Origin of the sequence: Enterovibrio norvegicus (genome assembly GCF_002876705.1) — a bacterium.
Lineage (GTDB): Bacteria > Pseudomonadota > Gammaproteobacteria > Enterobacterales > Vibrionaceae > Enterovibrio > Enterovibrio norvegicus_B.
In genome coordinates this window covers 407,766-465,436 of sequence record NZ_MDAG01000057.1, presented here as the reverse complement: position 1 = coordinate 465,436, position 57,671 = coordinate 407,766, and the positions used below count along the sequence as shown (strand labels likewise).

The 57,671-nt window shown below is 47.9% G+C and carries 49 protein-coding genes and 1 riboswitch; of the genes, 30 read left to right on the top strand and 19 right to left on the bottom strand.

Annotation, left to right across the window (positions count from 1 at the left end):
* Positions 1 to 109: 109 nt before the first annotated feature.
* Positions 110 to 712 (bottom strand): PGAP1-like alpha/beta domain-containing protein, encoded by a 603-nt coding sequence (locus BCT27_RS21460; RefSeq protein ID WP_102316413.1) that lies wholly within the window; start codon positions 710 to 712, stop codon positions 110 to 112.
* A gap of 353 nt (positions 713 to 1,065) precedes the next feature.
* Here BCT27_RS21460 and BCT27_RS21455 point away from each other — a divergent pair, with 353 nt between their 5' ends.
* A complete protein-coding gene (locus BCT27_RS21455) occupies positions 1,066 to 1,383 on the top strand; it encodes a hypothetical protein (protein ID WP_102396715.1) in 318 nt (105 codons plus the stop codon).
* 98 nt (positions 1,384 to 1,481) lie between these two features.
* Here BCT27_RS21455 and BCT27_RS21450 read toward each other — a convergent pair whose 3' ends face one another.
* Both BCT27_RS21450 and BCT27_RS21445 read right to left on the bottom strand, forming a co-directional pair.
* Positions 1,482 to 2,852, bottom strand: coding sequence for a YjiH family protein (locus BCT27_RS21450; RefSeq protein WP_017013735.1), 1,371 nt, complete (start codon positions 2,850 to 2,852; stop codon positions 1,482 to 1,484).
* A gap of 281 nt (positions 2,853 to 3,133) precedes the next feature.
* Positions 3,134 to 3,922 (bottom strand): hypothetical protein, encoded by a 789-nt coding sequence (locus tag BCT27_RS21445; RefSeq protein WP_102316411.1) that lies wholly within the window; start codon positions 3,920 to 3,922, stop codon positions 3,134 to 3,136.
* A gap of 232 nt (positions 3,923 to 4,154) precedes the next feature.
* Here BCT27_RS21445 and BCT27_RS21440 point away from each other — a divergent pair, with 232 nt between their 5' ends.
* Complete coding sequence (locus BCT27_RS21440) at positions 4,155 to 4,475, top strand: HI1450 family dsDNA-mimic protein (RefSeq protein WP_102260375.1); 321 nt, start codon at positions 4,155 to 4,157, stop codon at positions 4,473 to 4,475.
* A 138-nt stretch (positions 4,476 to 4,613) separates the two neighbouring features.
* Here BCT27_RS21440 and napC read toward each other — a convergent pair whose 3' ends face one another.
* From napC to napF, 5 genes are all read right to left on the bottom strand, one after another.
* Complete coding sequence (gene napC / locus BCT27_RS21435; protein WP_017008518.1) at positions 4,614 to 5,213, bottom strand: cytochrome c-type protein NapC; 600 nt, start codon at positions 5,211 to 5,213, stop codon at positions 4,614 to 4,616.
* A 9-nt stretch (positions 5,214 to 5,222) separates the two neighbouring features.
* Positions 5,223 to 5,657 (bottom strand): nitrate reductase cytochrome c-type subunit, encoded by a 435-nt coding sequence (locus tag BCT27_RS21430; protein WP_017013739.1) that lies wholly within the window; start codon positions 5,655 to 5,657, stop codon positions 5,223 to 5,225.
* Positions 5,658 to 5,735: 78 nt separating this feature from the next.
* Positions 5,736 to 8,222: a nitrate reductase catalytic subunit NapA gene (gene napA / locus BCT27_RS21425; RefSeq protein WP_102396714.1), complete on the bottom strand. Its 2,487-nt coding sequence runs from the start codon at positions 8,220 to 8,222 to the stop codon at positions 5,736 to 5,738.
* Positions 8,219 to 8,503: a chaperone NapD gene (locus BCT27_RS21420; protein ID WP_017008521.1), complete on the bottom strand. Its 285-nt coding sequence runs from the start codon at positions 8,501 to 8,503 to the stop codon at positions 8,219 to 8,221. The genes napA and BCT27_RS21420 overlap by 4 nt, the downstream gene beginning before the upstream one ends.
* Entirely contained in the window at positions 8,500 to 9,015 is a 516-nt protein-coding gene (napF, locus tag BCT27_RS21415) for a ferredoxin-type protein NapF (protein ID WP_102396713.1), read from the bottom strand. Before napF ends, BCT27_RS21420 begins: the two co-directional genes overlap by 4 nt.
* Before the next feature lie 288 nt (positions 9,016 to 9,303).
* On the opposite strand from napF, the gene narQ reads away from it, so the two are divergent.
* Positions 9,304 to 11,016 carry a nitrate/nitrite two-component system sensor histidine kinase NarQ gene (narQ, locus tag BCT27_RS21410; RefSeq protein WP_102396712.1) on the top strand — a complete coding sequence of 571 codons (1,713 nt, stop codon included), beginning with the start codon at positions 9,304 to 9,306 and terminating at the stop codon, positions 11,014 to 11,016.
* A gap of 18 nt (positions 11,017 to 11,034) precedes the next feature.
* Positions 11,035 to 11,667 carry a response regulator gene (locus tag BCT27_RS21405; RefSeq protein ID WP_102316405.1) on the top strand — a complete coding sequence of 211 codons (633 nt, stop codon included), beginning with the start codon at positions 11,035 to 11,037 and terminating at the stop codon, positions 11,665 to 11,667.
* A 129-nt stretch (positions 11,668 to 11,796) separates the two neighbouring features.
* Here BCT27_RS21405 and BCT27_RS21400 read toward each other — a convergent pair whose 3' ends face one another.
* From BCT27_RS21400 to BCT27_RS21370, 7 genes are all read right to left on the bottom strand, one after another.
* Positions 11,797 to 14,487 carry a calcium-binding protein gene (locus tag BCT27_RS21400; protein ID WP_102396711.1) on the bottom strand — a complete coding sequence of 897 codons (2,691 nt, stop codon included), beginning with the start codon at positions 14,485 to 14,487 and terminating at the stop codon, positions 11,797 to 11,799.
* A 30-nt stretch (positions 14,488 to 14,517) separates the two neighbouring features.
* A riboswitch (cyclic di-GMP riboswitch) is annotated at positions 14,518 to 14,624 on the bottom strand.
* 356 nt (positions 14,625 to 14,980) lie between these two features.
* Positions 14,981 to 16,378, bottom strand: a complete 1,398-nt coding sequence (locus tag BCT27_RS21395) for a peptide MFS transporter (protein ID WP_102396710.1) — start codon at positions 16,376 to 16,378, stop codon at positions 14,981 to 14,983.
* A 302-nt stretch (positions 16,379 to 16,680) separates the two neighbouring features.
* A complete protein-coding gene (emrD, locus tag BCT27_RS21390; RefSeq protein WP_102392281.1) occupies positions 16,681 to 17,883 on the bottom strand; it encodes a multidrug efflux MFS transporter EmrD in 1,203 nt (400 codons plus the stop codon).
* Positions 17,884 to 18,237: 354 nt separating this feature from the next.
* Positions 18,238 to 18,840 carry a GTP cyclohydrolase II gene (locus tag BCT27_RS21385; protein WP_102316401.1) on the bottom strand — a complete coding sequence of 201 codons (603 nt, stop codon included), beginning with the start codon at positions 18,838 to 18,840 and terminating at the stop codon, positions 18,238 to 18,240.
* Between the two features lie 238 nt (positions 18,841 to 19,078).
* The gene (locus BCT27_RS21380) at positions 19,079 to 19,636 is read right to left on the bottom strand and encodes a maltose acetyltransferase domain-containing protein (protein WP_102316400.1); all 558 of its coding nucleotides are present in this window, start codon (positions 19,634 to 19,636) and stop codon (positions 19,079 to 19,081) included.
* A gap of 125 nt (positions 19,637 to 19,761) precedes the next feature.
* The gene (locus tag BCT27_RS21375; RefSeq protein WP_102396709.1) at positions 19,762 to 20,976 is read right to left on the bottom strand and encodes a patatin-like phospholipase family protein; all 1,215 of its coding nucleotides are present in this window, start codon (positions 20,974 to 20,976) and stop codon (positions 19,762 to 19,764) included.
* A gap of 130 nt (positions 20,977 to 21,106) precedes the next feature.
* Positions 21,107 to 21,199: a hypothetical protein gene (locus tag BCT27_RS21370; RefSeq protein ID WP_017009434.1), complete on the bottom strand. Its 93-nt coding sequence runs from the start codon at positions 21,197 to 21,199 to the stop codon at positions 21,107 to 21,109.
* A gap of 890 nt (positions 21,200 to 22,089) precedes the next feature.
* On the opposite strand from BCT27_RS21370, the gene BCT27_RS21365 reads away from it, so the two are divergent.
* The 11 genes from BCT27_RS21365 to panP all read left to right on the top strand — a co-directional run bounded on the left by BCT27_RS21365 (position 22,090) and on the right by panP (position 34,534).
* Positions 22,090 to 23,589, top strand: a complete 1,500-nt coding sequence (locus BCT27_RS21365) for a sodium-dependent transporter (RefSeq protein WP_102396708.1) — start codon at positions 22,090 to 22,092, stop codon at positions 23,587 to 23,589.
* Entirely contained in the window at positions 23,586 to 23,684 is a 99-nt protein-coding gene (locus BCT27_RS21360) for a MetS family NSS transporter small subunit (protein WP_102316397.1), read from the top strand. The genes BCT27_RS21365 and BCT27_RS21360 overlap by 4 nt, the downstream gene beginning before the upstream one ends.
* Before the next feature lie 186 nt (positions 23,685 to 23,870).
* The gene (locus BCT27_RS21355; RefSeq protein WP_102316396.1) at positions 23,871 to 24,593 is read left to right on the top strand and encodes a response regulator; all 723 of its coding nucleotides are present in this window, start codon (positions 23,871 to 23,873) and stop codon (positions 24,591 to 24,593) included.
* Positions 24,583 to 26,025 (top strand): ATP-binding protein, encoded by a 1,443-nt coding sequence (locus tag BCT27_RS21350; protein WP_102316395.1) that lies wholly within the window; start codon positions 24,583 to 24,585, stop codon positions 26,023 to 26,025. The genes BCT27_RS21355 and BCT27_RS21350 overlap by 11 nt, the downstream gene beginning before the upstream one ends.
* A 14-nt stretch (positions 26,026 to 26,039) precedes the next feature.
* Positions 26,040 to 27,281 carry an ABC transporter substrate-binding protein gene (locus BCT27_RS21345; RefSeq protein ID WP_102392282.1) on the top strand — a complete coding sequence of 414 codons (1,242 nt, stop codon included), beginning with the start codon at positions 26,040 to 26,042 and terminating at the stop codon, positions 27,279 to 27,281.
* A 315-nt stretch (positions 27,282 to 27,596) separates the two neighbouring features.
* On the top strand, positions 27,597 to 28,901 hold the full coding sequence (gene ugpB, locus BCT27_RS21340; protein ID WP_102316393.1) for a sn-glycerol-3-phosphate ABC transporter substrate-binding protein UgpB: 1,305 nt from the start codon (positions 27,597 to 27,599) through the stop codon (positions 28,899 to 28,901).
* Positions 28,902 to 29,017: 116 nt separating this feature from the next.
* Complete coding sequence (gene ugpA / locus BCT27_RS21335) at positions 29,018 to 29,899, top strand: sn-glycerol-3-phosphate ABC transporter permease UgpA (protein ID WP_017009427.1); 882 nt, start codon at positions 29,018 to 29,020, stop codon at positions 29,897 to 29,899.
* Positions 29,899 to 30,747, top strand: coding sequence for a sn-glycerol-3-phosphate ABC transporter permease UgpE (gene ugpE, locus BCT27_RS21330; RefSeq protein ID WP_017009426.1), 849 nt, complete (start codon positions 29,899 to 29,901; stop codon positions 30,745 to 30,747). Before ugpA ends, ugpE begins: the two co-directional genes overlap by 1 nt.
* Positions 30,748 to 30,795: 48 nt before the next feature.
* Positions 30,796 to 31,866, top strand: coding sequence for a sn-glycerol-3-phosphate ABC transporter ATP-binding protein UgpC (gene ugpC / locus BCT27_RS21325; RefSeq protein WP_017009425.1), 1,071 nt, complete (start codon positions 30,796 to 30,798; stop codon positions 31,864 to 31,866).
* Positions 31,867 to 32,178: 312 nt separating this feature from the next.
* Positions 32,179 to 32,712 carry a hypothetical protein gene (locus BCT27_RS21320; protein WP_102316392.1) on the top strand — a complete coding sequence of 178 codons (534 nt, stop codon included), beginning with the start codon at positions 32,179 to 32,181 and terminating at the stop codon, positions 32,710 to 32,712.
* A 181-nt stretch (positions 32,713 to 32,893) separates the two neighbouring features.
* Positions 32,894 to 34,534 carry a pyridoxal-dependent aspartate 1-decarboxylase PanP gene (gene panP, locus BCT27_RS21315; protein WP_102396707.1) on the top strand — a complete coding sequence of 547 codons (1,641 nt, stop codon included), beginning with the start codon at positions 32,894 to 32,896 and terminating at the stop codon, positions 34,532 to 34,534.
* A gap of 78 nt (positions 34,535 to 34,612) precedes the next feature.
* On the opposite strand, the gene BCT27_RS21310 is transcribed toward panP, so the two are convergent.
* The 3 genes from BCT27_RS21310 to BCT27_RS21300 all read right to left on the bottom strand — a co-directional run bounded on the left by BCT27_RS21310 (position 34,613) and on the right by BCT27_RS21300 (position 38,422).
* Positions 34,613 to 35,416, bottom strand: coding sequence for an IclR family transcriptional regulator (locus BCT27_RS21310; protein ID WP_017009422.1), 804 nt, complete (start codon positions 35,414 to 35,416; stop codon positions 34,613 to 34,615).
* 256 nt (positions 35,417 to 35,672) lie between these two features.
* Positions 35,673 to 37,412 carry a cobaltochelatase CobT-related protein gene (locus BCT27_RS21305; RefSeq protein WP_102396706.1) on the bottom strand — a complete coding sequence of 580 codons (1,740 nt, stop codon included), beginning with the start codon at positions 37,410 to 37,412 and terminating at the stop codon, positions 35,673 to 35,675.
* 2 nt (positions 37,413 to 37,414) lie between these two features.
* Entirely contained in the window at positions 37,415 to 38,422 is a 1,008-nt protein-coding gene (locus BCT27_RS21300; RefSeq protein WP_102396705.1) for an AAA family ATPase, read from the bottom strand.
* A 266-nt stretch (positions 38,423 to 38,688) separates the two neighbouring features.
* Between BCT27_RS21300 and xsc the strand changes: the two genes are divergently transcribed.
* From xsc to BCT27_RS21230, 14 genes are all read left to right on the top strand, one after another.
* Positions 38,689 to 40,500: a sulfoacetaldehyde acetyltransferase gene (gene xsc, locus BCT27_RS21295; RefSeq protein ID WP_017009419.1), complete on the top strand. Its 1,812-nt coding sequence runs from the start codon at positions 38,689 to 38,691 to the stop codon at positions 40,498 to 40,500.
* A gap of 113 nt (positions 40,501 to 40,613) precedes the next feature.
* Positions 40,614 to 41,021 carry a nuclear transport factor 2 family protein gene (locus tag BCT27_RS21290; protein WP_102396704.1) on the top strand — a complete coding sequence of 136 codons (408 nt, stop codon included), beginning with the start codon at positions 40,614 to 40,616 and terminating at the stop codon, positions 41,019 to 41,021.
* A 166-nt stretch (positions 41,022 to 41,187) separates the two neighbouring features.
* A complete protein-coding gene (locus BCT27_RS21285; protein ID WP_102392290.1) occupies positions 41,188 to 42,639 on the top strand; it encodes an NAD(P)/FAD-dependent oxidoreductase in 1,452 nt (483 codons plus the stop codon).
* 248 nt (positions 42,640 to 42,887) lie between these two features.
* Entirely contained in the window at positions 42,888 to 43,886 is a 999-nt protein-coding gene (locus BCT27_RS21280; RefSeq protein WP_102396703.1) for a TRAP transporter substrate-binding protein, read from the top strand.
* Positions 43,887 to 44,033: 147 nt separating this feature from the next.
* Positions 44,034 to 44,600: a TRAP transporter small permease gene (locus BCT27_RS21275; RefSeq protein ID WP_102396702.1), complete on the top strand. Its 567-nt coding sequence runs from the start codon at positions 44,034 to 44,036 to the stop codon at positions 44,598 to 44,600.
* A 24-nt stretch (positions 44,601 to 44,624) separates the two neighbouring features.
* Positions 44,625 to 45,965 carry a TRAP transporter large permease gene (locus tag BCT27_RS21270; RefSeq protein WP_102316384.1) on the top strand — a complete coding sequence of 447 codons (1,341 nt, stop codon included), beginning with the start codon at positions 44,625 to 44,627 and terminating at the stop codon, positions 45,963 to 45,965.
* A 231-nt stretch (positions 45,966 to 46,196) separates the two neighbouring features.
* Entirely contained in the window at positions 46,197 to 47,174 is a 978-nt protein-coding gene (locus BCT27_RS21265) for a LysR family transcriptional regulator (RefSeq protein ID WP_102316383.1), read from the top strand.
* A 287-nt stretch (positions 47,175 to 47,461) separates the two neighbouring features.
* Positions 47,462 to 48,832, top strand: a complete 1,371-nt coding sequence (locus BCT27_RS21260) for a glutamine synthetase family protein (RefSeq protein WP_102316382.1) — start codon at positions 47,462 to 47,464, stop codon at positions 48,830 to 48,832.
* Between the two features lie 73 nt (positions 48,833 to 48,905).
* Complete coding sequence (locus BCT27_RS21255) at positions 48,906 to 50,288, top strand: aldehyde dehydrogenase family protein (protein WP_102396701.1); 1,383 nt, start codon at positions 48,906 to 48,908, stop codon at positions 50,286 to 50,288.
* A gap of 11 nt (positions 50,289 to 50,299) precedes the next feature.
* Positions 50,300 to 51,469: an iron-containing alcohol dehydrogenase gene (locus tag BCT27_RS21250; protein WP_102396700.1), complete on the top strand. Its 1,170-nt coding sequence runs from the start codon at positions 50,300 to 50,302 to the stop codon at positions 51,467 to 51,469.
* 70 nt (positions 51,470 to 51,539) lie between these two features.
* Positions 51,540 to 52,271, top strand: coding sequence for a glutamine amidotransferase-related protein (locus BCT27_RS21245; RefSeq protein ID WP_102396699.1), 732 nt, complete (start codon positions 51,540 to 51,542; stop codon positions 52,269 to 52,271).
* Between the two features lie 41 nt (positions 52,272 to 52,312).
* A complete protein-coding gene (locus BCT27_RS21240) occupies positions 52,313 to 52,912 on the top strand; it encodes a TRAP transporter small permease subunit (RefSeq protein ID WP_102396698.1) in 600 nt (199 codons plus the stop codon).
* Positions 52,909 to 54,231: a TRAP transporter large permease gene (locus BCT27_RS21235; RefSeq protein WP_017009995.1), complete on the top strand. Its 1,323-nt coding sequence runs from the start codon at positions 52,909 to 52,911 to the stop codon at positions 54,229 to 54,231. Before BCT27_RS21240 ends, BCT27_RS21235 begins: the two co-directional genes overlap by 4 nt.
* A 111-nt stretch (positions 54,232 to 54,342) precedes the next feature.
* Entirely contained in the window at positions 54,343 to 55,395 is a 1,053-nt protein-coding gene (locus BCT27_RS21230; RefSeq protein ID WP_017009996.1) for a TRAP transporter substrate-binding protein, read from the top strand.
* Positions 55,396 to 55,746: 351 nt separating this feature from the next.
* On the opposite strand, the gene BCT27_RS21225 is transcribed toward BCT27_RS21230, so the two are convergent.
* Positions 55,747 to 56,148 (bottom strand): hypothetical protein, encoded by a 402-nt coding sequence (locus tag BCT27_RS21225; RefSeq protein ID WP_102396697.1) that lies wholly within the window; start codon positions 56,146 to 56,148, stop codon positions 55,747 to 55,749.
* Between the two features lie 302 nt (positions 56,149 to 56,450).
* Between BCT27_RS21225 and BCT27_RS21220 the strand changes: the two genes are divergently transcribed.
* Positions 56,451 to 57,440, top strand: coding sequence for a 2-hydroxyacid dehydrogenase (locus tag BCT27_RS21220; RefSeq protein ID WP_102316374.1), 990 nt, complete (start codon positions 56,451 to 56,453; stop codon positions 57,438 to 57,440).
* Positions 57,441 to 57,671 lie beyond the last annotated feature (231 nt).

Genomic DNA, 57,671 nt, shown 5'->3' with positions numbered 1-57,671 from the left:
ATCAGTAAACAAAAAACGAAAGGGCGATGAATTCTCATTCATCGCCCTTTTCTTGTAGCACAATGGCATCGCCAGTGGCCGCAACACGAAGCCGGTATCAGGGGGCGTATTACGCCAAGATATCGAGTATCCGATTGCTCACGCGCTTGGCATAAATCAGCGCTGTGTGCGTCAGAGGAAAAGTTTCATGGCTTGTCATGCCCTTAATCTCTGTTTCCTTCAGTAATACGGTTCCATCAGAAGCCTCACCCTGCTTTGCGTCGAGCAAGACTCTTGCTGGGCCAATGGGCATGTCACCCGCAATGCTGTATAACGCAGCACCTTTAGGCCACGAAGGTGTATCTTTTGGCATGAGGTATTCACTCGCGGACTGGAACATCCAATCTCCGATGCCAATCTCTTTAAAGTATTCCGCAATTTTAGAGCCCTGGTGTGGCGTACCCAGCGTAATCACTGTTTTAACACAGTGGCTCATGTCACTGTCTGCCTCCATGTAGGCGCGGGTTATTACGCCGCCCATAGAATGCGCAACAATGGCAGCTTCATCGCCATCAATAAAGTCGTCCATTTCGCCAAACAACGATGGGGTATCAGGCGAAATTGTGTTGTAAGACAAGTTGAGCACTTCGTGCCCCGCCTCTTTTAAGCGATTGCACAGTGGGATCATGGCAATGCCATGCATGTATAAGCCGTGAAGCAGGATAATTTTCATCGGTTAGTCCTTTTATTTTTCTTTAGACAAACAGAAACAATACTGTTGTCACTCTCCTTCACCCTTCAACGACAAAAACACCTGATAGTGAATAACGTATTGTCGCAGCAAATAAAATATTTGTAGCTAGGCTGCCGTCACAGTTACTCATACGCATCAAAAAGAACGCCCTGCCGTTTATGCCTATTTATTCAAACTAAATGTATTGCAATTAATACACCAACACACGTGACCCGATGAGTATCTTTATCGTGATGCTTAATCGTCACGCGGACGAACCCAAACCACCTGAATCAGCTTTCTGAATCCCGCATATTCAGGTGTTTGGGGATATTTAACTAAGGAGCTAATCCATGACAATTCGCAATCTCGCTATTCTTGCTACTGTGTTTTCAATATTGCCTTTTTCTACTCTCGCAGATGACGCAGCAAACGTAGCCGAATTGACCGCCCAAGAACGCGTTGAAGAAATCAAAGCAGTCGTGAATGACGTGGATACAGATGTAGACATGATGGCGAAAGAAGCCGAAGTGCAAACCGAGCAAGCAATGAAAGAGGCCAAAGATGACGCGGATTCTGCAGTGGGTGATACCAAAGCAGAAACAAGCGAAATGAAGCACGCGGCAGAAGCGAAAGTGGATGACGTGGTAGATAGTACCAACAGCCAATAAACGCCTTTCATCGCGTTACACCTTGAAACGCTGAACGTAAAACGTAAAAAAGCGGCCTATGGCCGCTTTCTTCTTCTGCTCAGGGGTTCACGCTGTGATTAGAAAATCAGGTGAGCCACGCCTGCAATAACGGGTAATGTTACCAAAGTACGCAGGATGAAGATCATCACCAATTCCCAGGCTTTCACAGGGATTTTGCTGCCCAGCAGTAATGCGCCCACTTCTGACATGTAAATCAACTGTGTGACCGACAAGGTCGCTACCACAAAACGGGTCATTTCATTGTCGATGTTTGCAGCCAGTACCGCAGGGATAAACATGTCTGCGATACCCACTAGCATGGTCTCAGACGCTGCAACCGCTTCAGGTATCTGCAGTAACTCAAGCAATGGTACGAATGGCATACCCAGAATCGTAAAGATTGGTGTGTATTCAGCAATGATCAGCGCCGACGTACCGATAGCCATAACAACAGGTAATACACCGAATACCATGTCAGCTGCGTTTTCTAGGCCTTCTTTCAACACATCGCTTAAAGAACGGATTTTTGATGCACGCGTAATCGCGGTTTTCACACCATGGCTGAACAGGGTCTCGCCTTCTGGTAATGCTTCATGCTCTAAGCATTTCTCTTCGCCATTAACCAGTGTGTTTTTCTTCCAGCAAAGTGGCGGCAAACGTGGAACAACGATAGCAGCAACAAAGCCTGCTAAGCACACCGTCAGGTAAAACGGAACGAACATGTGCTCCAAACCAACTTGTGCAATGACCACCAAGCTAAAGCTGATTGAAACCACAGAGAAGGTTGTGCCAACAACAGCTGCTTCACGCTCTGTGTAGTAACCTTGCTCGTATTGCTTGCTCGACATCAGAATCGCCACGCTGCCATCACCTAACCATGAACTCGCACAGTCAACAGCCGAACGCCCTGGCAATCCAAACAAAGGACGCATGATGCGCGTCATGAAGGTACCAATCAGTTCAAGCAAACCAAAGTTGGTCAACAGTGGCAGGAACAAACCCGCGAACACAAATACAGACAGCAAGGTGGGTAACAAATCGCCCAGTACAAAACCGCCGGTTGCTCCGCCAATCACATGCTCTGGCCCAAAGCCGAAAAACGCCATTAACACAAAGGCAGCCCCCAACATGCGCACTGTCAGCCAAACTGGCGTGGCTAAAAGAAGACCTGACAGGAACGTTGAGTTCATAATGAAGCGCGGTTTGAATGCCAATGCGAACACAGAACCAATGGCGCTAACCAAAATGATGGTTGTGACAACAACAGGTGCCGAATTGCCCAACACCGCTAGCAAAGATTTTGCGAGAACGGCAATAGGAATAGTAAACCCGCCATTGATCATGACTGGCGTCATGAACAGCAAAATGCCGAGGAGGGACGGAATAAGGAACATCAACACATTCCGTGTCGATGATGATGCTTTTGCTATCTTCTGAGTGTTTTGCATGGCGTGACTTCCTGAGCAATGCGCTGCTAAATATATATTCACTAAATGTGACTAACTGAGCGAAGATTAATTTAACTCTTTTCTCTTGTAAATAATAAATAGTCACTTATTTTGAATAAATTAGCGAAAGCGATGTTATTGACCACTCAGGAAGCAAATACTGTTTATTTTTCACGCATTAATTGTTAATTAGTTGTTATATCAACTCTCACAACGAGAGGGATAATGTCCCCCAAAATCCAAGGTTTCACCCTGAAACCCGTTTTTCTTGTATTGCATAACTACCCAATTTTACGATCGATTTTTTCGTACTCATCGACCACCCACTTCCAATGCGCATCAAGCAAGGCAACCACGGCGCGTTTTTTCACGGGTTTCCGCTGGATTAGATAGAAAAGGCGTTCCATTTCCAAGGTTTTATCAGGGTAAAACTCAAGAAAAACGCGCGAACACGCTTCTAACTCTTCTTCCCAGCGATTGGCTTTGTAAGCCACCAAGCCAAAACTGGCTTTGATCAGCCGCGAAGCAGCTTCCTCTGCGGCATCAAGCTGTGTCCCCCATTTTGTGGCAATGGCGACTTTATTTCGAAGTTCACGTAAACGCGCTGACAAGTCATCATTCATCGCTTTGCACACTTCCCAGCTCACTTCAAAGTGACCAAAGCTTTGTGCGAGGTTATCGCCTTGAATACACTGGGTGCAGTGCTTTAAGAAAAAGCCCCATTTAAAGATATTCCCGAGATCCCTCACATCGTTGATTGGCACTACATCAATCGCAACACGACTAATCGCTTCACTGCCCTGCTCTATACGAAAACGTACCGTATTCAACATGGAATATTCATTCACGTTTAAACTGCGTTGTGTCACGAGCGTTACGTTCATCGTCGCTTTGTCTGGCGCGGTTCTATGTGCAATGTCGCCTGACAGGTAAGCACTATGCAATGTGTCCCCTAGCGTGCCTTTAAGTTGACGCACGGCGGTTGCGACAGGCTCAACAAACTGCGTTTGCAATGGGCGTTCGCTATCGAGTTCAGGCAGTAACCCTTGGCGTGGGCTGGCTTTGTACAAACTTCGCTCCTTTCTGGCGACGGGACTCAATGTCTTCTGGATCACACTGGACGCAGAACGTTTGGATACATCACCCTATTTTAGAAGTAGAAACCCTATTCAGACCAGCAATACTGTGTGCTCTTCCCGTCTGTTTGCACACTCTCTGCGCGACGAGAGGCAAGAACGCACTTTGGGAAACCTTCTTGAACATGCTTTAATAGACCTGTTAGAAATCTAAGAGTGAATGATTATGGAAACCCAGCTACTTTCAATTGATGACACCCTTGATACGGCGTTTGATATCTTCTATGAAATGGCAGAAGACAACCTCGATTACGATGACCTTCTTGCGTTTCAAGCCCGTTTTGATGAGGAAGGTGCTGGCATCGCGGTTGATGCCGAAAGTGATTGGGAAGAGCACGTAGGTTTTGACGTTAACCGCGAGACGTTTGTTGAAGTGCGTATTGGCCTAACCTCTGAAGACACCTTGAACGATGTGCTCGTGCGCATGCTTGTCAGTCGCGACCCTGAGCAGAAATTCTGCCACTTGTTGTGGAAACGCGCCGAGTAACCTCCACCCTTCAACATGACATTTTTGCGCTCGCGCAGCGCACATAAAAAAGGCCAGCTTAATCGCTGGCCTTTTTTGTTTACCTTCGCAAATCACTCTCTAAATGAAAAACGTCACGTTTTTACATTGATGAACACATCAGTCGAATTTGAATTCTTTTGATGCATCATGATTGCGTGGCAATTTATGCGCGATACCTTTGTGGCAATCAATACAGGTCTGCCCTGCTTCTTCTGCACGATCATGAACACTTGCCGCCACATTTTTCTGCGCGCTGAAGTCCATGTATTCAAAGTTATGGCAGTTTCGACACTCTTGTGAATTGTTCGCTTTCATACGACTCCATTCACGTGTTGCCATTTCCAAGCGGTGATCTTCGAACTTCTGCGGCGTTGCAACAATGCCAAACGCTTTCGCATACAGTTCTTTACTCGCTTGGATTTTACGGATCATCTTAGGACCCCATTCTTTCGGCACGTGACAATCAGGACACGTTGCGCGAACACCACTTCGGTTGCTGTAGTGAATGGTGCCAACATACTCTTGGTACACATTGTCTTGCATTTCATGACAACCGATACAGAACTCTTCTCGGTTCGTCATTTCCATTCCTGTGTTAAATCCACCCCAGAAAATAATACCTGCAGCAAAACCAATAATGAGTACGGTACCAATCGCTAGGTGGCTAGGTTTACGAAACCATGCCCACCCTTTCTTGATAAATCCTGGTATTTTCATCGTTACTCCTTACTGACCAAACTTACCCGCAGGAACAAAATCGTTCTCTACGATAGGCTCACCTTGGATCTGAGGAACATGGCATTGCAGACAGAAATAACGACGTGGTGCGACGTCTGTCAGCACTTTGTTATCGCGGTCTAGGTAGTGCGTAGGGCTCACGCGTGGTGCACCAGTTTTACGGTAAACATCCACGTCATGGCATTGCAAACACGCATTGTTTGATTGATTAACCTGATAGCCATCAACGGCATGCGGCACCATTGGCGGCTGATTAACATAGTTCAACGACATGCGTTCTTGGTTTTTCGGTACGGCTTTGATTTTCGGCACGTCGTTGTTTTCACCAATCTCTTGGTCACCACGTAGCGACGTCACTTGCGCCATTGCCACTGAGCTAATTAATGCCACCAGCAATAGAGAAACCGTGTATTTCATTTTCATTCTCGGCTCCTTTCGGAATCTTTAGTCATCATTATCGGTTTGGGCGGCGACAAGCGTTCACCCAAACCGTCTTCATGCTTAGGCTTTCACAACTTTAACGGCACATTTCTTGTAATCCGTCTCTTTTGAAAGCGGGTCGGTAGCATCAAGCGTGAGCTTGTTAACCAGTTGTCCTGCATCAAAGAACGGCATAAAGATTAGCCCTTGTGGTACGCGATTACGTCCACGGGTTTCAACGTGTGACGTCACTTCGCCTCGACGAGAAATGAGCTTAATCGCATCACCACGGCGTAAACCACGCTTCTTCGCATCCAGCGGGTGCATGTACACCACCGCATCTGGGAAGGCTTTATAAAGCTCAGGAACACGTCGCGTCATGGTGCCTGTGTGCCAGTGCTCAAGCACGCGGCCTGTTGAAAGCCACAAATCGTATTCTTCGTCAGGGGCTTCTGCTGCTGGCTCGTAAGGCAATGCAAAAATGACGGCTTTTTTGTCCGGCTTACCGTAGAACGCAAACTCTTCACCGGCTTTCACATACGGGTCATGCCCTTCTGCGTAACGCCATAGGGTTTCTTTACCGTCAACCACGGGCCAACGCAAACCTCGGGCTTGGTGGTACGCTTCAAACGGTGCAAGGTCGTGCGCTTTGCCGCGACCAAACGCTGCATACTCTTCGAACAAACCTTTTTGAATGTAAAAACCTGCTGCGCGTGCATCGTCGTTCAAGCGATCGTCAGGCACTTCATCGAGACCGTATTGGTCAACTTGTCCGTTGGCATACAAGATGTCGAACAAGGTCTTATCCGCATACTCAGGTTTCTTCGCAACCAAGTCTGCAGGCCAAACGTCTTTCACTTTGATGCGTCTAGACAGCTCAACGATTTGCCATAGATCTGATTTCGCCTCACCTGGCGCTTTCACTTGTTGATACCAGAACTGTGTACGACGTTCAGCGTTTCCGTAAGCGCCTTCTTTTTCTACCCACATCGCAGTAGGAAGAATCAGATCCGACGCCATCGCTGTAATGGTTGGGTATGGGTCAGACGTAATGATGAAGTTACGTGGGTCGCGATAACCCGGTAAACGCTCTTCATTGATGTTAGGGCCGGCTTGCATATTGTTGTTACACATCACCCAATACACATTCAGCTTACCGTCTTTCAACATGCGATCTTGCAATACTGCGTGGTAACCCGGTTTCGGCGGAATGGTGCCTTCTGGCAGTTTCCATTTTGCTTCTGCAAATGCGCGGTGTTTTGGATTATTCACCACCATGTCTGCAGGCAGACGGTGTGCAAATGTGCCTACCTCACGCGCGGTACCACACGCTGAAGGTTGACCTGTTAACGAGAACGGGCCACAACCTGGCTTCGAGATTTTGCCCGTTAGCAGGTGAATGTTGTAACAAAGGTTGTTTGCCCACACACCGCGAGTGTGTTGGTTAAAACCCATTGTCCAGTAAGAGACTACGTTCACTTTCGGGTCAGCATATAGCTCCGCCAACGCAACGAGTTGATCTTCTGGTACACCCGACAGTTTTGACACAGATTCAACGTCGTAATCGGCGACAAACTTCGCAAACGCATCGAAATCGATAGGATCTGATGCGCCACTGCCTGCATTTTTTGCATTCTGCTCAAGTGGGTTTGTAGGGCGCAAACCATAACCGATGTCGGTTGCACCTTTACGGAAGTTAACGTGTTTCGCGATAAAGTCTTTATCGACTTTGTCGTTTTGAATAATGTAATTGGCGATGTAGTTCAGGATCGCAAGGTCAGTTTGCGGCGTGAAGATCATGCCGTTATCTGCCAACTCGAAACTACGGTGCTCGTACGTAGACAATACCGCCACTTTTACGTGATCTGCAGACAGACGACGATCGGCCAAACGCGACCACAAAATGGGGTGCATCTCTGCCATGTTAGATCCCCAAAGCACGAACGCATCCGCTTGCTCAAGGTCGTCATAGCAACCCATGGGTTCATCCATACCAAAGGTACGCATAAAGCCCACTACCGCCGACGCCATACAATGACGTGCGTTCGGGTCGATATTGTTGGTTAGAAAACCTGCTTTCATTAATTTAGACGCAGCGTAGCCTTCCCAAACGGTCCATTGGCCAGAGCCAAACATACCGACCGTGGTTGGGCCGTTTTCTTTAATGGCTTTGGTGAACTTCTCAGCCATCAAATCCAACGCTTCGTCCCAACTGATTGCTTCGAATTCGCCTTCTTTGTCGTAAACACCGTTTTTCTTACGAAGCATTGGCTGCGTAAGGCGGTCTTTTCCGTACATGATTTTCGGTAGGAAATAGCCTTTAACACAGTTCAGACCGCGGTTTACAGGTGCTTCTGGGTCGCCTTGTGTTGCCACAACACGCCCATTTTGTGTCCCTACAAGAACGCCACAGCCAGTACCACAAAAGCGGCACGGTGCTTTATCCCATTTTACTTCTCCGTCGGTTCCCGCTGCCTGCGCAACAGACACGGGAAGTGTAATACCCGCAGCACCCGCTGCCGCTGCGGCCGCATTTGCTTTGAGAAACTTTCTACGTGTCAGGGTCATAGCCTCACTCCTTCCAGATTGCTTTCAGGTTCTATGTTTTCGTTTTCGACCTGATGAAACACAAGCGTCGCCGCCAGTACACCCGGCAACGCTTTAATTTGTTCAAAGATATCGAGCAACTCGCCGCGACTGTCGCCTTCCACCACCACGACCAACTTACCGGTTTGATTGGTTGCCGGTACTTCCGTGCCTGGCAGTGCTTCTATACGTTCTTTCACCTGTTCCGTTTGATCGGCGGCGGCGTGAACGACAAGGCTGCTGACGTGATATTCCTCACTCATAGCTGTTGCTCCGTTATTGTTTTTGTATTGGTTTGCATCGTAATGGCATCGACAGGGCAAGGCGAAAGACATGCGCCACATCCCGTACAATCATCACGGTTAAATTGAGGTTGAGCGACTGAGCCTACAGACAAGCGAAATCGAATCGCCTGTGTTTCACAGGCATCGGCACAACTGCGGCATTCAACGGATTTCTTGGCCAGACAAGCATCGTCAATAGAGATGATTTGTTGCCAAGGCTGGGCGTGTTCTTCGAGAAAGAGAGGCTCTGGGCAAGCGTCTGCACAGGCGTAACAGAAGGTGCATTCGCCCGAATTGAAATCCACGGAAGGGAAACCGCCATCGCCTTGCTTAATGATGCTTGTTTCGCAGGCTTTGATACATTCACCGCAGCGCGTGCAGTTATCAGTAAACGTCGACACATCCTTCAACCAAGGCAGTGGCTGAATGCTTACCTTTGCGGTGCTTTTAAAAGGTGTTCGCATGAAAGCGCGGCGTCGATTGTCTACCATGTTTCCCTTCAGACCTCTGGCAAACTATGAACCTAGTAGATAAACACTTAGATTGATAGCCATTGCAAAGAAGATGTTTAAATGTTGAGAAAACAGTAGAGGGATTGCGGAAGTAGTTATATAACCCTTAAGGGGTATATAGGGGGTAGTATTGCGCCAGATCAATTAATGAGGTTGAAATCGCTCACATTATGGAAGCCGCATTTTCAATTTAGAAGAATTTAACCTCTTCGATGCGCATGATAGTTATTGTAATCAACCCATTAAAGAGCCAGTGAACAAATCAACATGATGGACCCAAATCTAAAAATTTCAGTGAAACGGTCTGTAACCACCACGGTTGCACGCTCTCTGATTGCCATACTTTTGTTGGCCGTCATCATAACGGGGTTTTCGATTATCACCTTGGCATCAAGTTTGAATGATGCCGCAGCAATCAATACGTCCGGTTCTTTGCGCATGCAAAGCTATCGCATCGCTTATGATATTTCGATCGACTCCCCTCGCCTTCGTTCTCACATTGGCTCATTTCAAAACGCCTTGCTGTCTCAAGAACTTCAACTTCTCAACAACGTCGCTGTACCGGAAGAAATTCGTCAACGCTACGATGCCTTGATCATTAATTGGACACGTTTGCGACCTGAGCTTGAAGGGCCCGACCGAGAATTTTATCTCGAGCAAGTTGGCCGCTTTGTGAATGATATCGACCAGTTCGTGTTTGCACTTCAGCGCCACTCTGAGAACAAGTTGCAAGTCCTTGCCCTAATAGGCAGTTTAGGTTTGGGACTTATCCTCGCATTTGTGCTGTTCTTGATTCACTACACACAAAAACGCATTGTTAACCCGCTCAACATGCTGGTTTCTGCCAGTCAAAATATTCAGAACAAAGTGTTTGATGTTGACCTCCCGCCATTCCGAAACAATGAACTGGGTGTGCTTTCCAATAACTTCTCTGTGATGGCAAAAGAGCTTAAAGAGCTGTACTACAACCTAGAGTCAAAAATCGAATCAAAAACCCTGAAACTCACCAAAGCCAACCGCTCACTGAACGTCTTGTATGAATGCTCTACTCAACTCTCGTCAAGTTTCCTGACGCGAGACACATTTGAAAACATCCTGTCAGTCACATTAAATGCTGATGGTGTTAACGCACTACGTTTGAATGTGCAGCATTCGAGCCAGTCAGAGTGGCAGCTCGATGCAAGTGCCGCGGACATTGATCCAAATGCGACATGGTACTCTCTGCCATTAAGTGTGGATGGCGATGCACTCGGCACGTTGGAATGGCAAGGCAACAAGCACATCGTAGATGAGATGCTGCTCTCGAACCTCGCGTTTATTCTCTCTCGCGGTATTTACTACAGCCATGCGCAGAAACAAGCCATGCACCTTGCTGTAATGGAAGAACGTGCAACCTTGGCGCGTGAGCTTCATGACTCCATTGCACAGTCGCTGTCTTATTTGAAAATCCAAACCACTCTGCTCAAGCGCCACCTCAAGACCATCGACTCTGACGATTGCACTGCAATTGCTGACGAAATTAGCGAACAGTTAAAAACCGCTTACGACCAGTTGCGAGAACTGCTCAATGCGTTCCGTTTATCTCTAACCAATAGCGATTTTGGCCTGGCATTAGAAGAGATGATCGAAGCCCTTCAAGGGCAAACACCAACGAACATTATTGTGGATTCAACGTTAGATACTCTGTCCATTGATGCGCAGCGCCAAATGCACATCCTCCAAATCATTCGCGAGGCGTGCAGCAACGCGATTAAACATGCTGATGCAAACTCACTGCGTATCCAATGTGGGCAAAATGATGATAAAGGCTATGTTGAGGTTGTTGATGACGGCAAAGGCTTCTCGCTTGACCAAGATAAGCCCGATCATTATGGATTGAACATTATGAATGAACGCGCGTTGATGCTTGGCGGACATGTTGATATTGTCTCCGCCCCATCCGAAGGCTGTCGTGTATCCCTCACCTTTCCACTCAAATAATTCAATCAGGAGAAAATGATGGATCAATGGAATGTACTCCTTGTTGATGATCATCCGTTAATGCGAAAAGGGTTGTCCCAATTGCTGCGTTTTGAACCTGAGTTTGAAACCGTGAATGAAGCCAGTAACGGCACAGATGCAATCGCTGCAGTGGCAAGACAAGAGCCGGATTTGATCGTGCTCGATCTCAACATGAAAGGCATGTCAGGATTGGATACCTTGCGGGCACTTCGCAACGACGGATGCACGTCGACGATCGTTATTCTCACTGTCTCTGACAGCCCAAGTGACATCAGTGCGATTGTGCGGTCAGGTGCAGATGGCTATCTGCTTAAAGACAGCGAACCAGAAGAATTAATTGAAAAGCTAAAAGCCGCCATGACCGGTGAAAAGGCTTATAGTGATGAAGTGAAGGAATACATTAACCAAGGCGCGAACCAGACTTCGCCGTTGAGTGTATTGACGGAGCGGGAGATGCAAATTTTACAACAAGTTGCCAAGGGGTTTCGTAACAAGCAGATTGCGGAAAACCTCTATATTTCAGAAGCGACAGTGAAAGTGCATTTAAAAAACCTGCTGAAGAAACTTGGTGTTGATTCAAGGGTGGCCGCCACCGTGCTGTATTTAGAGAACGAGCCAACATCTCTTTAAATCACGGTACAAAATCACATAAAACCAGAATAGAAAAAGGAGGCGTAAACGCCTCCTTTTTCTATCTTGCTTACCGCGGTTTATTCAATGCTTTCGCAAAGGACAATCTTACGCGTGTAGGCAACTGGCTTAGATCAGGCTGTCGTCGTTCAACGTTACCGTCTCTGCGTCTGTCCATACCGTGATGGTGCGATCTTGGGTATCGTGCGTAAACACGTACGCATTCAACTCGCCCACTTGTGTATTGTTCAGACCCATAATGCTGATCATTTCAGCAGACAATGGTGCATTTACCGCGCCGTCTGCGTCGAAGCTCCAAGGTGTACCAGACAAATCAAGGCTGTCGTCGCCTTCGCCAAGGTACGCCACGAAACCATCCCAATCCTCTGCCCCACCGAAACCTTCACCACCAGGCGCATCAGACTGAGACCAAATCTCATTCGGGTTAATTGTCACTTCTTGGTCACCTTCGTCACCAATCACAGCTTCAATTTGCGCCATCACGTTACCCGTGATGCTTGGGTCAGATTGGTAGCTTTCACCGGTAAAATCGACAATCGCATCGCCTTCAACCAACATCTTGTCAAAGCCGTTGTCAGCGTTGTACATAGATTTGTTGATCACGCGACCCGCTTGGTTAGTGACCGTTGTACCAACGAAATCATCTTGGCCGAAGATAAACACATCGTTACCCGCACTGCCGCGGTATTCATCAACACCTGTGCCGCCGTCGATTTCAACGTCGCTACCTGGGCCGCCATTTAGGAAATCATCGCCAGCGCCGCCAAGAAGCACATCTTGACCCGTACCGCCGTAGATTTCATCGTTACCTTCACCACCTTCGATGACATCGTCACCTTCTTGGCCATAAATAACGTCGTCGCCTACGCCACCCATGATGTGGTCAGCATCGTCACCACCATAGATAGTATCGTTGCCTTCTTCACCGTAAATGGTGTCTGCATCTGTCGTGCGGGTTGATTGACTCGCTTCAACGTTAAATACAACGTCGTTGAAATCTTTGTCGCCTAGGCACCATAGATCTTCCCAGCAAGAATCGTCGCCAGAGTTGATTTCATGGTCACGGTTGTCGCCGTTTTTACCCGCTTCAGACACGTACACCATTGACGATGCAGAGCCTTGTGTAATAGTTGGGCTAGAGCCGCTAAAGCTCAGTGTTGCTTCGCCCGCATCGAAGTTCTTGCGGTCGCCATCTGGAATGATGAACAAGCTCAGCGTCACAGCACCTTCAACATCAATGTTGGCAGTAATGTCAGCCGCACCTTTTACGTTATCTTCCAAGATGTACGCTTTCAGTACGTTCCCATCTTCATCGAGTGCATACCAACCCACGCTGTTGTTGTAAGACGCGCTTGAAGAGAAGTTAGACAGATCAAGTGTCACTTCGCCACCGCCGCTGATGTCCCACGTGCCATCTGAGTTTCGAACGAGTTCAGTCGTCTGAGTGCCGTATTGGCCGCCGTAGATAAGGTCATCACCTTCACCACCACGAATTTCATCATCGCCCCACTGACCATAAATGGTGTCGTTACCTTTACCGCCGTCGATGTAATCTTCGTCGTTTGCGATTTCAGTGATATCGCCGTTGTTGGTTTGCAACGCATCATAGTCCAGCGAAGAGACATTGGTGTACGAATTAGGCACTAGGCTCAAATCGGTATCGGCTGTGATTTCAGGGCCATCGATTTGAATCAGGATTTTGCCGTTTTCGCCTACATTGTTGTAGTGGTGGCCGTTACTGTCTGCATCAATGTCAACGACCGCGAAGGTATAAATGTTGCCATCAGAGTCACAGTAAGACAGTTTGTAGTCGACATTGGCATCGTACGTTTGACCGTCAAGATTTACTGACTGTGTTTTATCGTCAGAGTACTCGTTGCACTGGTCGTCGCCATTCAACTTGTCATCATCATCGTTAAACGTGATTTCTTCGTGCGTACCGTTGAAGTTCAACTTCGGCGGGAAGCATGTGGTGTGAAATTCACCACCGTTGGTGATAGAAAAGCTCTCGTTCAATACAAATGCTTTAATAGATGAGTCATTGCCAAAATTAGCGCTTTCAGTGTTACCGTAAATTACGTCATCACCGTCACCACCATAGAGCTCATCTTGGCCGTTGTTACCTTCGATGTAGTCGTCGCCGCCTTGGCCGTATACAACATCATCACCATTGCCGGCAGAAATCACATCATCATCACCAACTCCATGATCAATCTCTGGTGACGTTGGTGTCACGATGTCATCGTAATCAAGGCTACTTACGTTCTGGTAAGAGTTTGGAACAAGGCTAAGATCCGTATCCGACGTAATTTCTGGGCCGTCAGTTTGAACAAGGATTTTGCCGTTTTCGCCAAGGTTGTTGTAGTGATGGCCATTCCCATCAGCATCAACATCTAAGATAACAAAGGTATAAACGTTACCCGCAGAGTCACAGTATTTAAGTTGGTAATCGACGTTTACATCGCACTCTTGGCCGTTAAGCGTTACTGATTGGCTCTTATCGTCAGAATATTCATTGCAACGATCATCGCCATTCAGTTTGTCATCGTCATCATTGAAACTAACGTTGGTCGTGGAACCAGAGAAGTTCAGTGTTGGTGGGAAGCTAAAGGTGTGAAAATTACCGCTGCTTGCAGAGAAGTCTGCTCCCATAACAAAGACTGCAGCCGTTTTATTGCCAGACGAAGAACCTGACGTATCACCGTAAATGACATCATTGCCATCAAAACCGTTGATCGTGTCTTTTCCCGTCGTACCATTCAACGTATCCGCAGAATTGGTTCCATTGATATCCGCCATTTCATTTCCCTCTTTTATGCTAACAAAGCAAGAGGCAGCTCGGCCATCTCTCGAAAATGCCACGTCTAAACACGAAGCAATCAAAGAGACCCGACACTTTCCGTCCCCAACTCGCGATGGGTTTGGCTTTTGCTCCTAGATATTGTCCTATTGGTGAGTGTTGCTTTTGGACACATTGGAACGCTATACAACCCAGAAAAACGTTTTGCGCCGCTGTTTCATACGACACACAGGTTCGTAGATTGAGTGACTCCCAGCAAGCATATCTGGGGCTTTTAATGTGAATTTAAGGACAAGTGAGGGTAAGTTTTTAGTCAGGAATGATGAAAGAATTAATGGTCAATAGGTTGCGATTATACGGGATGCAGTACTGTTGAATGGAATAAGTATGAAAGACTAGAAAGTTCGTGACTAGAAAAACATCCTTCTTTTTAAAACAACAAAAGCCATCTATATGATGGCTTTTGTTAATATTTATATGAGCTTAGTCGAGCTAGACCGCTGGGGCGGTGCTTTCTTCACCCACTTTGCGTACGCTCACTGGATTGCCTTCGGCACCATGCATCCATTCAACCAATTTTGACGAACAAAGCACAAGCAATACGCCCGCAACCGCCGCTGTAACAGCGATTCCACCGAAGATAGCCAACGGACCTGCATCACCGACATGGCTACCAATGAAACCGGCAACGTAGTTAGCAACAGCATTCGCACAAAACCATGTCCCCATCATGACAGACATCAGACGTAACGGCGCAAGTTTCGTGATAAGCGACAAACCAATTGGAGAGAGGCATAGCTCGCCCAATGTATGGAAGAAATACGCGCCAACAAGCCACCACATGGAAGCTTTGACGGACATATCACCGCCCTGTTGCATCGCGGCACCCACCATACAGACGAAACCGAGTGCAAGAAAGCCCATTGCCATCGCAAATTTAATCGGCGAACTCGGTTCATTGTCATCAAGGCGACGCCATACTACAGCAAGTAAAGGTGCCATGATAATGATGAACATCGGATTGAGAGATTGGAACCACGCCGCAGGCACTTCAAACGCGCCGATCATACGATCTGTATATTGCTGCGAGTAAATGTTCATCAATCCGCCTGCTTGCTCAAAGCCCGCCCAGAAGATGATGACAAACAAGCTCATGACCACAATCACTTTCAGACGATCACGCTCAATCGCTGTTAGAGGTTGTTTTTCATTGCTGCCTGATTCACGAAGTTGCTTCTTCGCCGCAGGTTCAATACCGATAGAGCCCAGAAAACGCTGCGCAAGAACAAGCTGGATAACCAAAGAGATCAGCATACCGATGCCAGCGCAGAGGAAACCCGCTTTCCAGCCGTAATGAATGGACGCTGTGCCCGCAATCAAACCCGCTAACAGTGAACCAAGGTTAATGCCCATATAGAAGATAGTGAATGCACCATCGCGGCGGTTATCGCCTTCGCCATAGAGCTGGCCAACCATGGTTGAAATGTTTGGCTTAAAGAGACCATTACCAACAATAAGGAAACCAAGACCAACATAGAACGCGTGCAGTTCATACGGGTCAATAAAGCTGTTGGGTAATGCCAATGTGAATTGACCAATCGCCATCAATGCACCACCAATGATGATGGAACGGCGTTGACCGAGGAAATTATCTGCTAACCAGCCGCCAAAGACGGGGGTAAGGTAAACCAAACCGGTGTAAATACCATAAAGGTTCAAAGCGTCTTGTGTCGTCCAACCCAAGCCACCGTTAATGGTTTTATCTGTGAGATAGAGCACCAAAATGGCGCGCATTGCGTAGAAGGAGAAGCGTTCCCATAGTTCGGTACCGCACAGTAGGAACAAACCGCGAGGATGACCAAGCCAGCTTGACTGAGTGTTTGCGTTCATTGTCGTGATTACCGCCTTTCTGATTATCTCGGCGGGAGCGTTTTTGAGGGCCTCCATGTCCTGTTTGTCTCCGCCACAGGCCGTACAGACTGCACCATATTGATGAATGTCGCAAATACTTAGTGAAAGAAAATTACATTTATACAGTTACATTGATCTAAATCAGACAGAACAAATGTTAGACGTGGCAGGAAAACACACCTGTTTTCCCGCCTTTACGTGAAGGTAATAACGACGGAATTTACTGGCTATATTGAATTTAGTAGCGAGAAAATGACTTACCTACTCTCTATTTCCCTCGTTTATGCTGCCATTGGCAATTCAGGCACTTCTGTTTGATTCTTACAGAGCAACAAGCCCACGCTAGAAATCAACGCCATGATCAGCAGAATCAAACCAAGCGCGAATTGGTCGGTCATGCTCATTTTAGCGGCAACCAATGTAAATCCACCCGCTGCTATATTTTGCACGCCACCCAAAACCGCGCCCGCTGTACCTGCATGACGAGGAAATGGCGTAAGTGCGCCTGTTGTTGCAGCTGGAAACAACACACCTGCACCCAAGAAATAGATAAACGCACCGCCAATTAATGATTCAATTGTCACCATACCCTGCATGCCAGGGACAAAAATGGTTAATGCACCCAGAACCAGAGAAACAGATCCAACAACAACAGTTGTTGCATTGGTATAACGAGACTCAATCACGCTCGATAACCATGACCCCAGCATGAATCCCGGTAACGGCAAAACAAACAACCAGCTCACCGTCGTCGCTTCTAGCCCCAAAGTACTACCAAGCAATACACCAGCCGCTGCTTCAAAAACCGAAATGCCAGAGAAAATGGCGATCAGACAAAGCAGGTAGCCTTGAAACTGTCGGTTACTCAATACGTATTGATAACTTGTAATAACGCGATCATTGCGGCGAGATTCCTTCGGCAAGGTTTCGCGAAACCCAACGGACATAATCAGAAACACCACGCCCGCCAAAACCAATAGGAAAAGGTAACTCGCCTGCCACTGAAATAGCGTACTCAAGTAGCCACCCAAAACGGGGGCAATCAAAGGTGAAAAGATAAGCCCCATGCTCACAAGGCTGTTCGCTTTATGCAGACGGCTTCCTTCGAAACAATCACGGGTTAACGTACGCGCCATTGCACCACCACAGCCAATACCTGCGCCTTGGATAACGCTGCCAACGAGGAAGCCATCAAAGGTCGTCGCAAACAGTGCCACAATGGTACCCACAACATATATTGCCAAACCCACCAAAATGATGGGCTTACGGCCAAATCGATCAGAGAGCGGCCCGTATATGAATTGGGATAGCCCATAGGGGATCAAATAACACGCCATGACCGCTTGAAGAAGCGAAGGCGTGACTTGAAAATCCGCGGCCATCAGTGCCATCGAAGGCACGTACATGGTTTGCGTCATTTGACCAACAGCAGCCAAAATAATGATCATCAGAAGAATGTTAGACAAAGGCTTCGCCGACGGCATCACCATATTCCTTATACAACAGCAAATAATGCGTAAGTTTCTTTTATGAATGCAGGCGAGATGAAGAAGTGAAAAACGAAGAAAAGTCGTTCGAAACGGGTCACCAGCCAATTTTTTGCAGATATTAGTGATAGCTTAGGCGGGAAACAAGAGTGAGAACGTGTTTTACACACGATAAGAAATCATAGTTCAGATTAGATATTTTAATGCGATAGCATTTATGGACAAAAAATCATCACTCATTTGTCAGGCACAAAAAAAGCAGCGCTTTTAACGCTGCTTTTTCGTTCAACACGCCCCTCGTCAGGTGTACAACACTTTGGTGCGTGTGACTCTGGGGGGTTAATGCGATAGCTACTCAATCGTGAGTTTATGATGACCGTGAGAAACTTTTGCTTTCAAGTAATTCTCGTTGCCATCTTTAATGTGTGCCTTCGTCCCCACCACTTCTTCTAATGTGATGCCGAGTTCCTGAATCTCTCGGATCTTTTTAGGGTTGTTGGTGACTAAGCGGATGCTATGCACATCAAGCGCCTTTAACATTTCAGCGGCGTCTTCAAAGGTACGAAGATCATCAGGAAACCCAAGATGATTGTTCGCTTGATAGGTATCCATCCCTTCACTTTGAAGTTCATACGCATCGAGTTTGTTATACAGGCCAATTCCTCGACCTTCTTGGCGTAAATACAGAATGATGCCGCCTTCGGTACCCATTTTCTGTATGGTTTCTTCTAACTGCTCACCACAGTCACAACGTGACGAGTGAAAAACGTCTCCCGTTAAACATTCTGAATGCATACGAACAAGCGGTGTATTGCCACTTTGTTGATCAACATTTTTGAAGATGATCGCGACGTGCTCTTTGTCCGAGTTCAAACCTTCAAATGACAGGATTTCTGCAGAAATCTTGCTGCCAACTCCCACTTTCAAAGGAACTCTTGCTCTTACTTTTGCCATCGTCTCTTTCTCTTTTTATCACCTAGCTTGCGCCAAAGTGAACTGCCCTACACAACTGAAAAACCGTACAAAAAATGCTATTTATATAGTTTTTTGGTCATCTTTCGGTCAAGCCTAGCAGAACTATAACCTTACCGCCAACCAATCAAATAAACAGTGATATACAGCGATATGCAACTTACAGACAATGTACCAAATCTTAGGGAATTTAGCGCGACTAGTTACATATTAAATATGGTTATCTTAGCCGCCTGACCACTACCGCAGGATTTCCAGCAACTACTGCAAATGGTTCCACATCATCTTCAACGACCGCGCCAATATCAACGACTGCACCTTCACCAATGCAGACCCCGGCTTTAATGGCACTACTCCCCCCAATGACAACGTTATTGCCAATGATAATGGGCAGAGAGATCTCTTGTTCACCATGCAGAATATCAAGGGGAAGTAAGCACTGAGAGTTGGCATAAATGCCCACACTGGGGCCAATGTGTACATTATTGCCAATTTCAACGTGACCACTGTCGATAATGGTGCAATTTGGCCCAATAGCGACATTCGAACCGAGGTGAATATTCATGCCATACGAACACGTGAATGGCGCTTCAATTGCCACCTCTTTGCCACGACGCGCGAACAATTTCGTCACCACCATGCCCTGCTGTTCTGTTGCGGCAGGGTCGAGAGCATTAAAGGTTTGGCATAGTCTGCGTGAAGCAAATCGAAATTGGGTTAATTCAGCATCAGCGGGGCTATACGGATTCCCCTGCTGCATTTTTTCAAATTCTGTCACAGCTCTTCCTTGATATATACCCAAACAACCTGAAGATGCAGGATTCAGAGAGGTTTACTGACGTTATGATCTAGGCGTCAGGTTGATTGGGTATAAAGCGTTTAATCCCAATCAGTTACAATAAGTCACTCTGTAATCGTAGACGCATTTTTTAGCATGTCTGAATACTTCCACAAAAACTGCCGACCTGCTCTCACCCCATTCTGATAGTCATGTTCAAGTTGATGAGGTTTACTCAGCAACGCGCTGCTAATCAAGGGGGTTTCTGGCGCAATCTGAAGTAGTTCAGTGCGCATCGGCGGGTTCGCCAGGAAGTCGATGGAATCTTGGTAGGTATGGTAATGTTTTGTCAGCATTTCAAGCATGTCTGCATTGATTTTATGACCTGACAATTCATGCAAGCGATAGATGACATCTCCGCCGAACAACCACCTTTCGCCGTTTCGCTGCATGCGTTCAGGCACAATATCTTTTAGTTTCAACCACAGGTTTTCGTGGTTTTTCTCTGCGTAGCGAAACTTCAATTCATTGAGTCTTGTCGACACTTGATGATGGAGATCCGAGAGCTTTTCAAGTCGATGCTCGATATTCAATCGTGCCGCGTACTCTGGCAATCTCGCTTCTACTTTGTTGCGAAAATTCTCTATCAACGGCGAGGTCGTATGAGGTTCTTCATGCGTAACAGGCTCAGTTCGAATAACCACAATAATATCTGCGCCGCGGTTAAACGCTTCGCGCGCAGGAATTGCACCACTCACTCCACCATCCACATAATGCTGACCATTGAGGGCTACTGTCGATTCATAGAGCAATGGGATCGCACAGGTCGCCTTTAACACAGAACGCCAATTGTCTTGGAACATGTGGAAATATTCAGGCTCAAGCGTGTGTGAGTTTGTCGCACACGCATAGGCAGAGCGATGTTTTAGCGTCTGTTTCGCTGCTTCAAAACACAAGCCATTCGGATGCGTAGGTTCAGCAAGCGTCAGCGCCCAGTCCAAGTCCATGAATTGCTGACGGCGAACATATTTCATGAGATTGAAAAATCGGTCGTCCGTCGTGAACTCGGTAATGAATTGATGGCCGAACCCTTTTTGACGGCAAATAAACGCAGACAGGTTGAGTGCCCCCGCAGACGTGCCGATAAAGATTTCAAAGGGGTCAAACCCAGCATCAAGGAAGCTATCAAGTACACCAGATGTGAAAATTCCACGCTGACCACCCCCTTGTGCGACCAAGGCAATGCGTTTTCTGCGGGTTGGATGTGGTGTTAAGAAATGACTCTGTTCTGCGTCGGACGATAAACTGTCCAAAGAGAAACCGTCTTTATGGCTCTGCACGCTAACCTCAAAAGATGTGGGTTATCAATTACCGCATTCTACCTGTTGCAAAGGCAGCAGAGCCATTAAATTCGAGATGGATAAGTAGGGATAAAACGAAGGTACTTCAAAATCAATCCGCTTTATTTGATTAAGAGAAAACAATCGCGACAGTCGCGTAGGTAAAGATCATCGTTAATGCGAAGCCAACAGTAACTAGTGCAATGCGTAAATTCGTGTCCATCTTTATTTTCCTTCTACAAACAATCTGACTAACAAGCCCGTTACATACAAATAATGCAGTGAAAGGCGTGGTGCAAGCTAGATTATTCACTTTCGAATCATAGATCGTCTATCTAACGATGCGAGTGTTTCAAAATGTGACACACTGCAACCACCTAGAGCTACAGGCTTCTCCGGAATATTTCGCTGTTTCACGGCACATTAAAATGTAGAAAATAAGCCATACTAGAAACACGAATAACTATTCAAAAAATGCAATAAAAGCCGACCAAAACCCTCAGAATAGTGTTGTTTAATGTACAATTAAACGTCACCATAAAAATTAACAATCATTTAACGGAGATATTGTAAATCCAGTGAAAAATTGAAATATAAAACAATATATTCATATAGATACAACCCATACTCACTTTGTAAAGATCAAATTAGAAAGCAACAACGATGCGGTTAAAGCACGATAAAATCACCATTAGCATTCAAATTTAGAGATAAAGCGCAAATCTGCTCACTTTTCCGACAAACGAACCGTTTTACCAATTCACAACTTTTCACTAACAGACCTATCCCTCATTAGTTCAATACACCATTAATCCCAACCACTCGTTACATCACACCACATAAACAATATTTAACAGAGCATTCACGAATATCAAACCAAACATTGAAGACTTATGCGCTATTGCTTTACCTATCTCCAATGTTTAGTCTGCATTTAACCTCGTGGGCAGTTTATTATTTTGCTTTTAACGATGGGAAAACCAAAGAATGAGAACAAAGGTGGGTGGAACACCTTAAAACGCAGAGGTTTACGCTGCTTACCCAAGAATATCAGCGACCTATAGCGTCATTTCTGACGCGAATAATGCGTAAACACTTCGACAAGGAGAAGTTATGAAAAGAGAACAATGGGGCTCACGCGCCGGCTTTATTATGGCGGCAGTGGGCTCAGCAATCGGCCTAGGAAACATCTGGCGTTTCCCTTATATGGCTTATGAAAATGGCGGTGGCGCATTTTTTATTCCTTACCTTTTCGCCATGATTACCGCAGGTATTCCTTTCATGATCATGGAGTTTGGCCTTGGTCATAAGCTTCGTGGTTCTGCACCGGTTGTATTTTCTAAGCTAAATACAAAATTTGAATGGCTCGGTTGGTTCCAAGTAGGCATTGCTGCAACCATTGCTGTTTATTATGTTGCAGTGATTGGCTGGGCAATGTCTTACGTTGGCTTCGCTATTGACCAAAGCTGGGGCACTGATACCAATGCTTTCTTCTTCGGCGAATACCTGAAGCTGGGCGATAACTCCCCGACAAGCCTAGGTAACTTGCAGCTGCATATCGCCATCCCAATGGCGCTTGCTTGGGCAATCACCTTTGCCGCAGTGTTTACTGGCGTTAAAGGCGGCATCGAGCGTGCTAGCAAAATCATGATGCCACTTCTGTTCATTATGGTGCTCCTGCTTATCGGTCGCATGATATTCCTGCCAGGCGCAGTGGATGGATTGAACTACCTGTTCACGCCAGACTTCAGCAAGCTGAGTGACACCAAAGTTTGGTCAGCCGCTTACGGCCAAATCTTCTTCACGCTGTCAGTCGGCTTTGCCATCATGCTTGCATACTCTAGCTACTTGCCAGAGAAATCCGATGTCAGCAATAACGCCTTCATGACAGTATTAATCAACTGCGGTTTCTCCATCATGGCCGGTGTACTCATCTTCTCCATTCTGGGTTACATGGCAGGAGAGCAAGGTAAAGCAATCACAGACGTAGTCAGTGGTGGCGTCGGTCTTGCGTTTGTTACCCTTCCAGCAGCGATTAACTTACTGCCAGCCCCATATATCTTGGGCCCAGTGTTCTTCTTAGCGCTTGTTGTCGCGGGTTTAAGCTCACACATCTCGATCATTGAAGCGGTGACCTCTTCGATTATCGACAAACTCAACATCAGCCGTAAGAAAGCAGCATCATTAGTCTGTGGTATTGGCTTCGCCGTTTCGATGGCGTTCGCAACCAATGGCGGACTCTTGCTTCTCGACTTGGTTGATTACTTCATCAACAACGTTGCGCTATTGGCGAGCTGCTTGATCGAATTGGTTATCCTTGGTTGGCTCATTAAGGTCTCTGACATTCGCGCACACGTGAATAAAGTGTCTGAATTCAATGTGGGTATTTGGCTTGAAGTATGTATCCGATTCGTTAGCCCACTGATGTTGGCATGGATTGTCGGTTCTAACCTGCTCAACACATTCGAAAACGGCTACGGCGGTTATGCGCAGAACGAATTACGTCTTCTTGGCTGGGGACTAACAGCAGCCCTCGTCGCTGTCGGAATCATTATTAACCTTGTTTCTCGTCCAGCGCGCGAAACAACTAACGAACAGGAAGGTGCCGCATGACAACAGGTGCAATCATCATGATGCTAATTGGTTTTGGTATCACTTGGGGCGGCGCAGCATGGTGCATTAACAAAGCGATGCATTCTGGCAACTAAGCCCTCACATTCCCCCTAATACAAAAAACGCCTCAACGTCAGTGGAGGCGTTTTTTTGTATGCGAAATCAACAATTCGTACACTGATTCCGCCCTGAACGACAAAAACCCTTCCTACTGCTAGCACTGAACCCATATCTCTAAGATAATATTGACCTTAATCTCAAGAATAAGAGGACACCCTTGCATGGTTAATCAGAAGCGGATCCTAGTGGTGGATGACGATTTCGAAATCCGCGAACTGCTTCAAGAATACTTGTCTAAGGCGGGTTACGACGTAATGACTGCGCAGAACGGACAGGAAATGAAAGCAAAATTAGCTGTGCAATACCCTGACCTCATCTTGCTGGACATCATGTTGCCGGGTGATGACGGCTTTACTTTGTGTAAATACGTTCGCCAAGATTCCACCGTGCCTATCATTATGCTCACGGCCGTGTCAGACGAAACTGATCAAATCATCGGCTTAGAATTGGGGGCCGATGATTACATCGCGAAACCTTTTAGCCCTCGTCAACTTGTTGCACGTATTCGTGCCCTGCTTCGTCGCACGCAGCAGTTGCAGGACACCACTCTGTCGAAACAAAAAGCCATTCGCTTTGCCCAATGGCGCTTAGATCCTGTGACTCAACGTTTGAATCACCAAGTCACTGGCCAAGACGTGGAAATGACCTCATCCGATTTTGCGCTTTTGATGTTGTTCATTGAACATCCGCAGCAATTGATGGATAGAAATGCCATTTCACATGCAACACGTGGTCGCGATGCAACACCACAAGAACGCGGGATCGACGTACAAGTTAGCCGTCTTCGTCAACGCTTAAAAGACAACGGCCGTCAATCGACCATCATTAAGACCGTGCGCGGTAACGGCTATATGTTCGTTGCAGACATCACCTATGAATCTTAAACAATACTTTTGGCCGCGTTCGCTGCTTTCTCGTACACTCGTGCTTACGATACTGTCTGTGTTTATCGCACAGGCAGTCGCCAGTCTTTTTTGGTATACCCAATCTAAACAGCGTGAAGTAGAAGGTTTAAAAGCGGCATCAGAAAGTATGGCGCAGGTCTTCGCTTCAACGACCTCGTTCTTTCAATCTCTGCCCGCTGAATATCGCCATATTGCCCTAGAGCAATTGCGAAACATGGGCGGCGCTCGCTTCTTTGTGTCGTTTAATACAGAAGAAATACGCATCGATCCGATTCCAGACACCATCTCCAAACGTGAAGCCGTTGACACGATTCAAGGTGTGATGGAGCAAAAGCTGCCCAACGTCGAAAACATATTGATTAACTTTTCGCGTCCCGAAACACTGCGCGTGCTGAACAACAACCTGCTTTTATCAGATTTACCTAAATCTTGGGCACACCATACCCTCACGCTAGAGCCGTTAAATCCACCGGTGCTCGTGGTCCAAATAGAATTAGATACCAACCAATGGGTATATATCGCGGCCCTGCTTCCCGCGCCTTATGTGACTTTAGAAAACGACTTAGTGAATGCAGACCAATTGGTGTTTCTTGTCGCGATCACCATACTTCTGCTCATCTTTACATTCACCCTGATCCGAAACCAGACACGCCCACTTAAACGCTTAGCGTTGGCAGCAAACCGATTAAGTACAGACATTGAGCAACCTGAATTGGTTGAAGAAGGCGCGAGCGAAATCACGACCGTGACCCGCGCGTTTAACCTTATGCAGAAACGCATGCAGCGTTACATGCATGATAGAGAAAAGCTGTTTGGTTCAATTTCACACGATCTTAAAACACCGATCACCCGCTTACGCTTGCGGGCAGAACTGATTGATAACGAAGTCCAAGCCGCCAAAATCAACAAAGACCTCGATGAACTCGAGATCATGGTGAAAGGCGCACTTCAAACGGTGAAAGACACGGATATCCACGAAAACGTCACCAACATTGATGTACTCAACATTTTGAACTCCGTGGCCGAAGTCCATAACCCACAACGCCAACGCGTGTTCATCCGTGGTGCTCAAAATTTGCCATTCAGTTGTAAACCCCTCGCCTTTAAACGCTGTTTAACCAACCTCATTGATAACAGCGTGAAATACGGTGATGAAGTCACTGTATATGTGCAAGACAGCGAAAAATCGCTCGACATCACGCTGATCGACAATGGCCCTGGTATTCCAGAAGAGCATTTGAAGAAAGTGTTCGATCCTTACTTCCGACTGCACACTGATGTGCATGGCACTGGCTTAGGGCTAGGTATCGCCAAAAACATCATTCGAGCACACGGTGGTGAGATCATCTTATCTAACCGACAGAATGGCGGTTTGCAGATAGACATTGCTTTCCCGAAGGTCGAGCAATGAGGTCTGCTACTCACATGAAATGCCTTGCCGCCAGTTTAGTGCTCGCTACGTCTTTATCCTCCCATGCGGGTGATGTTGAAGTGCTGCATTGGTGGACCAGCGGCGGAGAAGCGCGCTCGGTTGATTCCCTCAAGCAGATGATGAACGAGAAAGGCCATGAATGGCGAGATTTCGCTGTGCCGGGACGAGCAGGCGAAAGTGCCCTTAACACGCTCCGTATTCGTGCCCTTTCTGGCAACTTGCCAGATGCCGCACAAATTAAAGGCCCTGACATAAAAGATTGGGGGAACTTTGGTTTTCTCACCAACCTTGATCGCATTGCTCAAGAGCAAGGTTGGGACAGTCTGCTACCAAAGCGCATCTCCGACATACTCAAAGCCAATGGGCACTACGTTGCCGTTCCCTTCAACATTCACCGTGTAAACTGGCTATGGGCAAACCCTGATATTTTTAAAGATGTCGGCGTTGCAGTACCAACAACGTTGGATGAATTTTTCATCGTTGCAGAAAAAATCAAGAAAGCAGGTTACATCCCTCTCGCCTTAGGTGAAGAACCTTGGCAAGAAGCCACCCTATTTGATTCTATTGCGCTCGCGACACTAGGGGCAGCGGATTATCGACGCGCTTTTGTCAAACAAGACAGTGACACGTTGTCCAGCGATAAAATGCGTGAGGCGCTGGTAACATTTAGAAAAATGAAAGCCTTTACCGATGCCGATGCACCGGGCCGAAACTGGAGTGACACAACATCTTTGGTCATTGAAGGAAAGGCCGCCATGCAGGTCATGGGAGATTGGGCCAAGGGCGAATTTGCTGCTAAAGGTAAAATCCCAGGGCGCGATTTTATTTGTGTTCCCGCGCCAGGCACGCAACATCAATTCGCGTTTAACATCGACAGTTTTGTCTTTTTCAAATCAAGCGACAAACGAAAAGTGGATTCTCAAGAGGCGCTGGCGACCTTGATCATGACACCAAACTTCCAGCGTATCTTTAACAAAGACAAAGGGTCTATTCCTGTTCGACTTGACATGAATTTATCCGACTTCGACAGTTGCGCACAAAACTCCTTCAACGCGTTCACGCGCGCAGCCGCTTCAGACAAACTTGTGCCGAGTTTTTCTCATGACATGGCCGTTGGCAGAGCCTCACAGCGCGCGATGTTCGATGTGCTGTCTCAGTTTTTCAATAACAACGACCAGTCAATCGACGAAACGCTGCGTCAACTTCGTGCCGCCGTCATGGCAGCAAATCTGTAAACAATCCGACGTATTTCTGTCATACCCTCATGTTTTTATTAACACCGCAGACCTTAGTGATGCGGTGTTTTTTTGTGTCTATATTCACGTAAACAACATATCTGATGCTTTTACATCAATAAGTTCTCTCTCAAATAAGCGACTTTCATTACAAGGCTCTATACATAGGTGACAGAAAATTCACCCGATGATATAACGTTTTTGTAACATTTCGCTCGTACGGTCACAGTTAAGCGTTCTAACGAACATTAAGATACTCGAAAGAAAATACCCACCCCAGCGAAACTAGCCAATTGGCTCTACAAGGAGTTAACAATGAAGTTGAACAAACTAGCAGGTGTATCTTCACTTCTACTGCTGTGCTCAGGATATGCTCAAGCGACTACCGAAATTGAATGGTGGCACGCAATGGGCGGAAACTTGGGCGAGAAAGTTAATGAAATTGCTGACAAGTTTAACGCAAGCCAAACGGAATTCGTGGTTAAGCCAGTTTACAAAGGCAACTACACAGAAACCATGACGGGCGCAGTTGCGGCATTTCGTGCCAAACAACAACCTGAAATCGTGCAGGTGTTTGAAGTGGGTACGGCGACAATGATGTCGGCCAAAGGGGCAATTTACCCAGTATACGAACTGATGAAAGACACAGAAACGCCGTTCGATTCATCAGAATACCTCTCATCCGTAGCAGGTTATTACACAGACACCGATGGCAACATGCTATCGATGCCATTTAACAGCTCGACCCCTGTGCTTTATTACAACAAAGATTTGTTTGCTAAAGCCGGTGTCACCCCGCCAAAAACGTGGGAAGAGATGGGCGACGTTGCTAAAAAGCTACGTGATAACGGCGTAACGTGTGGCTTCACCACAGGTTGGCAATCATGGGTTCAAATCGAAAACTTCGGTGCGCGCCACAACCAACCTATTGCCACTGCAGACAACGGTTTCAGCAGCACTGATGCAAAACTGCAGATCAACAACAAACCGTTTGTTAAGCACATCAACCAATTGGCTGAATGGCAAAAAGACGGCACGTTCAAATACGGTGGCCGCCGTTCAGACAGCGCACCATTGTTCTACAGCGGTGAATGTGCAATGTACATGAACTCGTCAGCGTCTTACGCGGGTATCAAGGGTAACGTTGATGGCTTCGAATTTGGCGTATCGCAACTGCCTTACTACGAATCTGAAATCAAGAACCCTCAAAACTCCATCATTGGCGGCGCGACCTTGTGGGTATTACAAGGCCACGACAAGAAAGACTATGAAGGCGTAGCGGAATTCTTCAAGTTCATGTCGAGCAGTGACATTCAAGCTGACTGGCACCAGTTCACGGGCTACTTACCGATCACGCACGCCGCTTACGAGCAAAGCAAGAAAGAAGGTTTCTACGACAAAAATCCAGGTACCGACGTCGCCATCACGCAGATGACATCCGTTGAACCTACGCCAGCGTCAAAAGGCATTCGTCTTGGCAACTTCGTTCAGATCCGCGATGTGATCAACGAAGAGCTTGAGAACGTTTGGTCTGGTGATGCAACGGCGCAAGAAGCCTTAGACAAAGCAGTAAAACGCAGCAATGTCCTACTGGCTAAGTTTGCTAAAGCAAACAAGTAACCCTCGAACGTAACGTTGAACTCATAACAACGTCAGTTCCTAGTTTGGCTAAAAATAAGTAATCAGACGGAGGGCGGGTTCGCCCCCCTCCTTCATGGAAGAGATGCAGATAGCTTATGGATAACAAACCCGTTTTCCAAAACACCCTACTGCCACTCATGCTCCTCGCTCCGCAATTAATCATCACCTTTGTGTTCTTTTTGTGGCCTGCGGGACAAGCAGTTTGGCAATCAACCTTGCTAGAAGACCCTTTTGGTTTAAACACTGAATTTGTTGGGCTTAGTAATTTCTTCGAATTGTTTGAAGACAGCACATATTTTGAAACCTTTGGCACCACACTATTCTTCAGCTTCGCTGTCGCCGTGCTCGCGCTAAGTGTCTCTTTGTTGCTGGCCGTGATGGCCGACCACGTCATCAAAGGTGCAACGACCTATAAAACCTTGTTAATTTGGCCTTACGCGGTCGCCCCAGCCGTTGCTGGTGTCCTTTGGTTGTTCATGTTCAACCCAACCGTTGGCGTGCTTGCCCATGCACTTTCTGCCATGGGGGTGGAATGGAACCCCTTCATCAATGGCAGTCACGGCATGACCATGGTGGTTATCGCCGCAACATGGAAGCAGATCAGTTACAACTTCTTGTTTTTCTTGGCAGGCCTTCAATCCATTCCTCGCTCACTGATTGAAGCGGGTGCGATTGACGGTGCTGGCCCAGCGAAACGCTTCTTCACCATTATTTTCCCACTGCTATCACCCACATCGTTCTTCTTGTTGGTTATCAATTTGGTTTACGCCTTCTTCGATACTTTTGGCGTTATCCACGCGATGACACAAGGCGGTCCAGGCAGTTCAACCACCACCTTGGTGTATAAGGTGTACTCAGATGGCTTTGTTGGCCTGAACCTAGGCTCATCCGCTGCACAGTCTGTTCTGCTCATGATCTTGGTGGGTATTTTGACCGTGATTCAGTTCCGTTACGTTGAGAAGAAGGTGGCTTACTAATGGTAGAAAGACGACCCCTACTCACCTTTTTCAGCCACTTTGTGCTTATTGTCGGTGTACTGATTGTCGCGCTGCCCGTGTGGCTGGCATTAACGGCCGCAACGCACGACAGCAAAGAATTCGTCAGTGGCATGACACCGCTCTGGTTTGGCGACCGTGGCCTTGATGTGTTCATTGAAGTCTTCACCGAAGGCACATCGCGTGAGCTTGATATCACGGTTGCGGGCATGTTGTGGAACTCGACCTTAATGGCGCTGGGCATTGCTTTCGGCAAGCTGTCGATCTCCATCCTGTCAGCTTATGCCGTGGTTTATTTCCGTTTTCCTGGCCGTATGTTGGCGTTTTGGGTGATTTTCATGACCCTCATGCTGCCTGTTGAAGTGCGGATCATGCCGACATTTCAGGTCATTGCTGATCTCAGCATGCTTAACACCATGTCAGGATTAACCATTCCTCTGATTGCGAGTGCAACCGCCACCTTCTTGTTCCGCCAGTTCTTCTTAACCGTGCCTGGTGAACTGCTCGAAGCGGCGCGAATTGACGGCGCAGGCCCTATCAAGTTCTTCTTTGATATTTTGCTTCCGCTTTCACGCACTAACATCGCTGCCTTGTTTGTTATCACCTTTATCTACGGTTGGAACCAGTACCTCTGGCCACTGTTGATCACCACTGATGATAACTACTACACCATCGTAATGAGCATTCAGCGCATGCTTGCTGTCGGTGATGGCGAAGTGGAATGGAACAGAGTGATGGCAACCACGCTGATGGCAATGGTGCCCCCCGTATTAGTGGTACTTGGTATGCAAAGACTCTTCGTGAAAGGTCTTGTAGAAACAGAAAAATAAACACCAATTATCCGGTTGATAGAAAACTTTCACACAGAGGATGCGTGAATGGCAACAGTAACACTCGATCAGATCAGTAAAGTGTACCCCAATGGGTTCAAAGCAATTCATGGTGTTGATCTCGCCATCAATGATGGTGAAATGATTGTTCTTGTCGGCCCTAGTGGCTGCGGAAAATCAACCTTATTGCGCATGATTGCAGGCTTGGAAACCATTTCTGGCGGAACACTTTCTATTGATGAACAACGCGTAAATGAACGCGAACCCGGCGAGCGTGACATCGCCATGGTGTTCCAGAACTATGCACTGTACCCGCACATGACCGTCTTCAATAACATGGCCTACGGTTTGCGTAATCGTGGCGTACCAAAAGACGAAATTGAAAAGACAGTCAATGACGTTGCTCAGATGCTCGAGCTCGACCATCTGCTCAAACGTCGCCCTTCGCAGTTGTCTGGCGGTCAACGTCAGCGCGTTGCGATGGGTCGCGCGATTGTTCGTCGCCCTAAAGCATTCCTGTTCGATGAACCCTTGTCGAACCTTGATGCTAAGCTGCGTGTTCAAATGCGTCTTGAAATCAAAAAGCTGCAACGAAACCTCAATACCACCGCGGTTTACGTTACGCATGACCAAGTCGAAGCCATGACATTGGCGGATCGCCTTGTGGTGCTTAATGGTGGTGATGTAGAACAAATAGGCTCACCGCTAGAGGTGTATGACGAGCCACAATCTCTGTTCGTCGCCACCTTCATCGGCAGCCCATCAATGAACATCATCCCTGCAAAATTGGATGGTGGCCGCATCGTTTTCGATAATGGTGAAACCTTACCGACCACGAACACGGAAGTCAGAGATGTTGTTGCCGGTCTGCGCCCTGAGCACCTGCAAATCACCGATAACCCAGACGAAAAGATGATCAGCATGACGGTGACGTTAACCGAATCCCTCGGCGCCGATCTTCTTATCTATGGTGTGTTGGCTGGCACAACACATGAAATGACGTTGCGCGTTGAAGGCCACGTGAAAATAGAAGATAACGCGACACTGCCGCTGACCATTTCTGAGAGCAACATTCACTTGTTCGACAAAGACACGGAAAAGCGTCTGCCAACCCGATAGTCAGTCACACAAACAACAACGCCTTTCTGTTCGCGCGGGAAGGCGTTTTTTTATAGGCATGACCAAACGATTAACCCAAAATACGCAAAGGATCCCTTAAATAAATGTATGGGGATGTTCGTGTATATTTTCTTCTCTAGCGCTCATTTTTACTGAGATGGCAGTGAAATCACGGGGATTGTGACACTCACCTTTCTATTCGTGAAATTTTCGTTTTCAATCAGTTATCACTACCATTACCATTGCAACCATAAAAATAAATTCGTCAGCAACTTCTTTGACGATAACTCTCGACCAAAAAGGATTTGCGTAATGCGTCGTTCAGCCTTAATTCTTTTAGCCACTATGATCCCTGGAATTGCTGTCGCGAAAGACATCAACGACATGGACATGACTTGCGCCACGGATAAATACCACAATTACGTTGATGCCTCGATTTCGTGGTACGAAAACTTGGTTGATTTGACCATTCAAAAAGACAAAAATCTGGAAGATGTTGCTAACTGGTTCCTTGAAGGACGCCGCAACCATTTCACCTTTAATCAAAAAGCATTTGATTACTATGTTAGTAATGACCCGAGTAAGCTAAATTTTGATGCGCCTGTTGAATCATGGCTGAGCCTTTCGCAAGAGGACGTAAAAGCGTTGAGTGGTTCGACCGGCGAACTGGCAGAATCGGCAAAAACGGTTTTCGCATTCCGCCAAGGTAAAGCCCACGAAGGCAACTATGACCTGCGTTCTGCGTTAGCAGACTTGTTGAGCAACCCGAAAGAAATCGAAGTGCCGCTTCAACAATACAACGCTGAAATGCTGTCGCTTGCTGAAACAGCATGCGATAAGTCTTAACGGTACAATCCCGTATCAGGCAGAGCGATGTCGCACTGCCTGATAGACTCGCGATTTGAATGCAAAACACCCCAATAATTCCTCGATGTGCCCCACGAATCTGGCTTTGTCCTCACCCGATGTTGTATCTTGCGAAAACATCGTGTAAATCATGCACATCAATCTTCAGAAAAGTACCCGGATGGTTAAGATTAAACAGGCAGAAGCAACACTGGAGAGCCTACACCGCATTTTTACAGTGCCTGAAGCACCGAATTCGACCCTAGGCGAGATTGAACAAGCCATATCTCAAAACCTTAATCGATTCTTACAAGACCACATCGCAGCCACAGATTGCTCCCTCACGGAGATCGAGAAGGATTTTAATAACCCTACGATCCCTGATGCGCCGACGTTTGTTTCCGACCACACAGCATTTTTACTCGAAAAATTGGTCGCGCAATCTGTGCATACATCGTCACCGCGCTTTATCGGCCACATGACGTCAGCACTGCCCTACTTCCTGATGCCGCTTTCCAAAATCATGATCGCGTTGAATCAGAACACAGTGAAAATCGAAACATCAAAAGCCTTTACACCCCTAGAACGCCAAGTTCTGGGCATGTTGCACAATCTGATTTACCAGCGTAATGAGGATTTCTACCAAAGCTGGATGCACAGTGCTGCCCATTCGCTTGGTGCATTTTGCTCAGGCGGCACCATTGCCAATATCACCGCCCTTTGGGTGGCAAGAAACAGTGCACTCAAACCTGAAGGCGTTTTCAACGGTGTGGCGGAAGAAGGTTTGTTCCGCGCCATGCGTCATTATGGCTATGACGATTTGGTGATCCTGGTGTCCGAGCGTGGCCATTATTCACTCAAGAAGTCCGCGGACGTGTTAGGCATTGGTCGAGAATCTTTAGTTGCGATTCCAACCGATGAAAACAACCGAATTTGCCTTGAAAAACTGAACGAAAAAATCGTCGAGCTTAAAGCGAAAAACATCAAACCTTTTGCCCTTATTGGTGTTGCAGGCACAACAGAAACGGGCAACATCGACCCTCTCGATCACATGGCTGACATTGCCGAGCGTGAAGGCATTCATTTCCATGTTGATGCAGCGTGGGGCGGTGCGAGTTTGATGTCGAATAATCAGCGACCAAAGCTCAAAGGCATAGAGCGCGCTGATTCGGTCACCATTGACGCCCATAAACAACTGTATGTGCCCATGGGGGCTGGCATGGTGTTGTTCAAAGACCCCGCGTTGGTTTCTGCCATTGAACATCACGCCGACTATATATTGCGGAAAGGCTCAAAAGACCTCGGCAGCCACACCCTTGAAGGTTCTCGCAGCGGCATGGCAATGTTGTTGTTTGCCAGCTTCAACATCATTGGGCGCCAAGGTTATGAGCTTTTGATCGATCAAAGTGTTGAAAAGGCCGCTTACTTTGCAGACCTCGTTGAGGCGCAGAATGACTTTGAATTGGTGAGCGCCCCAGAATTGTGTTTGATGACGTACCGCTATGTGCCACCGACGGTGAAAGCGGCGTTAAACGTCGCGTCTCCCGAACAAGTCGATGCCATTCATTCGTTGCTAAACGACTTAACCATCTTTATTCAAAAGCGACAGCGTGAGGCCGGATACTCGTTTGTATCGCGCACGTGTTTGACGCCGAGTCAGTGGAATAGGCGCACCACCAACGTATTCCGTGTGGTGTTAGCCAATCCATTGACCACAAGAGAGATCTTACAAGCAGTATTGGATGAACAACGAGAGATTGCCTCAACAAGCAGCATCGCCCTTCCCAAGTTACTTTCCCTTGCTGACGCGTTGCTTCGTTAAGGTCTCAGCACCCAATACTCACACATAAAAAATGGCCCCTTCAGGGCCATTTTGTTTTGACTTGAACAAACTCAGCACTCAGCCAGCATTATCCCAACTTTCAGCTTCAATTTTTGCCAACGCTTGGGAGGCACGCTGAAGTGCAGGAAGGAAATGTAATGCTTGTTCCGCTTTGAGACGCATGATGGGCGCTTGAATAGCAACAGCCAGGTTTGAACGACCTCGCGTTGAAGGCACCAAGACAGCAACACAAAGCAAACCAGGCAGAAATTCTTCATTATCGATGGCATAGCCACACAAGCGGACGTTTTCTAGCTCAGTTTCTAACGCATCGACGTCTGTGAGTGTTTTCTCAGTAAATGCGCTCAGTTCTACGTTATCCAGAATACGGCGACGCTGCGATGGTGTCATGCTTGCGAGAAACAGTTTCCCCGTTGCCGAACAGTGAACCGGCACCCGAGAGCCCGCGTGCAAATGAAAGCGAAGTGGCGCTTCAGTTTCAACGCGATCAACATAAACAATCTCGCCCCCAGACAGAGATGTCAGGTTACAACTCTCCCCAACTTCTTCACGCAATTGGTTTAACACTTGATGTCTTGCACTGTGCGTTGTGGAATTGAGCAGCACATTTTCTGATAAGCGACGTAAACGCGTGCCCGTGCTGTAATGACGTTCATCGCCATCTCGTTGCACAATGGCGGCACTTTCAAGCTGTTGCAGCATACGGTGGAGTGTGGGTTTTGGAATGCCCGTTTCTTCGGCTAAACCTTGCAAAGAGAAAAATTCGTCCTTACCAGCGATCAATTCCAACAAAGCAAACAAGCGCAATGTTGGCGTATCTCCATCTACCTTCGCCAAATCAGGCTGTTCTATGTTCTTCATTCTTATGATTTCCTCTGCGGTATATACCCAAACGTTCTGAAAGCGCGAGGGATATACCTGTATATCAAAATCAAAATAAATAACAACTTTCACTGTTAAAAATTGAAACAGAGTTGTTAAAAGCCGCTATGGCTGCAACGACACTCATAATAATAGAACAATTCGTTCTGATATTTTCATGAAAACATCACGAACACATAAAAAAGTACGCATATATCGACGTATTTCGCTCAATGCGCTGTCGCTCTCTCCACAATCATCGGATTGACACACTCTTCATAGATGTTGCGATTAGCGCCACGATGTCGATCAACAATCGATGATGTGGCGGGTTTGCTATGTCTAAGGCAAGGCTGTTTCGGTAGTAACGGCTTAAATCCAACCCGATGCCAAGCCCCATGATGATATCGCCACGCTGCTCTCGTTGTTCAACCACATTTATCAAATGATTATCGAGATAAAACGCATCATTTGTGAGGTTGGTTGCCGAATCCATTGGGCAACCGTCCGAGATAACGAGCAACACGCGTCGTGACACATCGACCCTTTGCATTCGGTTACACGCCCATTCAACCGCTTCACCATCAATACCTTCGCGGAAAAGATCCGCTTTCATCAATGCCGCGATATTTTTTCGTCCCTGACGCCAGTGCATATCGGCATCTTTAAACACCAAGTGACATACTTCATTGAGCCGACCCGGTAATGCAGGTCTGCCCGTTGCCAACCATTTTTGGTGAGGCTTCCCGCCATTCCACGCGTTCGTCGTAAAGCCAAGCACCTCACTTGGAATGCCCGCTAAACCGAGAGAACGTACCAATCCGTCCACCAGCAAAGTGATGTTTTCTATGTGTTGACGCATTGAACCAGAGCAATCAATCAGCAGAGTGACCATGCTGTCGGGTTTAATCACGTATCGCTCTTTCATGAACAACCGTGTTTCCATGGGCGACGTGACAATCTGCGCCAATCGTCGTCCATCGATATGCCCTTCCTCTTCCCCAAACTGCCAGCCATCACGTTGAGGATGACTGAGATATCGCGCCAGTTTCCGCGCGATTTCCCGACAATTAATACCTAGTGTTTGAAATTTCTTATCGAGATGGATACGAAATTCATCAAGCTGCACCGATCGCACCAAGCTCGACGCATCCACTTCGGTATCAAATTCCCGCGTAAACACTTGATAGTGGCCATGATGCTGTTGAAATGCGGTACTGACTTCACCTAATGCAATCATTGCGTCTTCCGACAAGGCAACCTCGTCTTCGAGTAACAAAGCAAACTCATTGATCGCACGTTCAGATTCAGATTCCTCATCTGTCTCTTCTTGGCTCTGATGAATCATGTCAGCGATGGTTTGCGCGAGCTTGAGTGCATGAACCGCGTAGTCTTTCTGTGAATATGTGCAGCGACGAAGACCCGCAAGGCTTTCACCAATCAAGGGTGCAATACCCGCTCGCGTCGCCTCTATCATGTCTTCGAAATCGTCATCAATGGGCGTCGCAAACAGACGTATTCGCACCATTTGAATGACGGTGAAAAGCAAAATCCCAAGTCGTGATTCTGTTAGCCCTGAGCAGGTAGATAATGCGCACCACGCATCAAATCGATATCGAATATTTCGCTGAACGCCAATGGGAGACGTGGCACTGAACACCGCTTCTGTTCGATACTGCTCAAGCAAATCAAACAACATGCGAGCAATCTGATCCTCGGGTTTAAGTGACTGATGCAACGCCTTATCACTCAACACCAGCCGCGACGCGATAGCATCAATGCGCCCACGTTGAGCCTTGAAATCCGTATCCAGATCTTGAGCCTGAAGATGGGAGGCAGTGATAGGTAAAAAAACCGTGTCACGGTAAAGCTGGCCTGCTTTGAGGTGTAAACCGCCATCGCCAACTTCTGCACGCAGCGCCGCTGAAGACAATGCACGCATGCGCTGTTGCAGCACAGTAAAACGCGGTTGAGTTGAAGTTTGAGTCTCTGCCATCGCTAAGCTCTTGTGCCTGTATCTGTGCCAGAAGATTGGGAATCGAACAGCGGACTTTGAACGATCAATTCTTCATCGAAGCAGCGCTGATAAAGCTCATTGAACACAGGCCATTCCGACTCATCACATTTGTTCAGAAACGTCAGACGAAAAGCGAGACGAACATCAGGAAAGAGTTCGTGGTTTTCCGCCCACATAATCACCGTTCTTGGCGACATCAGAGTAGAGGTATCGCCGTTCGCGAACGCTCGACGTGTTAAATTCGCAAGCGCCACCATTTGAGACACAAGTCGTTGTCCTTGTTCAGTGTTTTTAGTTGGCACTCGGGACAACACAATGGCCGCTTCGCGTTCAGGCGCAAGATAATTCAACGTCACAACAAGGTTCCAACGGTCAATTTGCGCATGATTTAACGCGTGTGTCCCGTGATACAAACCCTGCAGATTCCCCAATCCCACGGTGTTTGCCGTGGCGAACAAACGGAAAGCCGCATGCGGTGTCAGCACCCGGTTTTTGTCACTCAAGGTAAGCTTGCCCTCTTTCTCCAACAAACGCTGAATAACAAACATCACGTCAGGTCGACCCGCATCGTATTCATCCAAAACAAGTGCTATCGGACGCGTCACCGACCACGGCAACAAACCATCTTGAAACTCCGTCACTTGTTTGCCGTCTCGAAGCACCAAGGTATCTTTCCCTACCAGGTCTAGGCGGCTAATGTGACCATCGAGGTTTATACGCAAACATGGCCAATTTAATCGTGCCGCCACTTGCTCAATGTGCGTCGATTTACCTGTGCCGTGCATTCCCTGCACCAATGTCCGTCGGTTATGAGAAAACCCCGCCAAAATCGCCAATGTCACCTCGGGGTTAAAAACGTATTTAGGGTCAATATCGGGCACAAATTCTGTGGGTGTGGAATAAGCTGGCACACGTAAATCACTGTCGATACCAAACATGTCGCGAACACAAACCTCAATGTCTGGCATGCCCATCATTTCCGTTTCCATATTTTTCTCCCTTTGCATGTCTTTCCGCCTGAATAGGGTTCAGCGAACTGATTGACAGCACAGCCTTTTCTCCTCTGACGGCAAGAAGATTTCGCCCTTTTATGCCATCGCGTTCATCGTTTTCTCAAAAATCCGACGAATCAAATAAAGCATTCCGCTTTGTTAATTTTATGTTGACGACACGTTTTCTTCCGTCTAGTTTTTATCAATATTCCGTTATACGAAACATTTAATTCCATTTAACGAAATATTTCAAGGAGAGAACTATGAGTGAGAAAGCGATGCGTTCCGTCGTTGAAGGCCCAACCAAGATGACCCCTTCTGAGGCGTTCGTAGAAACCTTAGTGGCGAACAATGTCACCACCATGTTCGGCATCATGGGTTCTGCATTTATGGATGCCATGGACATTTTCGCGCCAGCAGGCATTCGCATGATCCCCGTTGTGCACGAGCAAGGTGCTGCGCACATGGCCGACGGATACTCACGAGTTTCAGGCAATCATGGCGTCGTTATTGGCCAGAATGGCCCCGGCATCAGTAACTGTGTGACAGCCATTGCTGCGGCATACTGGGCACACAGCCCTGTTGTCATCGTGACACCAGAAACAGGCACAACCACAATGGGACTCGGCGGCTTTCAAGAATGTAATCAACTCCCCATGTTCCAAGAATTCACCAAATACCAAGGCCACGTCACGCACCCTTCTCGCATGGCCGAATACACAGGCCGATGCTTTGACCGCGCCATGAGTGAAATGGGCCCAACCCAATTGAACATTCCTCGCGATTACTTCTATGGCGAAGTGACGTGCGAAATTCCAAAACCCGCCCGACTCGATCGCGGCCCAGGCGGTGAAAACAGCTTGAATGAAGCGGCAGATATTCTTGCCGAAGCCAAATTCCCCGTGATCATCTCTGGTGGTGGCGTTGTGATGGCAGACGGCCTTGAAGAATGTAAGGCGCTCGCAGAACGTCTCGGCGCGCCCGTCGTAAACAGCTACCTACACAATGACTCCTTCCCCGCATCACACCCACATTGGTGTGGCCCACTGGGTTACCAAGGGTCAAAAGCGGCGATGAAACTGTTGGCGCAAGCCGATGTGGTGATTGCACTCGGCTCTCGTTTAGGCCCGTTCGGCACCTTGCCTCAACACGGTCTCGATTACTGGCCGAAAACAGCCAAGATCATTCAAATCGATGCTGACCACAAAATGCTTGGCCTTGTGAAGAAGATTTCTGTCGGTATTTGTGGCGATGCAAAAGCGGCTGCCGTCGCACTGACTGAGCGCCTAACCGGACGCACCCTCGCCTGTGATGCAAATACCGCAGAACGTATCGCTGTGATGAAGCAAGAACAGGATGCGTGGGAGAAAGAGCTGGACGAGTGGACGCATGAAAAAGATGCATTCAGCCTCGACATGATTGATCAAAATGCCAAGGAAACGCCTTTCTCCGGCGGTGAATACCTTCACCCGCGCCAAGTGCTGCGTGAGCTTGAAAAAGCCATGCCAGAAGACGTTATGGTTTCTACCGACATTGGCAACATCAACTCTATTGCCAACAGCTATCTGCGCTTTGAAAAACCACGCAGCTTCTTTGCGGCTATGAGCTTTGGTAACTGTGGTTACGCCTTCCCGACCATCATTGGCGCGAAAATGGCTGCACCGGAACGCCCTGCCGTGTCTTACGCAGGTGATGGTGCATGGGGCATGAGCTTGATGGAAACCATGACATGTGTGCGACACAACATTCCTGTTACAGCCGTTGTGTTCCATAACCGCCAATGGGGTGCTGAGAAGAAAAATCAGGTCGATTTCTACAACCGTCGTTTCGTTGCCGGTGAACTTGATAACGAAAGTTTTGCAGAAATTGCCCGCGCAATGGGTGCAGAAGGCGTCACCGTCGATCGTTTAGAAGACGTTGGCCCAGCCCTTCAATCAGCTATCGACAAGCAGATGAACGAAGGCAAAACCACGGTCATTGAAATCATGTGTACACAAGAATTGGGTGACCCGTTCCGCCGTGATGCACTGTCAACACCTGTGCGTTTCCTCGATAAATACAAAGACTACGTGTAAGGCTTAGGCCAACAAAGCGGGTCGAGAGCGATGTCTTATTTCAACATCGCCTCGACACGCTTTTCACAGCCAACTAAACGGTATTTTTACCCTCTCTAAAAAGGAGTTTTAGCATGACTAACGTCGCGACCCCAGACACGCAACCCGCCACGACGCTTGAATTTCTCGACGCCTTTTCTGCGGCATGGAACAACCATGATGTCGATGCACTCATGTCTTTTATGGCACAGGATTGTGTCTTCCTTACCGCTGCGGGCAGTGGCCTTCAAGGTAATACTATTTCCGGTCAAGATGATGTCCGTGAAGCCTTTGAACAAGTGTGGAAGACCTTCCCGGATGTCGCATGGAAGGACGCAGAGCACACAATAATGAACGGTAATAAGGCCATTACGGAATCGACGTTTTGTGCGACGAAGCCAGATGGAAGCCGCATCGAAGCGCGTATGGTCGATGTGTTCACCTTGAAGGACGGCAAGATACTCGTAAAAAACGCGTTTAGAAAAGATCGTCCCGCTTTGTAAGTGACAAGTCGACAATGGACGGCTTAGTAAATAGCAACACGTGAAACACAACGCAGTCAAAGGCAACGTAAAAAACGGCCACATAAAAGGCTTTGTCGTTAAAGGCCATGTCATAACGGCCAAGGTGTAAACCCAAATAACCTGAAGAATGAACAAGGAGCGAGTCATGGATTCAGCCATCACCAAACAACCAGCTGTCGACAATGAGAATACATTTCTCGCTACCCCTGCATCCCGTGCCTATGACCCTGCGTATGATCCCCTTATTGACCAAACGCCGGGGAATGGCCGTGAATATGCGCCGACGTATTGGATTGGCACGGCGGGTCCTGCTCCTGAAGATGATGGTCCTGTGACGGGTGACATGGATGTCGACGTGGTCATTGTTGGTTCCGGGTTTACTGGATTGACCGCCGCGATTTTTCTGGCTGAAAACTACGGCATTAAAGCGACCGTGCTCGAAGCAAATCGCACCAGTTGGGGCTGCAGCACCCGAAACGGTGGGCAAGCACAATGCGCATCGGGGCGACTAAAGCGCTCACAATGGATTCAACGCTGGGGCGTTGATACCGCCATCAAAATGCACGAAGAGTGTATGGATGGCATGGAAACCTTTAAATCGCTGATCAAAGACATTGATTGCGATCCCCAGCCCGGTGGGCATTTCTATATTGCACACCGAAGTAAAGTCATGCCATCGCTGGAGAAAGAAGCCAAGCTGCTTCGCGACACCTTCAATTATGATGCGCAGATCATTGATGCTGACACCTTCAAGCGTCAATTCGTGAATGACAACGAAGCCGCCGGCGCGATGCATGAGCCGGAAGGGATTGGCGTTCACCCAGCAAAACTCGCGTTTGGTTACTTGAAGAAAGCCCGTGCATTGGGTGTGAAGGTCCACCCTTCCAGCCCCGTCACCAGCTGGAAAACGCAGCAAGGTATTCACTATTTGAATACGCCCAACGGCGTAGTAAAGGCACGTGCAGTTGGTTTAGCCACAGGCGGTTATACGTCACAAGGGTTGCATGCTGAAGTGAAAAACCGTCTTCTGCCTATTTTGTCCAATTCCATCGTGACAAGGCCACTGACGCCCGCAGAAATAGACGCCTGCAATTTCAACACAACCCAAGTGCTGACAGACACTCGGGTGCTACGCCACTACTACCGTTTGTTGCCCGATAACCGCGTGCAGATTGGTTCTCGCAGTTCGATTGCCGGTTGTGATGCGCCCAAGCAGCAATACGAAAACAAACTCTATGCCGATATGGTGCGAAAGTTTCCCGCACTGAAAGGCATCACGCTGGATTACTCCTGGTGGGGCTGGGTGGATGTTAGTCATGACATGATGCCGAGAATCGTCCAACCCAACGAAAACGAAAGCATCTACTACGCACTCGGTTACGGCGGCAATGGCGTGATGTATTCCGCTCAAGCAGGTAAGCGTTTAGCCCAATGGATTGCAGGCGATAAGTCCGAATTGAATTTGCCTATTTTTCAATCTCGACTGCCCTATCCCAACGTTCAAAACATCATCGAATCTGAATACCTCGCCCCGTTCCGTCGAATGGGTCAGCGGTTTCTGTATCGTTGGTATCACCTAAAAGACGAAATCATTTAGCGCGTCGCGAGCGACGAGAAACGCACACGGATTTCGTTATTTATTTCTTCATTGATTCTGATGTTACACATCACTTTTAGACACATTTTTTCGATTTATTGCGCTAATAAAATCACAGCCATAAAGACCGCCATGAGCGCGGCCCAAAAGAGCTGAACACACAGAGATAGTAAGATCAGCCCGACATATTTCGGACTGCAACGCCCTGGAAAAATGAAGATAGTTCATTCACTCAAGAGGTTGTAAGCATGAAACTTATTAGACGCAATGTACTCGCAATCGTCTCCGCAGTTTGCGTAGCATTTCTCTCTCCGCAACTCGCGGCGAAGACATTTAAAATGGCATTGGGTGACGCCGCAGGCGGCACACAATGGGAGCTCGGCGAAACCTTCGCCAAAACACTCAATGAAAAGACTAACGGTCAGGTGACTGTCGATTTATTCCCCAACGGGCAACTCGGCACAGAGCAAGACACAGTAAACAATGCAGCAATTGGTTTATTGGATTTTTCTGTACTGGCGATCAATAACGTCACCCCCTTCTCTCCGACAGTAGGCTTGCTCACCATGCCTTATGTCATCCAGTCCGCGGCGGAAGCAAAGCTGCTTACACAAGGCGACATTGGTAAAGAGTTGGTGGACAACACCTTACGCGATGCCGGTGTACGCATTGTCGGTTGGGCGTATTCTGGTTTTCGTGTGCTGACCAATTCGAAGCGCCCGGTCAGAACACCTGAAGATTTGAAAGGCATGGTCATTCGCGTACCCCGCAATGAAATCATGATTGCGTCTTATCAAGCACTCGGCGTAAACCCAACACCCATGGCGTGGTCTGAAACATTTACTGGGCTTCAACAAGGCGTGGTGGATGGACAAGACAATCCCTACATCACCATTGCTGCGATGAAATTCAACGAAGTACAGAAATACGTCACCAACATTCGCTACATCTTCTCCCTTGAACCACTCATTGTCAGCGAAGCCGTTTTCCAAGAGCAATCCCCTGAGATTCAGAAAGCCATTTTGGAAGCGGGCCAAGCCGCTACCGAGCATAGCTATGAGTTCTTACTTGCCACCGAAGACCGTATAAAGAAAGACCTTGCGGCGAAAGGCATGGAGATCACTGAGCCTGCGAACAACGAAAAGGAATGGATCGACAGCATTACAACGGTAGTTTGGCCGAAGTTCTACGAGAGCATTGGCGGTAAAGAAAAGCTGGATAACGCCTTAAACCTGCTCGGCAGATAAATGCGTTGGCGAGCATCAGTAGCCAAACACGCTGTTGATGCTGTCACGACAGTTCGACCATGATGTCGATAACTGAGCACGCCTACCTCAACCCGCACCACGTTCTTGGTGCGGGTCACTATTCAATACTTGAAGTTCGAGAAAGCCATGTCTGTGATCGTTAAGGTGCGAAGCCACCTAAACAGAATCGAGGAATACACCTGTTGTTTGTTATTGGCCGTGTTTGTCACGCTTCTGTTTTCTCAAATCCTGCTACGTCAATTCTTTCAATACTCAATCCCGTGGGGCGATGAGGTCGCGACGTATCTGTTCGTTTGGTTTACGTATTTAGGTGCGGTTGTTGCCGCCAAAATGTCTGCCCACAATCGCGTTAGTTTTCACTTTAAGTTCTTCCCACCCTTGGTAAAAACCGTGTGCGAAACCATCGCTGATCTCTTGTGGATAGCGTTTAACCTCTACTTTGTGTATCTGAGCTATGACTTTGTTTTCAATAAAATGAACCTGTTCTGGAAGTCACAAACGACAGGTATTCCGATGAAGTATTTCTACCTCATCTTACCTATCGCTTTCTTCCTTATGTCGATTCGCATTCTTTGGAACATGATTGACCGCATTAAAGGCGTAGAGCATGACGACCCTGAAGCAGAAGAAATCAGAAAGCTTCAGCGTGAAAGAAATGAAAATGATGCCAAAAACGGTGAATCCCACTCATAGCCACAAAACAAGGAGGAAATTGCCATGGAAGCCTATTTAACGCTCATCTTATTCGGCGGTTTCTTAGCACTATTGATACTCGGTGCGCCCATTACCGTGTCATTGGCTGGCGCAGCGATGGCAGCCTATTTGATCTTAGATAAAAACCCCATCGCCCTCGTACAAATCGCCTTTACCTCCGTGGGTAACTTCCCACTCATGGCACTGCCGTCGTTTGTGCTTGCGGGTGCACTCATGGAAGCGTCTGGTATTTCCAAACGGCTTGTGGACATTGCCGAAAACATGGCCGGCCCTGTTACTGGCGGTCTTGGTGCAGCAACGGTTTTTGCATGCCTGTTCTTCGGCGCAATTTCAGGCTCAGGCCCAGCAACCACCGCAGCAGTCGGCATGTTGATGATCCCTGCCATGGTGAAACGCGAATATGAACCCAGTTATGCGTCTGCCGTAACAGCAGCCAGTGGTGGCTTAGGCATTATCATTCCACCTTCAATTCCAATCGTGATTTTCGGCATCGCCGCCATGGGGCTCATGGCACCGCCCGAGGCCATCGCCTTGCATGGGCAATTTGATACGGTGTCGATTCCAAAACTCTTCATAGCAGGTGTGATCCCTGGGTTGATCATGGCATCCACCCTACTCATTACCAATTACGTCATCTCGAAAAAGCGTGGCTATAAGGGGTTGATAGAAGCCTGGTCTACTGATGACATTAATGAATCTCTTCGACGCGGCATTTGGTCAATTCTTGCCCCCTTCCTGATCCTCGGCGGCATCTACAGCGGCATCTTCACGCCGACAGAATCCGCAGTTGTCGCTATTTTCTACTCCCTGTTTGTTGGCTTCTTCCTGCACAAAGAATTGAAGTTCAAAAACGTACTGAAATCCCTCACCACCACCACGTGGATAACAGGACGAGTGTTGTTAATTTTGTTTGCCGCCACGGTATTTGGTCGCTTGTTAATAGAACAGCGCATTCCTGTTCATGTTGCTGATGCGCTATTGAGCGTGACGGACAATATGTATTTGGTGTGGGCATTAACCATCATGTTATTGCTGTTCATCGGCATGTTCATGGAAACCCTTGCTGCCATTATGATCATTGTGCCGGTGCTATTGCCCATCATGTATATGTTGGGGGCTGACCCAACCCATGTTGGTATCGTGATTGTATGTACGCTTTCGATTGGTTTTGCCACACCGCCCTTAGGGGAGAACATATTTGTGGCATCAGGGATTGGCGGTTCAACGGTTGAACAAATCACCGCACGCATTCACCCCTTCGTGTTGGCCTCTGTGATCGGGGTGTTCATCATCGCGTTCTTCCCGTCACTGACACTCTGGCTGCCTAACCTTGTTAGCGGGTAGCAAACAGAAGCGTCTGTGAAGAGGCAAACCGCGACAACTAAAAAACAGTGCTCACCTTGAGCACCGTTTTTTCATCCCGATTCCTTTTTCTAAGACGTTCAATACCGTGTAGTACGAAGTGGTTAGCAAAGAATTCAAATGCACTTGCTACGCTTGATAATGACGCAGTGACAGAGTTGTCACCAAGGTTAATAACCCTATTAAGGATCGAATACAAAGCAGGAGGCACAAATGCGATCGCTAGGCTTTGAACTCAAATCATTGGAAGTGTTTATCACTGCCGCCAAAGCAGGCAATATGACCGCAGCCTCGTTACAGTTAGACATTTCTCAATCTGCTGTCTCACAAATTCTCGCCCAGCTAGAAACCAACCTTGGCGTCAAACTGCTCGATCGCAGTGTGCGTCCTGTTGAGCTCACCGTTGCTGGGCGGTATTTCTATGACCAATCCGTCCACCTTCTCGAACAAGCAAAGAAAACCCAGCATGTCGTGACCAAAGGCAGCTTTGATAGCCTTCATTTGGTGCGGATCGCCATGGTTGATTCGCTCGCGTCCACGGTTGGAAAGCCCATTATTGATACTGTCAAAGAACACACAGAAAACTGGACCATGAGCACGGGCTATTCACATCTTCATCAACAAGGCTTACTCAGTCGAAACCTCGATATTATTATTTCTGATGATACGCTCGAAAATCAGGAAAACTTACGTCGGCACCAAATCCTCAAAGAACCCTTTGTTCTGGTGTTACCCAAGCAATTTCATTCAGAGCATGCTCAATCATGCACGTCGCTGCTTGCACTAAGCAAACGCTTGGACATGGTTCGATATAGCAAACAAAGTCTTATCGGTAAGTCGATTGAAACGTATCTGCATCAACAAGGTTTGGACGTGCCCGATAGAATGCAATTCGACAATACCTTTGCCGTTTTATCCGCGGTTGCTCAAGGCCTCGGCTGGGCACTGATCACCCCCCTTTGTTTGATGCAGGGTGAGGTGTTTCGTCATCAACTCTGCTGCCTTCCTCTTCCAGAAAAAGACATTTTTTATAGATACTTAACGCTGATCGCGCGTCGAAATGAACTGGGTGATTTGCCAGACGTGCTTGCTGAAGGAAGCTGCACTATTCTCCGCCAACACTTCCTTGCGAAAATCCACCAGCATTACCCTTGGTTAGACGGGAAAATCCGCGTTGGGAAGTTTTCATAGCCTTGACCGTGGTAACACTATTACCTCTGCTTATAGTCTTGTCTTACTCAATGTGATTGTTGTAGCCGAACGTCAACGTCATCCCCTATCTTTGGTTTTACAACGAAACGAATACTCGACAAGGCCCGTTTTTGACGAGACTGGCACCTAGAGACAAATACAGCGAGACAAACAAACGAAACAAGCACAGCAGCACAGTTTGCCATTGAAAATTCACCGTCACCTATTCGGCTATCGTTGTGAACACTGATCCAGTGACGCATTACAGATATGAGTAAGGAGCAAGAATGGAAGCGCGCGACGTAAAAACAGCAGCGGATGCGAAAAAGATCATCGAAGAACGCAAACTCACGCACGTCAAAGTGGGCTTGTTTGATAATGATGGCGTCATGCGCGGCAAATACATGTCGAAAGATAAGTTCTTTTCTTCGCTTGATAGCGGTTTTGCTTTCTGTGATGTTGTTTTAGGGTGGGATGTCAAAGACCAACTCTACGACAATGCCAAATTCACTGGGTGGCACACCGGCTACCCGGATGCTGGCGCAAGAGTTCTTCCTGATACCTGTCGTGAAGTGTTAGATGAAGATGGCATGTTGCTCTTTATCGCTGAATTTGAAGGTGACGCAGAAGCTGTCTGTCCGCGTGCCACGCTGCGCCGTGTATTAGAAAAAGCCGAAGAGATGGGCTTTGATGCTTACGCGGCATTGGAATACGAATTCTTCCTATTCGACGAAACCCCACACTCTGCAAGAGAGAAAGGCTTCCGAAATCTCCGCACCATCACACCTGACTGGTTCGGGTATTCCATGATCCGCAACTCCACCTATTCAGGGCTGTACAAAGCGATACTCGCGATGGGCGAATCCATGGACTTCCCCATCGAAGGCATCCATTCTGAAACAGGCCCCGGCGTCATTGAAGCTGCTCTCACCTACGACAACGCGAAAGATGCAGCAGATAAAGCCGCGCTCTTTAAGACCTACATGAAAGTACTCGCCCAGAAAAATGAAATGATGGCCACCTTCATGGCGAAATGGACAAACGACTATCCCGGACAGAGCGGCCACATTCATGTCTCTCTCAGAGAAAAAGCCAGCGGGAAAAGTGCGTTTTACGATGAAAACGCAGAGCTAAACATGAGTGACATTCAGCGACATTTTTTGGCGGGACAACAAAAACTCATGCCGGAATTCCTTTGCATGATCGCCCCCACCATCAACAGTTATTCGCGTATGATCCCCGGCTTTTGGGCACCGACAACCGCGACGTGGGGCGTTGAAAATCGCACCACATCTTTACGTGTCATTCCGGGTTCTGAAAAATCTCAGCGCATTGAATACCGTTTAGGGGCTGCAGATGCTAACCCCTACCTCGCCCTCGCCGCAGCACTCGCTTCTGGGCTTTATGGTATTGAACACAAGATGGAACCCACCGAGCGCATTGTGGGCAATGCCTATGAACAAGATCATCCTGCAGAACTTCACCTCCCAAGCACACTTTGGGAAGCCGCCCAACGCTTCAAAACGTCTGATGCGGCAAAAAGTATGCTGGGTGATGCCTTCGTTGAACACTTTGCTGCGTCACGAGAATGGGAAGAGCGTGAGTTCCGTAAACATGTCACGGATTGGGAGCTCGACCGTTACTTCGAAATTATCTAGATCCCTTTGAATATTCTCGTTCGCGCAGTGGTATCACAACTGCGGGTGGTGACTCCCAACGAAAGGAACTGACATGGAACGTTTTCAAACCATTTCACCCATCAATGGCAGTGTGTATGTCGACGAGGCATATGCGACTGCAAACCAGATCAATCAAACACTGGACAATGCAAAGCGCGCGCAGGCAGATTGGCAAGCATTGTCCTTAGAAGCAAAACAAACACTTTGTCGAAACGCCGTGGACATTTTTGTACGCCAAGGCGATGCCATTGCAAACGAAATCACGTGGATGATGGGCCGCCCTATCGCGTATACAAAAGGCGAAGTCGCGGGGTTCGAAGAACGTGCCTTGCACATGATAGACATCGCACCTGAAGCACTCGCGCCTATCCAATTGCCACAAAAGGCAGGCTTTAAGCGCTACATCAAACGTGTTCCTCTGGGTACTGTGTTCGTCGTTGCCCCTTGGAATTACCCCTACCTCACCGCCGTCAATGCCATCGTTCCTGCGCTGTTGGCAGGAAACACAGTGCTGCTGAAACATTCCGTTCAAACGCCGCTCTGTGCGGAAAGAATGGTCGCCGCGTTTACGCAAGCTGGCATCCCTAAAGGGGTATTCCAATACCTGCATTTAACCCATGCAGATACCGAATCTGTCATCCAACATAGTCAAATTCGTCATGTAGCGTTCACCGGTTCAGTGCCTGGCGGCGCTGTTGTTGAACGCGCTGCCGCTGGGCGATTTATCAGTGTCGGCCTTGAGCTAGGAGGAAAAGACCCCGCCTATATCCGCGAAGATGCTGACATTAACAACGCCGTCGACACCGTGATTGATGGGGCCTTCTTTAATTCCGGACAATCATGTTGTGGCATGGAACGTTTATATGTTCACCACAGCGTGTTTGACGATGTGGTTGCTAAGTCGATTGAACTTGTGACCAATTATCGACTAGGCCGCCCTGATAACCCCGATACAACGATGGGCCCACTGGTAAAAACAGCGGCCGCCGATTTTGTGAGAGGGCAAAGCCAAGAAGCCATTCAGCATGGCGCGAAAGCGCTCATCAACGAAGAGTTGTTCACGGCCAGCGAGCAAGGAACGCCATATCTTGCCCCGCAATTATTGATCAATGTCGATCACTCCATGCGTGTGATGACGGAAGAATCCTTCGGGCCGATTTTGGGGATTCAAGCCGTCCGTGATGACGACGAAGCCATCTCACTCATGAACGACAGTGAGTTTGGGCTGACCGCAGCTGTTTTCACCGAAGATGAATCACGGGGTGAACACATCGCGGATCAGGTGGAAGCCGGCACCGTCTTTCTAAACCGCTGTGATTATCTCGACCCCGCACTTGCTTGGGTGGGCATCAAAAACAGCGGACGCGGTTGCACACTCTCTCAGATTGGTTTTGAGCATTTAACACGTCCTAAATCTTTTCATTTCAAACGCTAGGAGTCGAGAGTATGAGTTTGTCAGTTTGGCACTACCCCACCGCCATGATTGCTGGTGAGGGCGCACTTTCGACCTTACCCGAAGCATGTTTAAACCTTGGGATGCGCAATCCATTGTTAGTGACAGATCCGGGTATTGCGGCGTTGTCGATGACACAAACCGCCATCGACTTGTGCACAAATGCAGGGCTTGAAGTGGCCTTGTTTAGCCACGTACAAGGCAACCCAACAGGCCAGAATGTCGAAGATGGAAATGCTGTTTTTGTCGAGGGGCAACATGATGGTGTGATTGCCCTTGGCGGCGGTTCAGCCTTGGATTGCGCGAAAGCCATTGCACTCTCTGCCTGCCAATCTCATCCCTTATGGGATTTTGAAGATATCGGTGATAACTGGCTTCGCGCGAACCCGGATGCCATTGCTCCCATTATTGCCATTCCAACCACTGCCGGCACAGGATCCGAAGTCGGTCGTGCATCCGTTATCACCCATGAAGGCCAAAAGCGAAAAATCATTATTTTTCATCCGAACATGGTGCCTAAACACGTCATCCTGGATCCAGTATTGACCCTTGAACTCCCCGCTTCAATAACGGCAGCGACAGGCATGGATGCCCTGTCCCATAACCTTGAAGCACTGTGTTCGCCGAGCTTTCACCCGATGGCTGAAGGTATCGCTATCGAAGGCATCCGCTTGGTGAAAGAGTACCTTCCGACAGCGTTTAGACATGGAAACGACTGTGACGCCCGCATGCAGCTTTTGGTGGCCTCAAGCATGGGAGCAACAGCATTCCAAAAAGGCCTAGGTGCAATGCATGCCCTCGCCCATACGTTAGGCGCGTTATACAACAGCCACCATGGACTGCTTAACGCCATTTTGATGCCGTATGTTCTCAATGCCAACCGCAATGAAATTGAAGAAAAAATGGTCCGCCTTTCCAATTATCTTGGATTAGAACGCAAAGGAACGGGCACAGATACCGTTCTTGCATGGGTCGTTGAACTGCGGGAAGAACTGGGTATCCCCCATCAATTGAGTGAGATTGGCATCTCGGTTGAAGACGCGGCTCTGGTCGGCCAAATGTCCGTGAAAGACCCATCAGCAGGCGGCAACCCCATCGCCTTGAGTGCAGAAGAGTACAGCCTGCTCTTCATGAACGCAGTGAATGGCAATCATTTGAGCTAGTGGAAGCCAAGTCGCAGTAACGACTTGCCATCGCCAAAGCACGTAAACAGCGAATCAGTGAGGGAAACGCATGAGAATCGGTGTATTGCTCTGCGACGATGTGACACCTGAACTTCAGGTAGACCATCTGAACTACCCCAACATGTTTGAATCTATTTTGTTGAACGCGGATCCGTCACTCGCGCTGACGTTTTATCGCGTCATGGAATGCCAATATCCGACAGATATCGACGAATGTGATGGCTACATTATCTCTGGAAGTCGCTTTAGCGTTTACGACGATCTCCCATGGATCAAACGCTTTGAAGCTTTTGTGCTTACGCTCTATACCCTTAAAAAACCCACTGTCGGTATCTGCTTTGGTCATCAAATGATGGCGCAAGCATTAGGCGGCGAAGTTGAACGTTCAACGAATGGCTGGGGCGTGGGTATCGCCACCAGCGCATTTCTGAAAGATAACATCACTCAAACTGAAAGCTGGATTAACCCCAATGAGCACGATTTTTCATTGGTCGTCAGCCATCAAGACCAAGTGTCCATCTTGCCACCCGACAGCAAACCCTTAGCGGGCAATGCCTTCTGTCCCATATCGATGTACACCGTGGGCGGCAACTTCTTGGCCATTCAAGGTCACCCAGAGTTCAGCCGTGATTATTCTCACGACTTAATGGAGTTTCGGCGCGATCGTATTCCCAAAGACGTTATTTCAGCGGGTCAAACATCGCTTTCACGTCACGCAGACAGCGAACGCGTAACAGCGTGGATGTTGGCATTTCTTCGTCATAGCGCTGCCAAATCTTAACGTTTATCAACTTATCAGTATCGTGAGAACAGGAGTACACAATGCAGATACCACAGGATGACGCCAACAAAATGTTGGATTATCTGCCTTCGCCATTAGCTGCCTATGTACGATTTGTTGAATCGATTAACTACTACGTGGGTCGATTCGCCATGTATCTGATTTTCGTCATGCTTGGCGTGTTGGTGTATTCCTCGGTCTCTAAAACCTTTTTCTTCCCCTCATTGTGGACACTGGAAATGGCACAGTTTGCCATGGTGGCTTACTACATGCTGGGTGGGCCTTATTCCATGCAGCTCAACGGACACGTGCGGATGGATTTACTCTATGGTGATTGGTCGCCTCGCACAAAAACCCTCGTTGATTGCTTTACCGTTCTCTTTCTCATGGTCTATCTCGGCGTATTGCTTTACGGCGGCATTTCAAGCACCACCTATGCGTTTGAATATGGCGAACGCAGTTACTCTGCGTGGCGGCCGTATATGTGGCCGATAAAAACCACCATGTGCATCGCTATCTTCTTGATGATATTGCAAGCCACCGCTGTCTTGCTCAAAGATCTTGCCACGTTACGGATGCCGAGCATTGGCAAAGATTCTTCCGAAAACAAAGAGAAGTCGCATCAGGAGAACAACCAATGAGTTATGAACTGATCGCCCTGTTGATGTTCTCGTCCATGATGCTGATGCTGCTGACTGGACAGCGCGTATTCGCCGCCATCGGGTCTGTCGCAGTGATTGCCTCTTTGCTGCTATGGGGTGATGGCGGCTCTGAGATTGCCTTCGGCGCTGCCATGAAATTGATGAAATGGTACCCACTGCTGACACTGCCTTTGTTCATCTTCATGGGGTACATGCTCTCCGAGTCAGGTATCGCCGAAGACCTCTATAAAATGTTCCATGTCTGGATGGGCCCGATACATGGCGGGCTTGCCATCGGGACCATTTTGCTGATGGTGGCAGTATCGGCCATGAACGGGCTCAGTGTGGCAGGCATGGCGATTGGTGCCAGTATTGCCTTGCCCGAACTGTTACGGCGAGGCTATGACAAAATCATGGTCACGGGGGTGATTCAAGCAGGCAGTTCGCTCGGTATTCTTGTGCCGCCAAGCGTCGTGCTGGTGCTGTATGGCATGATTGCGCGACAACCGGTCGGCAAACTTTGGTTAGCAGGCGTGTTCCCCGGCTTGATGATGGCAACCATGTTCATTATCTACATTGTTGTTCGCTGCAAAATGCAGCCACAACTTGGCCCTGCGTTATCAAAAGAAGAGCGCAATGTGCCTTTGGCAGAGAAACTCAAATTGCTGCGGGCGGGCATCTTACCCCTTGGTATTTTCTTCTCAATGACGGGCTTATTCTTGCTGGGCGTGACCAGCTTGGTCGAAAGCTCAGCCGTGGGCGCATTGGCTGCCACATTGGCCGCCATCATAAAGCGTCGTTTGACCAAAGATGTGATGGAAAATACGCTACGAAAAACCCTTTCAGTCAGCTGCATGTTCATGTGGATCATTCTTGCCGCCCTGTGTTTTGGCGCAGTCTTTGATGGCCTTGGTGCCGTCAAAGCCATCGAAGCCTTGTTCGTCAATCGCTTGGGCTTAAGCCCTTGGGAAATTTTGATCCTGATGCAGCTCTCCTATTTAGTGATGGGGACGTTTTTGGACGACACCGCCATGTTGGTCATTGTCGCTCCACTCTACGTGCCGTTAGTAAAACTCCTTGGTTTCGATTTGATTTGGTATGGCGTGCTTTACACCATCACCTGTCAAATCGCCTACATGACACCACCGTTTGGCTACAACCTCTTCTTAATGCGGGCCATGGCGCCGCCAGAGATTAGCCTTAAAGACATCTATCGTTCCATTATTCCGTTTGTTTTCATCATGATGTTCGCGTTGGTCATAGTCATGGCATTCCCACAAGTGGCGCTGTGGTTGCCGGAATGGCACTACAGTCGTTGACGCTTTCGATGAAGCAGTCGATGCAAATGATGAGCTCCTACAGTCATTGAGTTAAGCGCATCTGGTGACATGGATGTGCGTAGTACAACAACGTGAAATAAGGACATAGCGATGAGTAACAGACGCGACTTTTTGAAAAAAGCGGGCATTGTTGGCGCAACGAGCGCCACAGCAGTGTTAGGCGCACCCGCCGTGGTCTCGGCCAAAGAGCCTATCAAATGGCGATTGCAAACGTATGCAGGTCCGGCATTGGCCGAACACGTCATCAAACCGGCTGTGGATGCGTTCAACATTGCAGCAAATGGTGAAATGGTGATTGAACTGTATTACGCAGACCAATTGGTGCCAACTGGCGAGTTGTTCCGCGCCATGCAACGAGGCACCATCGATGCCGTTCAAAGCGATGATGATTCCATTGCAGCACCCGTCGACGTTTCCGTCTTTGGGGGGTATTTCCCCTTCGCCACGCGATACAGCTTAGATGTGCCTGTGTTGTTTGAAGAATATGGTCTCAAGGAAATCTGGCAAGAAGCCTATGGCGAAGTCAAAGGCGTGACGTGGCTCAGTGCAGGCTCATGGGACCCTTGTCATTTTGCGACGGTGGAACCCATTCGAAGTCTCGCTGATTTGAAAGGTAAACGCATCTTCACCTTCCCTACCGCTGGCCGCTTTTTGACGCGCTTTGGCGTTATTCCTGTCACCCTTCCATGGGAGGACGTGGAAGTAGCCGTTCAAACCGGCGAGTTAGATGGCATTGCGTGGTCAGGCATTACGGAAGATTACACCGTTGGGTGGGCTGACGTGACTAACTACTTCCTCACCAATAACATCTCCGGTGCTTGGTGCGGCTCGTTTTTTGCCAATTCGGAACGGTGGGACGCATTGCCCGAACACTTAAAGATCTTGTTCAATATGATGATGGACAGCTCTCACTACTATCGTCAGCATTGGTATTGGGGCGGGGAAGCAAAACTTCGCACCAGTGGCACGAAAATGCAGTTAACGACCATCCCGGATGAAGAATGGCGACAGGTCGAACTTGAGGCCTATAAATTCTGGGATGAGGTGGCAGAAACCAGTCCGCGAGCGAAGCAGGTTGTCGATATATTTAAACAATACGCGAGTGTGATGGAACAAGCTGGCAAGCCTTATCGCTATTCATAGTGCGACAAAGAAACTCAGAGGGCAGAAATGAAAAAAACCAGCACGGTAGGCCAATACCGGAGCTGGTTTCTCTCGTGTTTTAAGCTGACAACCCGATGGTTGCCCTCTCATTTATTCCTTTCAGTTGATAGAACCAAACAGAAAGAAATGAAAGTCTTTTGGTTCAGAATCAGTCGGTAAGTGGCGGCCTTGCATTACTGACTGATTTTGAACACGCAGCTAATTTAGTACTTGATGAATAAGAAAACTGTGAGGTAAACAGGAAAGTTTCCTTATCTATTAACAGGATGAAAAAAAATGCGACTCACCTAAAAGGATGGAAACAGGATCACGGCTTTTTCTGTGATGTCATCATGACGGGCTAGCAAAGTTTGTCGCGCATTCTGCTTGTCCTATCGCCATTACACGTTGCTCTCGCAGCACGCGACGCTTTTCATTCCACTCAGTGATCACCACAGCGCGGTCTTTTCCTCGGCCCATGTCACTGAATAAAAATCGGTCAACCGTGTGGTTAAATGCTTCAAGGTCCATCTTTTCTTGATAGATCACGCCCATGTATTCGAAAGCGTGCTGTTTCTCTTTATTCGAGCCCACGACAGTGAATCGCTGCAAGGTATCCAGTGCCGCTTCATACTGGCACTCGACAATTTGGTGCTCTGCCCCCAACAACTTCGCGTGCACACCGTATGTTGATACGTAACTACAACCTGAGAGTAAAATGGCTGAAACAGCAACAATCCTTAGCGATTTCATGCTAAATCCTTTTGTTTATGAAACGTTCGTCATCACGTCGGAAAAGCGGCAATGTCGAGGCGGCAATAACAAAAATAGCAGCAAATTACATGCCAGATGAAAGGATGACGCGATAAAACCGTCATATCCATTCCACCCATCAAAATCGTACAAACATTCAGCATGTAGCACGCATTCCTCGTTTTTATTCGGTCACATGGTTGAAAACGCCCTTCCCTTCGCCCATCTTTCTCGTAGTGAAACCATTTCAATTCCTTATGACGTAATACTCAGTCGCATTCAAACCCTCAAAGGGAGTCATCATGAAGGTTGCCGTTTTCAGTACAAAGTCTTACGACAAACAGTCCCTCGAAAAGTACAACGCCGAATTCAACCACGATCTCACTTATTTTGATTTTCGCCTCACCGCGCAAACAGCCAAGTTGCTTTCAGATTTTGACGCTATCTGTGCCTTTGTGAATGATGATTTAGACGCAGAAGTGCTCGCAGAACTGGCAACCCATGACGTAAAAGTGATTGCCATGCGTTGTGCGGGCTATGACAAAGTTGACTTAGATGCCGCGCAATCACTCGGTCTTCAAATTGTGCGTGTACCCGCCTATTCGCCTGAATCCATCGCAGAGCACACCTTGGCATTGATGTTGAGTTTGAACCGCCACGTGCACCGTGCTTACCAGCGCACGCGTGATGCGAATTTCAATCTTGAAGGATTAACGGGGTTTAATTTCCACGGCAAAACAGTCGGTGTTGTCGGCACAGGACGCATTGGTGTCGCGACGATCCGTATTCTCAAAGGGCTCGGAATGAATGTGTTGGTTCACGACCCGTTCGAAAACCCAGATGCGATTGCATTGGGGGCGAGCTATGTCACCTTGGACGCGCTCTACGCGCAATCAGATGTCATTACTCTTCACTGCCCGCTCATGCGCGAAAACTATCACATGCTGGATAAAGACGCGTTTGCGAAAATGAAGGATGGCGTGATGATCATCAACACCAGCCGCGGGGGATTGATCAACTCCCAAGACGCCATAGATGCCTTAAAAAGCCGCAGAATCGGCTCACTCGGCGTTGACGTGTATGAGAACGAACAAGATCTGTTCTTTGAAGATAAATCGAATGATGTGATTCAAGATGACGTTTTCCGTCGTCTGTCTGCGTGCCACAACGTGCTGTTTACAGGACATCAGGCGTTTTTGACGGAAGAAGCATTGGGAAATATTGCTGAAACCACCCTCTCCAACCTCACGGCGTTTGAACAAGGCGAACGCACAGGCAACGAGGTTTTCTGATCTCGGGTTGGCGAACAAGGAAAGTATGTCGAGGGAAAAGTGCTAATAAGCCTCAACCCAACGCACACTGAACGGGTTGCTTTCTCTGCGACTGCTTATATGTATACCCAAGCAACCTGAAGATGCTCGGTGTGGTCCCTTTTTGATGGCGCTCACTACATCGGCAAAGGAACGCCTTGATCACAACGTCAGTAAAGCTCAATGAGTGCTGCATCTTCACGTTGTTTGGGT

What these genes read in the sequence shown, in the direction of transcription:
- BCT27_RS21300 (WP_102396705.1), bottom strand. Translation starts at nt 38,422, where the DNA reads ATGGAAACGGAAATGATGGGCATGCCAGACATTGAGGTTTGTGTTCGC.
- BCT27_RS21220 (WP_102316374.1), top strand. Translation starts at nt 56,451, where the DNA reads ATGAAGGTTGCCGTTTTCAGTACAAAGTCTTACGACAAACAGTCCCTC.
- BCT27_RS21450 (WP_017013735.1), bottom strand. Translation starts at nt 2,852, where the DNA reads ATGCAAAACACTCAGAAGATAGCAAAAGCATCATCATCGACACGGAAT.
- emrD (WP_102392281.1), bottom strand. Translation starts at nt 17,883, where the DNA reads ATGCCGTCGGCGAAGCCTTTGTCTAACATTCTTCTGATGATCATTATT.
- BCT27_RS21275 (WP_102396702.1), top strand. Translation starts at nt 44,034, where the DNA reads ATGTCTGTGATCGTTAAGGTGCGAAGCCACCTAAACAGAATCGAGGAA.
- BCT27_RS21250 (WP_102396700.1), top strand. Translation starts at nt 50,300, where the DNA reads ATGAGTTTGTCAGTTTGGCACTACCCCACCGCCATGATTGCTGGTGAG.
- BCT27_RS21460 (WP_102316413.1), bottom strand. Translation starts at nt 712, where the DNA reads ATGAAAATTATCCTGCTTCACGGCTTATACATGCATGGCATTGCCATG.
- BCT27_RS21370 (WP_017009434.1), bottom strand. Translation starts at nt 21,199, where the DNA reads ATGGACACGAATTTACGCATTGCACTAGTTACTGTTGGCTTCGCATTA.
- BCT27_RS21310 (WP_017009422.1), bottom strand. Translation starts at nt 35,416, where the DNA reads ATGAAGAACATAGAACAGCCTGATTTGGCGAAGGTAGATGGAGATACG.
- BCT27_RS21365 (WP_102396708.1), top strand. Translation starts at nt 22,090, where the DNA reads ATGAAAAGAGAACAATGGGGCTCACGCGCCGGCTTTATTATGGCGGCA.
- ugpC (WP_017009425.1), top strand. Translation starts at nt 30,796, where the DNA reads ATGGCAACAGTAACACTCGATCAGATCAGTAAAGTGTACCCCAATGGG.
- BCT27_RS21230 (WP_017009996.1), top strand. Translation starts at nt 54,343, where the DNA reads ATGAGTAACAGACGCGACTTTTTGAAAAAAGCGGGCATTGTTGGCGCA.
- narQ (WP_102396712.1), top strand. Translation starts at nt 9,304, where the DNA reads ATGATGGACCCAAATCTAAAAATTTCAGTGAAACGGTCTGTAACCACC.
- BCT27_RS21255 (WP_102396701.1), top strand. Translation starts at nt 48,906, where the DNA reads ATGGAACGTTTTCAAACCATTTCACCCATCAATGGCAGTGTGTATGTC.
- BCT27_RS21400 (WP_102396711.1), bottom strand. Translation starts at nt 14,487, where the DNA reads ATGGCGGATATCAATGGAACCAATTCTGCGGATACGTTGAATGGTACG.
- BCT27_RS21405 (WP_102316405.1), top strand. Translation starts at nt 11,035, where the DNA reads ATGGATCAATGGAATGTACTCCTTGTTGATGATCATCCGTTAATGCGA.
- BCT27_RS21395 (WP_102396710.1), bottom strand. Translation starts at nt 16,378, where the DNA reads ATGAACGCAAACACTCAGTCAAGCTGGCTTGGTCATCCTCGCGGTTTG.
- napF (WP_102396713.1), bottom strand. Translation starts at nt 9,015, where the DNA reads ATGGTAGACAATCGACGCCGCGCTTTCATGCGAACACCTTTTAAAAGC.
- BCT27_RS21235 (WP_017009995.1), top strand. Translation starts at nt 52,909, where the DNA reads ATGAGTTATGAACTGATCGCCCTGTTGATGTTCTCGTCCATGATGCTG.
- BCT27_RS21245 (WP_102396699.1), top strand. Translation starts at nt 51,540, where the DNA reads ATGAGAATCGGTGTATTGCTCTGCGACGATGTGACACCTGAACTTCAG.
- BCT27_RS21305 (WP_102396706.1), bottom strand. Translation starts at nt 37,412, where the DNA reads ATGGCAGAGACTCAAACTTCAACTCAACCGCGTTTTACTGTGCTGCAA.
- BCT27_RS21225 (WP_102396697.1), bottom strand. Translation starts at nt 56,148, where the DNA reads ATGAAATCGCTAAGGATTGTTGCTGTTTCAGCCATTTTACTCTCAGGT.
- ugpB (WP_102316393.1), top strand. Translation starts at nt 27,597, where the DNA reads ATGAAGTTGAACAAACTAGCAGGTGTATCTTCACTTCTACTGCTGTGC.
- napA (WP_102396714.1), bottom strand. Translation starts at nt 8,222, where the DNA reads ATGACCCTGACACGTAGAAAGTTTCTCAAAGCAAATGCGGCCGCAGCG.
- napC (WP_017008518.1), bottom strand. Translation starts at nt 5,213, where the DNA reads ATGAAAATACCAGGATTTATCAAGAAAGGGTGGGCATGGTTTCGTAAA.
- BCT27_RS21265 (WP_102316383.1), top strand. Translation starts at nt 46,197, where the DNA reads ATGCGATCGCTAGGCTTTGAACTCAAATCATTGGAAGTGTTTATCACT.
- panP (WP_102396707.1), top strand. Translation starts at nt 32,894, where the DNA reads ATGGTTAAGATTAAACAGGCAGAAGCAACACTGGAGAGCCTACACCGC.
- BCT27_RS21320 (WP_102316392.1), top strand. Translation starts at nt 32,179, where the DNA reads ATGCGTCGTTCAGCCTTAATTCTTTTAGCCACTATGATCCCTGGAATT.
- BCT27_RS21355 (WP_102316396.1), top strand. Translation starts at nt 23,871, where the DNA reads ATGGTTAATCAGAAGCGGATCCTAGTGGTGGATGACGATTTCGAAATC.
- BCT27_RS21285 (WP_102392290.1), top strand. Translation starts at nt 41,188, where the DNA reads ATGGATTCAGCCATCACCAAACAACCAGCTGTCGACAATGAGAATACA.
- ugpE (WP_017009426.1), top strand. Translation starts at nt 29,899, where the DNA reads ATGGTAGAAAGACGACCCCTACTCACCTTTTTCAGCCACTTTGTGCTT.
- ugpA (WP_017009427.1), top strand. Translation starts at nt 29,018, where the DNA reads ATGGATAACAAACCCGTTTTCCAAAACACCCTACTGCCACTCATGCTC.
- BCT27_RS21345 (WP_102392282.1), top strand. Translation starts at nt 26,040, where the DNA reads ATGAAATGCCTTGCCGCCAGTTTAGTGCTCGCTACGTCTTTATCCTCC.
- BCT27_RS21430 (WP_017013739.1), bottom strand. Translation starts at nt 5,657, where the DNA reads ATGAAAATGAAATACACGGTTTCTCTATTGCTGGTGGCATTAATTAGC.
- BCT27_RS21260 (WP_102316382.1), top strand. Translation starts at nt 47,462, where the DNA reads ATGGAAGCGCGCGACGTAAAAACAGCAGCGGATGCGAAAAAGATCATC.
- BCT27_RS21290 (WP_102396704.1), top strand. Translation starts at nt 40,614, where the DNA reads ATGACTAACGTCGCGACCCCAGACACGCAACCCGCCACGACGCTTGAA.
- BCT27_RS21270 (WP_102316384.1), top strand. Translation starts at nt 44,625, where the DNA reads ATGGAAGCCTATTTAACGCTCATCTTATTCGGCGGTTTCTTAGCACTA.
- BCT27_RS21360 (WP_102316397.1), top strand. Translation starts at nt 23,586, where the DNA reads ATGACAACAGGTGCAATCATCATGATGCTAATTGGTTTTGGTATCACT.
- BCT27_RS21350 (WP_102316395.1), top strand. Translation starts at nt 24,583, where the DNA reads ATGAATCTTAAACAATACTTTTGGCCGCGTTCGCTGCTTTCTCGTACA.
- BCT27_RS21420 (WP_017008521.1), bottom strand. Translation starts at nt 8,503, where the DNA reads ATGAGTGAGGAATATCACGTCAGCAGCCTTGTCGTTCACGCCGCCGCC.
- BCT27_RS21385 (WP_102316401.1), bottom strand. Translation starts at nt 18,840, where the DNA reads ATGGCAAAAGTAAGAGCAAGAGTTCCTTTGAAAGTGGGAGTTGGCAGC.
- BCT27_RS21240 (WP_102396698.1), top strand. Translation starts at nt 52,313, where the DNA reads ATGCAGATACCACAGGATGACGCCAACAAAATGTTGGATTATCTGCCT.
- xsc (WP_017009419.1), top strand. Translation starts at nt 38,689, where the DNA reads ATGAGTGAGAAAGCGATGCGTTCCGTCGTTGAAGGCCCAACCAAGATG.
- BCT27_RS21280 (WP_102396703.1), top strand. Translation starts at nt 42,888, where the DNA reads ATGAAACTTATTAGACGCAATGTACTCGCAATCGTCTCCGCAGTTTGC.
- BCT27_RS21455 (WP_102396715.1), top strand. Translation starts at nt 1,066, where the DNA reads ATGACAATTCGCAATCTCGCTATTCTTGCTACTGTGTTTTCAATATTG.
- BCT27_RS21440 (WP_102260375.1), top strand. Translation starts at nt 4,155, where the DNA reads ATGGAAACCCAGCTACTTTCAATTGATGACACCCTTGATACGGCGTTT.